The organism is Amycolatopsis sp. NPDC114484 (assembly GCF_055633755.1).
On sequence record NZ_JBVKDQ010000014.1, the window covers coordinates 172390 to 230060 of the forward strand.

At 66.9% G+C, this 57671-nt stretch carries 40 protein-coding genes, 1 tRNA gene and 4 pseudogenes (2 of these 45 only partly in view); 19 read left to right on the forward strand and 26 right to left on the reverse strand.

Annotated elements, in window-relative coordinates; genetic code table 11:
• On the forward strand, positions 1–1246 hold the 3' portion of the coding sequence (locus ACZ7SW_RS30320; protein WP_470233771.1) for an ROK family transcriptional regulator. Its footprint begins 35 nt before the window's first position; only the last 1246 of its 1281 coding nucleotides appear in the window; the start codon falls outside the window, past its left edge; the stop codon is at positions 1244–1246.
• A gap of 11 nt (positions 1247–1257) precedes the next feature.
• Here ACZ7SW_RS30320 and ACZ7SW_RS30325 read toward each other — a convergent pair whose 3' ends face one another.
• Positions 1258–1995: a DUF3472 domain-containing protein gene (locus ACZ7SW_RS30325; protein WP_470233772.1), complete on the reverse strand. Its 738-nt coding sequence runs from the start codon at positions 1993–1995 to the stop codon at positions 1258–1260.
• A gap of 46 nt (positions 1996–2041) precedes the next feature.
• Entirely contained in the window at positions 2042–3811 is a 1770-nt protein-coding gene (locus ACZ7SW_RS30330) for an RICIN domain-containing protein (RefSeq protein WP_470233773.1), read from the reverse strand.
• Between the two features lie 450 nt (positions 3812–4261).
• Between ACZ7SW_RS30330 and ACZ7SW_RS30335 the strand changes: the two genes are divergently transcribed.
• Positions 4262–6235, forward strand: coding sequence for a TIM-barrel domain-containing protein (locus ACZ7SW_RS30335; protein ID WP_470233774.1), 1974 nt, complete (start codon positions 4262–4264; stop codon positions 6233–6235).
• A 743-nt stretch (positions 6236–6978) separates the two neighbouring features.
• Here the strand turns inward: ACZ7SW_RS30335 and ACZ7SW_RS30340 are convergent.
• From ACZ7SW_RS30340 to ACZ7SW_RS30365, 6 genes and pseudogenes are all read right to left on the reverse strand, one after another.
• Positions 6979–7800, reverse strand: coding sequence for an MBL fold metallo-hydrolase (locus ACZ7SW_RS30340; protein WP_470233775.1), 822 nt, complete (start codon positions 7798–7800; stop codon positions 6979–6981).
• 34 nt (positions 7801–7834) lie between these two features.
• Positions 7835–8218 (reverse strand): SDR family NAD(P)-dependent oxidoreductase, encoded by a 384-nt coding sequence (locus tag ACZ7SW_RS30345; protein ID WP_470233776.1) that lies wholly within the window; start codon positions 8216–8218, stop codon positions 7835–7837.
• 35 nt (positions 8219–8253) lie between these two features.
• Positions 8254–8906: pseudogene (locus ACZ7SW_RS30350) on the reverse strand (SDR family NAD(P)-dependent oxidoreductase).
• Between the two features lie 7 nt (positions 8907–8913).
• Positions 8914–9261, reverse strand: a complete 348-nt coding sequence (locus ACZ7SW_RS30355) for a cyclophilin-like fold protein (RefSeq protein ID WP_470233777.1) — start codon at positions 9259–9261, stop codon at positions 8914–8916.
• A 147-nt stretch (positions 9262–9408) separates the two neighbouring features.
• Positions 9409–9582, reverse strand: a complete 174-nt coding sequence (locus ACZ7SW_RS30360; RefSeq protein WP_470233778.1) for a hypothetical protein — start codon at positions 9580–9582, stop codon at positions 9409–9411.
• 493 nt (positions 9583–10075) lie between these two features.
• Positions 10076–10996 (reverse strand): helix-turn-helix transcriptional regulator, encoded by a 921-nt coding sequence (locus ACZ7SW_RS30365; RefSeq protein WP_470233779.1) that lies wholly within the window; start codon positions 10994–10996, stop codon positions 10076–10078.
• A gap of 171 nt (positions 10997–11167) precedes the next feature.
• Here ACZ7SW_RS30365 and ACZ7SW_RS30370 point away from each other — a divergent pair, with 171 nt between their 5' ends.
• On the forward strand, positions 11168–12409 hold the full coding sequence (locus tag ACZ7SW_RS30370) for an MFS transporter (RefSeq protein ID WP_470233780.1): 1242 nt from the start codon (positions 11168–11170) through the stop codon (positions 12407–12409).
• Between the two features lie 418 nt (positions 12410–12827).
• On the opposite strand, the gene ACZ7SW_RS30375 is transcribed toward ACZ7SW_RS30370, so the two are convergent.
• The gene (locus ACZ7SW_RS30375; protein WP_470233781.1) at positions 12828–14639 is read right to left on the reverse strand and encodes a TIM barrel protein; all 1812 of its coding nucleotides are present in this window, start codon (positions 14637–14639) and stop codon (positions 12828–12830) included.
• The gene (locus ACZ7SW_RS30380; RefSeq protein WP_470233782.1) at positions 14629–15543 is read right to left on the reverse strand and encodes a shikimate dehydrogenase; all 915 of its coding nucleotides are present in this window, start codon (positions 15541–15543) and stop codon (positions 14629–14631) included. Before ACZ7SW_RS30380 ends, ACZ7SW_RS30375 begins: the two co-directional genes overlap by 11 nt.
• A 93-nt stretch (positions 15544–15636) precedes the next feature.
• Here ACZ7SW_RS30380 and ACZ7SW_RS30385 point away from each other — a divergent pair, with 93 nt between their 5' ends.
• The 4 genes and pseudogenes from ACZ7SW_RS30385 to ACZ7SW_RS30400 all read left to right on the forward strand — a co-directional run bounded on the left by ACZ7SW_RS30385 (position 15637) and on the right by ACZ7SW_RS30400 (position 19244).
• On the forward strand, positions 15637–16332 hold the full coding sequence (locus ACZ7SW_RS30385; protein ID WP_470233783.1) for a TetR/AcrR family transcriptional regulator: 696 nt from the start codon (positions 15637–15639) through the stop codon (positions 16330–16332).
• A gap of 128 nt (positions 16333–16460) precedes the next feature.
• Positions 16461–17825 carry an MFS transporter gene (locus tag ACZ7SW_RS30390; protein WP_470233784.1) on the forward strand — a complete coding sequence of 455 codons (1365 nt, stop codon included), beginning with the start codon at positions 16461–16463 and terminating at the stop codon, positions 17823–17825.
• A 46-nt stretch (positions 17826–17871) separates the two neighbouring features.
• Positions 17872–18370: pseudogene (locus ACZ7SW_RS30395) on the forward strand (type II 3-dehydroquinate dehydratase).
• Positions 18371–18830: 460 nt separating this feature from the next.
• The gene (locus ACZ7SW_RS30400; RefSeq protein WP_470233785.1) at positions 18831–19244 is read left to right on the forward strand and encodes a hypothetical protein; all 414 of its coding nucleotides are present in this window, start codon (positions 18831–18833) and stop codon (positions 19242–19244) included.
• Between the two features lie 500 nt (positions 19245–19744).
• Here the strand turns inward: ACZ7SW_RS30400 and ACZ7SW_RS30405 are convergent, their stop codons facing one another.
• Positions 19745–20038 (reverse strand): hypothetical protein, encoded by a 294-nt coding sequence (locus ACZ7SW_RS30405; protein WP_470233786.1) that lies wholly within the window; start codon positions 20036–20038, stop codon positions 19745–19747.
• A 263-nt stretch (positions 20039–20301) separates the two neighbouring features.
• Positions 20302–20372, reverse strand: a tRNA-Met gene (locus ACZ7SW_RS30410).
• 688 nt (positions 20373–21060) lie between these two features.
• Between ACZ7SW_RS30410 and ACZ7SW_RS30415 the strand changes: the two genes are divergently transcribed.
• The 10 genes and pseudogenes from ACZ7SW_RS30415 to ACZ7SW_RS30460 all read left to right on the forward strand — a co-directional run bounded on the left by ACZ7SW_RS30415 (position 21061) and on the right by ACZ7SW_RS30460 (position 34031).
• Complete coding sequence (locus tag ACZ7SW_RS30415; protein WP_470233787.1) at positions 21061–22296, forward strand: sigma-70 family RNA polymerase sigma factor; 1236 nt, start codon at positions 21061–21063, stop codon at positions 22294–22296.
• On the forward strand, positions 22293–22565 hold the full coding sequence (locus ACZ7SW_RS30420) for a hypothetical protein (RefSeq protein ID WP_470233788.1): 273 nt from the start codon (positions 22293–22295) through the stop codon (positions 22563–22565). The genes ACZ7SW_RS30415 and ACZ7SW_RS30420 overlap by 4 nt, the downstream gene beginning before the upstream one ends.
• 420 nt (positions 22566–22985) lie before the next feature.
• Entirely contained in the window at positions 22986–27881 is a 4896-nt protein-coding gene (locus ACZ7SW_RS30425; protein WP_470233789.1) for a hypothetical protein, read from the forward strand.
• Positions 27882–27942: 61 nt separating this feature from the next.
• The gene (locus ACZ7SW_RS30430; protein ID WP_470233790.1) at positions 27943–29058 is read left to right on the forward strand and encodes a hypothetical protein; all 1116 of its coding nucleotides are present in this window, start codon (positions 27943–27945) and stop codon (positions 29056–29058) included.
• An 86-nt stretch (positions 29059–29144) separates the two neighbouring features.
• Positions 29145–29372 (forward strand): annotated as a pseudogene (locus tag ACZ7SW_RS30435) (trehalose-6-phosphate synthase); the annotation flags it as partial.
• Positions 29373–29773: 401 nt separating this feature from the next.
• Positions 29774–30334 carry a hypothetical protein gene (locus ACZ7SW_RS30440; RefSeq protein WP_470233791.1) on the forward strand — a complete coding sequence of 187 codons (561 nt, stop codon included), beginning with the start codon at positions 29774–29776 and terminating at the stop codon, positions 30332–30334.
• 603 nt (positions 30335–30937) lie between these two features.
• On the forward strand, positions 30938–31249 hold the full coding sequence (locus tag ACZ7SW_RS30445; RefSeq protein ID WP_470233792.1) for a hypothetical protein: 312 nt from the start codon (positions 30938–30940) through the stop codon (positions 31247–31249).
• Positions 31249–31887: a DUF3558 domain-containing protein gene (locus ACZ7SW_RS30450; protein WP_470233793.1), complete on the forward strand. Its 639-nt coding sequence runs from the start codon at positions 31249–31251 to the stop codon at positions 31885–31887. The genes ACZ7SW_RS30445 and ACZ7SW_RS30450 overlap by 1 nt, the downstream gene beginning before the upstream one ends.
• Entirely contained in the window at positions 31887–33269 is a 1383-nt protein-coding gene (locus tag ACZ7SW_RS30455) for a hypothetical protein (protein ID WP_470233794.1), read from the forward strand. The genes ACZ7SW_RS30450 and ACZ7SW_RS30455 overlap by 1 nt, the downstream gene beginning before the upstream one ends.
• Before the next feature lie 9 nt (positions 33270–33278).
• Positions 33279–34031, forward strand: a complete 753-nt coding sequence (locus tag ACZ7SW_RS30460) for an ESX secretion-associated protein EspG (RefSeq protein WP_470233795.1) — start codon at positions 33279–33281, stop codon at positions 34029–34031.
• Between the two features lie 98 nt (positions 34032–34129).
• Here the strand turns inward: ACZ7SW_RS30460 and ACZ7SW_RS30465 are convergent, their stop codons facing one another.
• From ACZ7SW_RS30465 to ACZ7SW_RS30525, 13 genes and pseudogenes are all read right to left on the reverse strand, one after another.
• A complete protein-coding gene (locus tag ACZ7SW_RS30465; protein WP_470233796.1) occupies positions 34130–34273 on the reverse strand; it encodes a hypothetical protein in 144 nt (47 codons plus the stop codon).
• A gap of 975 nt (positions 34274–35248) precedes the next feature.
• On the reverse strand, positions 35249–36580 hold the full coding sequence (locus ACZ7SW_RS30470) for a pentapeptide repeat-containing protein (RefSeq protein WP_470233797.1): 1332 nt from the start codon (positions 36578–36580) through the stop codon (positions 35249–35251).
• Positions 36581–37263: 683 nt separating this feature from the next.
• Positions 37264–38430, reverse strand: coding sequence for a hypothetical protein (locus ACZ7SW_RS30475; protein WP_470233798.1), 1167 nt, complete (start codon positions 38428–38430; stop codon positions 37264–37266).
• 81 nt (positions 38431–38511) lie between these two features.
• The gene (locus ACZ7SW_RS30480) at positions 38512–39405 is read right to left on the reverse strand and encodes a hypothetical protein (RefSeq protein WP_470233799.1); all 894 of its coding nucleotides are present in this window, start codon (positions 39403–39405) and stop codon (positions 38512–38514) included.
• 70 nt (positions 39406–39475) lie between these two features.
• Positions 39476–41449 carry a hypothetical protein gene (locus ACZ7SW_RS30485; RefSeq protein ID WP_470233800.1) on the reverse strand — a complete coding sequence of 658 codons (1974 nt, stop codon included), beginning with the start codon at positions 41447–41449 and terminating at the stop codon, positions 39476–39478.
• The gene (locus tag ACZ7SW_RS30490) at positions 41446–42111 is read right to left on the reverse strand and encodes a hypothetical protein (protein ID WP_470233801.1); all 666 of its coding nucleotides are present in this window, start codon (positions 42109–42111) and stop codon (positions 41446–41448) included. Before ACZ7SW_RS30490 ends, ACZ7SW_RS30485 begins: the two co-directional genes overlap by 4 nt.
• Positions 42112–43306: 1195 nt before the next feature.
• A pseudogene (locus ACZ7SW_RS30495) lies at positions 43307–43968 on the reverse strand (DUF2637 domain-containing protein).
• Between the two features lie 208 nt (positions 43969–44176).
• Positions 44177–44848: a hypothetical protein gene (locus tag ACZ7SW_RS30500; RefSeq protein ID WP_470233802.1), complete on the reverse strand. Its 672-nt coding sequence runs from the start codon at positions 44846–44848 to the stop codon at positions 44177–44179.
• 520 nt (positions 44849–45368) lie between these two features.
• Complete coding sequence (gene cas7c / locus ACZ7SW_RS30505; protein WP_470233803.1) at positions 45369–46256, reverse strand: type I-C CRISPR-associated protein Cas7/Csd2; 888 nt, start codon at positions 46254–46256, stop codon at positions 45369–45371.
• Positions 46257–46308: 52 nt separating this feature from the next.
• On the reverse strand, positions 46309–48084 hold the full coding sequence (gene cas8c / locus ACZ7SW_RS30510) for a type I-C CRISPR-associated protein Cas8c/Csd1 (RefSeq protein ID WP_470233804.1): 1776 nt from the start codon (positions 48082–48084) through the stop codon (positions 46309–46311).
• Positions 48085–48705: a type I-C CRISPR-associated protein Cas5c gene (gene cas5c, locus ACZ7SW_RS30515; RefSeq protein WP_470233805.1), complete on the reverse strand. Its 621-nt coding sequence runs from the start codon at positions 48703–48705 to the stop codon at positions 48085–48087.
• Positions 48706–49198: 493 nt separating this feature from the next.
• Complete coding sequence (cas3, locus tag ACZ7SW_RS30520) at positions 49199–51496, reverse strand: CRISPR-associated helicase Cas3' (protein WP_470233806.1); 2298 nt, start codon at positions 51494–51496, stop codon at positions 49199–49201.
• Between the two features lie 237 nt (positions 51497–51733).
• Complete coding sequence (locus tag ACZ7SW_RS30525; RefSeq protein WP_470233807.1) at positions 51734–55603, reverse strand: YobI family P-loop NTPase; 3870 nt, start codon at positions 55601–55603, stop codon at positions 51734–51736.
• Between the two features lie 414 nt (positions 55604–56017).
• Here ACZ7SW_RS30525 and ACZ7SW_RS30530 point away from each other — a divergent pair, with 414 nt between their 5' ends.
• Complete coding sequence (locus ACZ7SW_RS30530) at positions 56018–56323, forward strand: hypothetical protein (protein ID WP_470233808.1); 306 nt, start codon at positions 56018–56020, stop codon at positions 56321–56323.
• A 369-nt stretch (positions 56324–56692) separates the two neighbouring features.
• Complete coding sequence (locus ACZ7SW_RS30535) at positions 56693–57244, forward strand: HD domain-containing protein (protein ID WP_470233809.1); 552 nt, start codon at positions 56693–56695, stop codon at positions 57242–57244.
• On the opposite strand, the gene ACZ7SW_RS30540 is transcribed toward ACZ7SW_RS30535, so the two are convergent.
• Positions 57232–57671: the 3' portion of an NUDIX hydrolase gene (locus ACZ7SW_RS30540; RefSeq protein WP_470233810.1), read on the reverse strand. 37 nt of this gene lie beyond the right edge of the window; 440 of the gene's 477 nt are visible here — the last part of the coding sequence; the start codon falls outside the window, past its right edge; the stop codon is at positions 57232–57234. The genes ACZ7SW_RS30535 and ACZ7SW_RS30540 overlap by 13 nt on opposite strands.

The following is a 57671-nucleotide window of genomic DNA, read 5'->3' on the forward strand; positions in this document are numbered from 1 at the left end:
CTTCCGTCCGCTGCCCGGCGGCCGGGCTTCGCTGCGGGCAGCCAACCTCTCCCGGGTCCTGACGCACCTGCGCGCGCGGGGACCGCGCTCGCGCACGCAGCTTTCCGAGGATCTCGACCTGCCGAAGGCGACCGTTTCCGCGCTGGTGAACGAGCTCGCGGCGCGCGAACTGGTCCAGGCGGGGGAAGCCAGCCGCGACGGCGCGATCGGACGGCCGCAGCAAGCGGTCGAACTGCACGGCGCGCATCTGGCCGGGGTCGGGATCGAGGTCAGCGCGGGCTACGTCCGGGCGATGGCGGTGAATCTGCGCGGAGAAGTGCTCGACCATCAGCACCGGACGATCGAGACCCCCGCGGAGTCCGGTGCCGTCCTGGACACGATCGCCGGGCTCGCCGGCCGCGCGATGAGCACGGTCCGTTCGAACGGCGTCGACGTCGTCGGGATCACCGTCGCCTCCCCCGGCGAAATCGACCCGGCCGCCGGAGTCGTGGCGTTCGCCGCGAACCTGGGCTGGAAACAGCTGCCGCTGCGGAAAGAACTGACCGCCCGGCTCGGTCGCGGCGCACCGCCGGTGGGCGTGGGCAACGACGCCAAGCTCGGCGCGGTCGCCGAATACGCCGTCGTCGCGGGCGAGGGGATCCGCGATCTCCTATACCTCACCGGGGACACCGGAATCGGCGCCGGAATCATCGCCGGAGGGCGTCCCCTGCCGGGCAGCACCGGCAACGCGGGCGAAGTCGGCCACATGCCGCTCACGCCGGGCGGCGAACTGTGCGCCTGCGGCCGCCGCGGCTGCTGGGAAACCATGGTCGGCCTGGCGGCGCTGATGCGCCACGCCGCCGATCCTGAAGACCCGGTCCGCGACCCCCGCCGCGACCTCGAAGACCGGCTCGCCGAGATCCGCGCCCGCGCGCTGGCGGGCGACGACCGCACGCGGACCGCCCTCGACGGGATCGGCTCCGATCTCGGGCTCGGCGTCGGCCTGCTGATCGACGTGCTGAACCCGCAAACAGTGGTGCTCGGCGGGTACTTCTCGGTCCTCGGCGACCTGCTGCTCCCCACCGCCCGTCAGGTGATCGACAGGCAGGTCATGGCACCCGCCGCCAGCGCGTGCGAACTGCGGGTCTCGACCCTCGGCTTCACCAGCGCGGCGCTGGGAGCCGCGCAGACCGTCCTCGACGAAGTGTTCCGCGACCCCGGCGCGGTCGCGGTGCGCGACCGCGCCGGGGTTCCGGCCCGCCGGTGAACAGGCCCGGGTCAGGGCCGCGGCCCGTCCTCGTGCCGGGCGCCGTCCGCGCTGATCGTCACCTTCGCGAGGTCCGTGCAGGTGTCGCTAGTGGACGGTGTGCCGTACTTCCCGATCCCGGCGCTGGTCCGGGGAACGCCGAACAGCAGCCGCGAGTACTTCGCGTCTGAGCACTTGGTCGCCGGGTTGTTCCAGTCGTAGTACTCGGTCCAGCTGTCGAACGAACCCGCCTTGATGTCGTTGCCGCCGGGGAACCCGATCGTGCCGAGCACCGTGGTGGTTCCGGCCGTCAGGTCCGTCGCCAGGAACCGCCAGCTGCCGTCGTCCTGGCGCACCCCGCTCAGCTCGTACTGGTGCCCGGCTACCGGGCGGGAATCGTTGCGGCAGGTCTTGCCCGTTCCTCCTTCGCTGAAGTCGCCGCAGTACGAACCGTGGTCGCCCGGCGTCGCGCTGGCCCCGTTCCAGACCGAGACCAGGAACATGCCGTTGCCGTCCGCGTGGGTCTGGAATCCGAGGTAGCCGCTGGCGGAACCGGTGAAGCTGAACTGCGTCGACCAATAGGCGTTGTAGTTTCCCGGATCGTGCTCCAGATTCATCGGCATGGTGAACCAGCTGACATCGCCCGGGGCCGACCACGGCGAGTACGTCCCCGGTGTTTGGCCGGTGGCCGCGTCCGCGACGGGGCCGGACAGCGCGGTGGCTGCCAGAGCAGTGGTGAGAACGGCGAAAAGCTTTGTCCGGTAGGGCATTACAGCACCTCTTCGCATCGGTTTCGGTTGCCTCGGACTGCTTCGGCTAGCCGTGCGTCGGGACCAGACTGAGGATCTGCTCGGCCGCGGTGCGCGTCCCTCCGACCGGGCTGCCGGTCGTGTTCGTCCAGGACCGTTGCGGCGTGGTCTCCGACTGACGGCCCCCTTGAGCGGAAAGCCCGAGCACGAGCCCGCTGTACCGGTTGACCAAACGGTATCCCCCATTTCCGAGCGGGACGACGAACCACTGCTGCCCGGCCGAACCGTTGCCCGCAGCCGCTTCCGCGACGCTGGGCCGGGTTCCCCAGGCCCGGTTCGCCGGAGTGGCTGGCACCCCGAGCGACAGACCGGTAGCGGCGTTGACGATGCGGTACGCACCGTCGCCGGTCGGGACGAAACGCCATCCGGCCAGCCCGCCGGGGGCGAAGAACGCCGAAGTGGTGGCCGAACTGCCCCGGACCTGCGTCAGCACTCGCCCGGCGCCGCTGGCGATACGGTAGGTCTTGGCCGGGTCGACCGGCTTCGCCGGAGTTCCGTCCACTGTGTACTCGGCGTATTCGCCGTCGGAACTCGCGCATTGGATGGAGCAGTAGGAACGGAAGGTCTTGCCGACGATCGTCGAATTCGTCTTGCTGGCGTTGTCCACCATCCACCGGTACCAGGAATCGGATTTGTACGCGCCGGTGTCGCCGAGCAGCCGCCATTTCTGGGTGGCCAGGTCGTCGGTGACGTAAAGCTGCTGCGGCGCGGGACGGCTCTGGTCGACCACCTCGGGCTCGCCGATGTAGCGGCCGAGATGGGCGTCGTAGGCGATGTTCATGACTGTCAGCGGCGATTTCGGCGGGAGCAGCCCCGCCGCGACCTGCTGGTCGGGATTCCCGGCGCGGGAGGGATCATAGTCGTTATCCGGCGGCGTGTAGCCGTTCGGATGGGCGGAGTCGACCGGCGCCATGTTGCTTTCCTTACCGCCGACCCCGGGCTGCGACCAGGCGCCGTCGTACCATTTCTGCCAAGTGCCGGTGCCCATTTTCCCGGACATCGGCGCCCGCGCCACGTGCGCCAGGGAAACCATCTGCCCGCCCGCCCCGGCCTTGGGGACGATGCGGGAGCCGTAATAGACGTAGAAATAGCCGGACTTCGGATCCGCGAACAGCCGCGGATCACCGTCGCCGTAATCGAAAGTCTGCTGGGGGAACGCCTCGGTGTCGCCGCGTTTCGTCGAATACGGCGACGTGATCGCGTGCCCCTTGATCTGCCAGGTGCGGCCGCGGTCGGCGGAGACCGCCCAGTCGATCGCGTCGTAGTGCGAGAACGAGTAGGCGCCGAACGGCTCTGGCGTGAACTCGTTGTGCACCAAGCCGTACCAGTCGCCAGTGTCCGGATCGACCCAGGCGCCCACCAGATCGCAGAAGTTCTTCTGCGTATAGCCCGATCCGGCGGGCGGGCCGGTGGCTTCCTTCCCGGTCGGGCTGGTGTTGCACCGCCACGTGGTGTCGTTGTTGCGGTCCCGGGGTTCGGCCGGATTCACCGCGTTGCTCAACTCCGCCGATTTGGCCGCCGTATCGAAGTCCGTGCCGGTGTAGAACTCCCATTCCCGCGGGCCGTCCTTTCCGTACAGGGCGGCGGATTGCTGGAAGTAGAAAGTCCCGTCGCGATCGAGGAACGAGGACGCGGGCGTGTCGGTCGGAAAGGCGTAGGAACCCGTCGCCCCGACCGACACGGTCGCCGGCGCCGCGGCTCCCGCGTCCGGAACCCCGACGAGACCCGCCGAGACCGCCGCCGCGACAGCGAGCGCGCGAAGCGGGGATGTGGTCATGACCGTTTCCCTCCAGCCGAGCCGGCCAGCCCGCCCTTGCATGAGGGCAGCCAAAGGTGATCATCAAGCCGCTGACCTGCGGATAATTTGTTCAAACAGTGTGATAACTCGCCGATGCGGTGTCAAGGAACACTTTGCGTGAGCGCCGGGGCCGGTCCGGAGCCTCGGTTGCGGCCGTGGGGCGAACCCTGGAGCGACCGGATCGCCGACGGCTTGCGCGGGCCGCCCACTGAAGCAACCCCTGCCGCTGCATGCACGCTCTACGCGCAAGACCTCGCCCGCCTCTGTCACCCGGCTCGCACACCTCAGCCGCCGCGTCCCGACGTCGAGACACCGCAACCCGGACACCCGCCGCAGCCCGCACACCTTGACAAACCCCCGGCTACTGTGTGCTTATTATTGCACCTTCTGACCGCACATCGAGCAGTTTCCCTCAACTCCGGAGGCGCTGTGCATCGACGACTGGCATCCGCGGCGGCCGCGCTGATCCTCACCGGCTCCGTCGCGGCTCCCGCCGCCGCGAACCCGCTCTCGTCGGTCTCGGTGCCGCGCGGTCCCGATTCCCCCGGCTATCAGCTGCGCATCGACACCGCCCGGCTGGGCGTCACCGTGTCGCGCGGCGGCGAACAGGTGCTGCGCACCGCGACCGACGCGTTCACCTTCGACGGCGGCGTGGCGACCCGGGTGCGGTCGATCTCCCGGGACGGCGAGACCGTCGTCGCCAAGGCGGACAGCACCGCGGGCCGCCAGGTGACTCTGCGAGTAACGCCGCGAGCGGACCGATTCGAGCTGAACTGGTCAGTCGACGGCCTCGCCGCCGGGCAGCGAGCGACCCATTTCGATCTGGCGGCGTCCGGACATTGGTACGGCGGCGGGGAAACCAGCGAGGGGAAGGCCCAGCCGTACCCGCTTTCCGCCGGCACCGTCGACGAGCCGGGGTTCTCCCCCGCCAGCTACATGATGCAGGAGCCGTACTTCTTCACCTCGAAGTCGGTCGGCCTCTTCGTCCGCACCGCGCAGCCGATGAAGGTCGCGCTCGCACAGGGGCGCGCCGACCTGACCGTGACGAATTCCGCGGAGTATTCGAGCACGATCTTCGTGGAATCGAACCGCCGCGCGGTGTACGACGACTACCTCGGCGAAGTCGGCAAGCCCGCCAAGAGCGACGCGACCGGCACCGAGTTCGCGAGTCCACTGTGGAATTCGTGGGCGCAGTACTACCGGAACATCGACCAGGACAAGGTTCTCGCCTGGGCACGCGAACTGAAAGCGGCGGGCGTCGCCGGGCACACCGTGCAGCTCGACGACAAATGGGAATCCAACTACGGCAACCTGACATTCGACGCGAAGACCTTCCCGGACCCGAAGAAACTGGCCGCCGACGTCCACGCCATGGGCCAGAAGTTCGGACTGTGGACGACGTTCTGGATCAACCTCGACTCGGCGAACTACGCCTACGCCCGCGACCACGGTTATCTGGTGCGCGCCAAGGGAAGCACGACCGAACCGTGCACCGTGACGTGGTGGAACGGCACCGCGGGCATCATCGACCTCGGCAACCCGCAGGCACGCGACTGGTACGCCGGCAACCTGCGAAAGCTGATGGCGGACTACGGCGTCGACGGCTTCAAATTCGACACCCGCTTCTTCGACGACCGCTGCGCCACCACCGGAAACCTGACCCCGCAGGACTACCAGAAGCTAGGCGCGGACATGACCGACGCGTTCGACCAGCAGGGCGCGGGCATCCGCACGCACTGGGGCAATCAGCGCTACGGTTTCGTAACCCGCGCAGTCGACGCGGACACAACGTGGGACGGCCTCCGCACATCACTGCGCCGCGCCTCGGCGATCTCGGCCGACGGCTACCCCTTCGTGGAAACGGACATGATCGGCGGGTCCAACAGCATGCCGCCGCCCTCGCGCGAGGTGCTCGTGCGCTGGGCTCAAGCCGCTTCGCTGATGCCGCTGATGTACGCCTCCACCTCTCCAGTGCGCACGATCGACACCACGACCGGCAAACCAGTCTCCTACCCACCCGACACAGCGAAGCTCTACGCCGACGCGGTCCGGACCCACGCGAAGCTGGCTGACTACCTCAAAACCCAAGTGCGCCAAGCAATCGCCGACGGCACCCCCATCATGCGGCCGGTGTACTTCGACTTCCCCGCCGACCACCGCTTCGACACCATCGACGACGAGTGGCTGCTAGGCCCCGCCCTGCTCGCGGCCCCGATGATCACCGCAGGAACCACACGAGACGTCGTCCTGCCCGCCGGACTGTGGTTCGACCCCCGCACCAAACGAATCGAACCAGGCGGCCGAACGCTGCACGGCTACGCGACCCCACTGGACACGACGCCCATGTTCGTCCGGATCGGAGCTCCGGGCTGGACCGGACTCGTCGCGGCGCTGACGCGCTGACGTCCGCAACCGCCAGCATCGCGGATTGCTGAGCCAACGCCGGAGCACAGTGGGGTGACGACGATTTGAGCGATGAGCAATTACCGGCATCGCGAGCTTCCCGGATCCGAAGCGGCGGCAGCCCCGCTCCCGGGCTTCCCCGCGCTACGCTCGACGGCGCTCAGTGACAACCTTCGGCCCGGTCGCGCACACGCTGACGCAGCCACGCCGGGCAGAGAGCGGCGTTCCGCGGTGCGGTCGCCGCTGTCGGCTCTCGCACCCCGAGGACCGGCGAGCCGGGACAATGTCCAGCTTCTTCCTGGTGGTCTATCTCAGGATCTCGGTCCCGGTGGTGCTGGCCGGTGCCGCATCCGCCCGATGGACCTGCGCGCTTCGGCACTGGCCTTCGCCGGGTCGTCGCCGTCCTTCCCGTCGTAGCGCTGCTCGCGACCGGGTCCCGCGCCTGCAGCTCGGCTTGAATGGAATCGGCACGGATTCCCGCTCACCGCCCGCTGCGCACCAGAGTGCTTCACCCGGCCGCGGGCGTGCCGAGATCGACTGGGACCCGATCGGTCTCGCGGTGCCGGACCTGAAGGTACGAGACGGCACCGACCGCGATCACCGCGACAGGCAGCGCCAGGGCCCGGCCGCATCGCCTCAACCACCCCCTGCCCGAACACCGACGGCGGCCTGCTTTCTTCCGACCCCACCACGACCGCACCCGGTAGGTGTGCCGATTCCCCTGGGCGAGCCAGGGAATCCGGTCAGGTCAAATGGTCGAATTCGCCGCTGACCCAACGGATGTGCGCCTCGGCGGAGCGATGCACGACGGCCTTGGCGTCCGCGTCGACGGTGTCGCCGCCGAGCGTGTACAACCGGTCATAGGACCAGGCGTCCAGCCGGTCCGCGATCCGCCGGACCACCGCGGCGGACAGCGGGATGTGCTTCGGGAAATTGCGCTGGAACGACACCCAGTTCGGTGCCAGGCCGCCGCTGATCGTGTCGCCGGACAGGATCGTGCCGTCCGGGGTGCGCAGTACCGCGCTGCCCGGCATATGGCCGCCGACCTGGATCAGCTCGACCCCAGGCAGCGGCTCGGCGTGCTCCGTCCAGAACTCGAGCACGGGATCGGCGCGGCCCAGCCATTCCCGGCCCGCGGCGTTCACCAGCACCGGAACCCGCCCGAACGCGTGGCTCCAGCTGACCTGGGCGGCGAACATGTGCGGGTGGCTGGTCGCCACCAGGACGACCTCGCCGTGCGCCCGAACCGCGGCGAGCGTGTCCGGTTCGATGGAGGTCGGCGGATCCCAGAGCACGTTCCCCCGCGCGGTCTGCACGAGGAACGACCACTGCCCGATGCCCACTACCGGTTCCCGCCGCAAGCTGCGCACCCCGCGGCCGTGGTCCCGCTGCCGCACCTCGTGCGGTTCGGCAGCAAGCTGTTCGTGAGTGCGCCAGCTCCCGGAGTGCGGGCCCAGATCCCCGCGCTCCTCGATGCCGACCTCGCCGCGGTCCATCACGCAATGCGGGGGCTCCGGGGAACCGGGCTGCTCGATGCCGCATCGGTCACAGATCCATAGTGTCATGACCGTTATTCTCAAACCTCGATATGGATAGAGGTCAACCAGTCGCCCAGAAACTGCGGTGGAGATATGGGGCAAGCCATCGATTGCCGATGCCGCCTCGCCGGATGACCGCCGTCAGCAGATACGGCGCGACGACGTTCACCGGCAGCACCGGCGGCCCGGAGCAGACGCCGGCGTTGTGGATCACCGCGTCCATCCGGCCGATCCGGTTCACCTGGCCCGCAACGCTTCGAGTCTGCTCCGCATCGGCCAGGTCGCCGACGACTGCCGCCGCTCCCCTGTCCAACAGTGCGTCCACTGCGGACAGCCGCGTCACGCTTCGCGCGTGCAGGACGACTTCATGTCCTTCGCTCAGCAGATTCTCCGCGGCCGCGCGGCCCAAGCCGTCCGCGGAGCCGGTGAGGAAAATGCGCGCCATGCCTGCCTTTCGGTACACAGTGGACTGATCGGATGTCAGCGTGCGACATACCCGCCGTCGACCGGGAGCGCCACGCCGACCACGAAGCCCGCCCCGGGGCCGCACAGCCACAGGACGGCCTGGGCGATTTCCTCAGCAGTGCCGAGCCGGCCGACAGGCTGGTTGTTCTCGGCCTCGGTCCGGTCGAGTTCCCCCTTGGCGATCATGTCGCTGACCATCGGGGTGTCGATTGTTCCCGGGCACACGGCGTTGATCCGGATGCCGCGCGGCACGTACTCGGCCGCAGCTCGTGCTTCATGCGGGCCCACGCGCCGCGAAGGTTGATCGCGTTGACCCGATCGAACTGCGCTGCTGGTTCGTCGGCCGCGTCTGCGGGCGGGATCTGGATGCCCGCGTTGTTGTAAGCCAGGTCGAGGCGCCCGAAAGTGTCGACCGTCCGGTCTACGGCGGCCGCGACCTGCTTCTCGTCGCTGACGTCGCAGGTCAACGCGAGCACACGGCGGCCAGCCGAGGTGAGCTCGTCCGCTGCTGCGTTGAGGGCGTCTTCGTTGACGTCGGTAAGGGCGACAGCAGCGCCGGACTGTGCGAACGCCCGGGCCGTTGCGAGGCCCATTCCGGCGCCCGCGCCCGTCACGAGGGCAACCTTGCCGGCGAAGTCGTACACCGGGTTCATGCGAAAGTTCTCCATTCGCCTGTCAGGAGGCGGGTTCGATCGTCACGCGGTCGGCCTTGGCGAGCCGCGCGGCACCGCCGGCCGCCAGACTGCCCAGGAGCACCAGGCCGTTGGCGCGAGGTGCGCCGCGGTAGTAGGTCGCGAGGTTGCCCCACGGTGCGTAGTAAGCCAGATCGCCGATCTTGGGTTCAGCGCTCTCCGGAGCACCTGCGGTGTCCAGCCGGCGAGGCAGGCCGGAGATCCGCTCGGTCTCGTGGAAATCGCTCAGTTCAAGATTGAGCGGCAGCAAGGAGACGAAATCGCGGGCTGCGGCACTGCCGTTCAACGTCGCGTTCACGACGGTGCCGTCGACGGCGAGGCGGATGCTCATAGCGGCGGAACCTCCGGTCGTGGAAGTTGCGGACGACGACACCGCAGGCGGCGGCGAAGGCGAAGACGAGCTGTCCGCACAAGCGGTTGCGGTGATCAGCAAAGCCGCTGCCGGGACGGCGCGGGCGAGAGTCATCGGTGCTTCCGGTCAATCGGGCATGGGTTCGGCGAAGCAGCGAAAGGCATCGCGCTGCCGGTGGATGCCGAACAGGCGCTCGGCCAGGCTTTCCGGGTTGCTGTGCTCAGCATCGGGCCGGATTGCCCCGGGAATGATCAGCTGAGCGACATGGATGTTCTCCGGCGCGAGCGAATCGTGCAGCATCCGGGCATACGCGCTCTCCGCGGCGAAGGCGATGGAGGTGCCCGCGGTCCGGGTGCGGGCGTACCGCGCTTCCCCCGTTGACGAACAACAGAGTGCCGCGACCCAGCTCTCGCATAACGGGCAGCACCGCGTTGACGCTCGTGACCGGACCCATGACTGAGAAGTCCAGCGGCGCGGTGAGGTCGTCTGCGTTCGTACTGAGAACCGGCTTCATGAAGTCCGCTCGGGGCACCGGGCTGTACTGGAGAATCTCGATGGGTCCGAACTCGTCGGAAGCAGTCTCCAGCGCCGAAGCCAGGGAGCCGCGACCGAGTGGCCAGCGGATCCGAAACGCCGCGCGGTCGCCAGTCCCAGCCCGGGGCCGGCACCGACGAGGGCGAACGTGGACATGATGTCTCCTAGGTTGCGAGCGGTATTCGTCTTTCAGGCAAACAGAAACAGACTCGGAATTACTCGGCTTCCGCGCCCAGCGCGACCGGGGAGCAGCACAGGCTCAGATCCGCGGATGCGATTCTCCGGACTCGGCAGGCATCTCGTCCGAACCGGCGAGGTTGGTCGCCGCCCAGGCGGCGAGAAGCGTCATCGCGTCCGCGGAGGGAGTGCCGGGCTCCGGGCTGTAGACCGTCAGCACCAAGCCCGGGTCCGCGGGCAACGGCATCGTCTCGTAGCCGACGGCGATGTCGCCGACCACGGGATGGTGGAAGGTCTTTGTCCCGGTGTAGTGCAGGCGGACGTTGTGTTTGGCCCAGCGCACCCGGAATTCCTCGCTGCGGGTGGACAGCTCCCCCACCAGGTCGGAGATCTCCCGATCGTACGGGTCGCGTCCGGCGTCGGTGCGCAGCAAGTTCACCGCGCTGTCGGCCATGCCGTCCCAGTCCGGGTAGAAATCGCGTGCGCGCGGATCCAGGAAGCAGAACCGCACGAAATTGACCGGATGCCGCGGATCGGGATGCCGTTCGTCCGGATAGAGCGGAGAATAGAACGCGTACGCCAGTGTGTTGCCGCAGACGAAATCGTGGCGCGCGTTGCGCACGAACGCGGGCACGGTCATGGAATCGAGCATCCGCTGCAGCATCGGGCGCGTGGTTTTGGTCCGGCGCGGCCGAGCTCGCTGCGGGCTCATGGTCGCGTGCCGGTGCAGGTCGAAGAGATGAGACCGTTCCGCGTCGTCGAGCTGCAGCGCGCGGGCGATGGCGTCGAGCACGCTCTCCGAGACCGAGTTGACTTTCCCGCGCTCGATCTGCGTGTAGTAGTCGACCGAGAGTCCGGCCAGCGTCGCGACTTCCTGGCGGCGAAGCCCGGGCACGCGCCGCTTGGCGGCGTCGTAAACGGGAAGGCCGACCTGCTCAGGTGTGATCTTCGCGCGCCGCGAGGCCAGGAACTCGCCGATCTCCGCATGGCTTTGCTTGCCCATGCCGCCGACGCTACGACACGCGAAGCCGCGCTGCCAGGCGCTGCGAGAGGGGTGCTGGCAGCACCCCTCTGATCTTCGCCTCCCACGCGCGCTCCGCACGGGGTTCCCTGGGAACCGGACATCGGGAACCGCACCGGGAACCCGAACGGACACTCGGAAGGACGAAAGACGTTGAGTACATCGCGGCCCGCCGGGACGCGCACGCCGACCCTGGTCTACGTGATCGCGGCAGGCATCTTCCTGATGGGCACCACCGAGTTCATGATCGCGGGATTGCTGCCGGAGGCGGCCGCGGACCTGGGCGTGAACGTCGCCCGGGCCGGGCTCCTGGTGTCCGCCTTCGCGGCCGGAATGATCATCGGGCCGCCGGTCATGGCGCTGGCCACGCTGCGGCTGCCGCAGCGCGCCACGCTGGTTCTCTCGCTGGTCGTCTTCGCCGTCGGGCATGTCGTCGCCGCGTTGAGCGACTCGTTCGCGGTAGTGACCGTGTCCCGCGTCATCACCGCGCTGGCAACCGGGACCTTCTGGGCGGTCGGCGCCGTGGTCGCCACCACGATCGCCGGGCCGGGAGCGAGCACTCGCGCGCTGTCGGTCATGTCGGGCGGGCTGAGCCTGGCGGTGATCGCCGGCGTTCCGCTCGGCACCTTCGTCGGCCAGTTCACCGGTTGGCGGGGCCCTTTCTGGCTGCTGGCCGGACTCGCGCTGCTGGCCATCGTGCCGCTGCTGCGCTTCATGCCGCGCAAGCTCGGCACGCACGGCGCGGACGTCTCGGTGCGCAGGGAACTCACCACGCTGCGGCCCTGGCGGCTCTGGCTCGTGCTCGGCGCCATCACGCTTGCCCAGGCTGGATTCCTGGGCGCGTACAGCTACCTCAGCCCGCTGTTGACCGAGCGGGCCGGCATCCCCGCCGCTCTGGTGCCTTTGGTGCTGGTCGGCTTCGGAATCGGCGCGCTGGGCGGCACGATGCTCGGCGGCCGCCTCGGCGAACAGCGACCCTTCACGACTGTGGCCGGGGCATTCGCTCTCACCTCCGTCGCATTGCTCACTCTGGCCTTGACCGCCAGCCACTCCACGATCGTGGTCGCGCTGGTCGTTCTGCTCGGCGCGACCGGCCTTGGCGCCAACCCGGTGCTGATCGCGCAGACGCTGCGCCAGGCCGGCAACGGCTCGACGCTGGCCTCGTCTCTGGCCACCGCCGCGTTCAACCTGGGCACCGCCGTCGGAGCCGCACTCGCCGGTGCCACGCTGTCGACCTCGTGGGGACTGATCGGGCCCGCCGCGCTCGGTGCGGTGATCACCGGGTCCGCGCTGCTGCCGATCGGACTGCTGGCCGCGACCACGGCACGCCGAGGCATCCCGGCCTCCCCGGATCCGGACAGCCGATCCGAACCGAGCGAGCACGTTCACGCGTAACCCGCCCGCACCTACCTGTCGAGGAGAACCGCCATGTCCATGGAAGACCCCGCGCCTTCCGCCGACGAAGACACGCCAACCGCCGTCACCCGGCGCACCTTCGTAGCGGCCACCGCGCTCGGCGGAGCGGTGGCCGTTGCGGGCCCGGTTCTGCTTGGCGCGCAATCAGCCGCGGCCGCCCCAGATGTCAGCAGCAGCCGAGTCTCCTTGACTGTCAACGGAACCCGCCGAACAGTCACGGCACGAAAAAGGGGTGCGACACCGACGCCTGCGACGTCCTGGTCAACGACCGCCGCGTGAACGGCTGCTCACAACCGGCAACCGCCACGATCATGGCCAACCCAAGACTTTAAGTCAATCAGCTGACTTAACCACGCCGTGGTGCCCCTGCACCCGCGAGCAGGCACCGGCGATCGGGTCAAGCGTGCGCGCGCTCCCGCACCAGCCGTCGGCGCCGGTGCGCCGCCATCCGGACCGGAGCGTCCGTCCAGCCGTACCCGTCGTACTCCCCTACCCGCTGGACCAGTGCGAGGAATACCCGGCCGCCGAGGACTTCCGTGCACACCTGCAGGTACGCCCCGTCCGGGCTTTCCTCGTGCAGCACGCCGAGTTCGCGGTACTCGGCGATCCGCTCCGCGGGCAGCGCCAGCCGAGCGTCCAGATCGGCGTAGTAGTTGTCCGGGATCGCCAGCAGCGGCGCGCCAGCGGCACGCGCGGCGCGGGCGGCGCCGACGACATCGTCCACTGCCAAGGCCACGTACTGCGGTTCGGACACCCCTGGCGCCCACTCGCCGCGCCGCAGCAGCGACACGGTCAGCGCGAGCCGGACGCGGCGTTCAGCGTCCGCGACGGCCCGGCTGCGGACCAAGCCGAACGGCGCGGCGAATTCGCCGTCCGCGGCAGGTTCCAGGCCGAGCACGCCGCGGTAGAACAACACCGCCTCGTCGAAGTGGTCGAACGGCTGCGCCAGTCCGATGTGGTCGATCGCGGTCACGCCGATGCTCAGGGCGGTTTCGCCGGTCGGGACGAAGTCGCCGGTCCAGTCCTCTTCGGATCCGGTGCGGCAGAAGAACAACGCGGTCCCGTCCGGTGCGGTCACCGCGGCCAGGTCCGCTTCCGCCGGGCCTCGTTCCCGCGGCAGCCGCGTGGCGTCCAGCCACGTCGCGCGGCGCGCGGCTTCGGGCGGATCGGCGGATTCGACGGCCAACGCGCCGATCGCGACCGGGGAACCGGACCGGTTCACGAGAATCCGGGCGCCGCCCTGTTCCCACCGCTCGACCGGCTTCGTCCGATGCCGCCCGGTGCGCGCGAAGCCGAGCGCGGCCAGGACTGGGCTCAAGCTGTCGTCGGCGGACAGTTCGACGAACGCGTGCCCGCGCACTGCCGGGGCTGGCGGGCCAGCGGCCGTCGGCACGGTCGCCTCGGCCAGCGCGAGCAGCGAACGATGCGCGTCCACGGCCGCCCGGGCCGGATCTGCCTGCCGGAACACGTCGTTGAACACCTCCAGCGACAGCGGGCCCGAGTACCCGGCGGCCAGCACCGGAGCCAGGAAGCCCGGCAGGTCGAACGCGCCCTGGCCTGGGAACAACCGGTGATGCCTGCTCCATTGCAGGACGTCCATCGACAGGTGCGGCGCGTCGGCGAGCTGGAGGAAGAACAGCTTTTCGCCGGGAATACCAGCAATTCCCGCGGGATCCGAGCCGCGCGACAGGATGTGGAAACTGTCCAGGCACAACCCCAGCGCGGGGTGGTCAGCACGCCGAACGGCCTCCCACGAGCGGTCGTAAGTGTTCACGTGCCTGCCCCAGGCCAGCGCCTCGTACGCGATCCGCAGCCCGCGCGCGCCAGCGCGTTCGGCCAGCGCGTGCAGCTGTTCAGCCAGCAGATCGAGGTCTTCGACCGCGTCGTCGGCGACCGACGAGCACACCAGCACGGTGTCCGCGCCCAGCTCCTCCATCACGTCGAACTTGCGCTCCGCCCGCCGCAGGCTCGCCGCGAACCGGTCCGGCACGGACGAATCCAAGTCGCGGAACGGTTGGTACAGGTCGACCGACAGGCCAAGATCGGCGCAGCGCAGCCGCACTTCTCCCGGCGGCAGCGGAGACGCCACCAGGTCGGGTTCGAAGATCTCGACGCCGTCGAACCCGGCGGACGCCGCGGCGGCGAGTTTGTCTTCCAGCGCACCGGAAAGGCACACGGTGGCGATACCGGTCCGGAACTCACGCGACACGGCCGGCACCTCCCTCGCCGCCGACCAGTTCGGCCAGATGCCGCAGCATCCGGGCCGGGTCGGGTTCCCGTCCGCTGAACAACCGCAGTGCTTCCGCCGCCTGGTGCACCGCCATCCGCCCGCCGTCGAGTGTGCGGCAGCCGCGTGCGCGCGCCGCCCGCAGCAGAGCCGTTTCCAGCGGCCGGTAAACGATCTCGGCCACCCACAGGGGCGGGCACAGCACCGAGACCGGCACTGGCAGTCCCGGATGCTCGGCCATGCCGACCGGGGTCGCGTGCACCAGCCCGTCAGCGGAGATCAGCATTCGCTCCAGCGCGCTGGCCGGCGCGCCGATCGCCTTGCCGGAGCCGAATCGCGCCGCGAGGTCGTCCGCGAGGCGCTCGGCCCGGCCGGCGTCGACGTCGAGCACCGCGAGCGAACCGGCGCCGAGGCTCAGCAGCGCGTGCGCCGCGGCCGCCCCCGCTCCGCCCGCGCCGAGCAGCACGACGTGGTCCAGCGGCGCGCCGGGCAGCCCGGAGAGGAAACCGTCGCGGAACCCGGACCAGTCGGTGTTGTGCCCGATCGCCCGGCCGCCGGAGAAGACCACGGTGTTCACCGCGCCGATCGCGGCCGCGTCGGGGGAAAGCTCGTCGAGATGCCGCAGGACGGCCTGCTTGGCGGGGTGGGTGACGTTGACCCCCGCCCGGCCCTCCGCCGCGGCTCGGGCGAGCAGGTCGCCGACGCCCTCCGGCGCGATCCCCAGCGCATCGAGGTCGAACCGGGCGTAGGCGCAGTCGAGCCCGAGTTCGCGGGCCTCGCGTTCGTGCAGCGCGGGCGAAAGGGAGGGGCCGATCCCCGCCCCGATGAGGCCGGTCAGCAGCCGGCCGGGGCCCGGCGCCGGGCGCGTGGTGCGGTCCTGCGGCATGGAACTCTCTCGCCTCCAATGTATGTACTAGTTAGTTACTTGTACCGTGTCGGAGCGCGGAAGGGAAGCCGTCCGCCGGATATCCTCGGCGACGTGAGCACAGCAGCCCAGGACGGCCCGGTCCCCGCTCGGCCGGACGGGCCCGCCGAGCCCGCGGAACGGCAGCGCGACGCCGAACGCACCCGCGCGGAGATCCTCGACATCGCCACCGGGGAGTTCGCCGACCGCGGGTACGACGGCGCGCGCGTCGACGAGATCGCCGCCCGCACCCGCACCACCAAGCGGATGATCTACTACTACTTCGGCAGCAAGGAAGGCCTCTACGTGGCCGCCCTCGAGCACGCCTACCAGGGCATCCGCGCACTGGAACAGCAACTGGACGTCGACCATCTCGACCCGGCCCGCGCCATGCGCGCGCTCGCCGAACTGACCTTCGACCACCACGAATCGCATCCCGCGTTCATCCGGCTCGTCGGCATCGAGAACATCCACCACGCCGAACACTTGCGGACCTCGCCCATCCTGCCCGGGCTCGCCGCGCCCGCCGTCGACGTGCTCGGCGGCATCCTCGGCCGAGGGCGCGCGGCCGGGCTGTTCCGCGACGACGTCGACGCGCTCGACGTGCACATGGTGATCAGCGCGTTCTGCGTGTTCCGGACCGCCAACCAGCACACCTTCCAGGCCATCTTCGACCGCGACCTGCTGGACCCGGCCCGCCGCGAGCACTACCGGCGGATGCTGGGCGACCTGGTCCTGGAGTACCTCACCGCGCACGTCGGCCGGGCCTGAGCCGCGCCGGATCCGCCACCGGGTCTTGACACTGCGGGGTTCGCTAACTCACCATCCGGTACATAAACAGCCGGTACATTCCGGCTGGACGAACCCCCGGCCGCCGCGCGGCCGCCAAGGAGGCAGACGTGGACGACGCCGTCCTGCGCCCGGATCCGGCCACGCCGGACACCCCCAGCCGCACCCCGCGCAAAGCCGCCGTGTCCTCCTGGATCGGCAGCGCCCTCGAGTACTACGACTTCTTCATCTACGGCACCGCCGCGGCATTGATCTTCCCGAAAGTCTTCTTCCCGCACGGCAACGCCGCCGCCGCGACCGTCGCCTCGCTCGCCACCTTCGGCGTCGCCTACGTCGCCCGCCCGGTCGGCTCGTTCCTCTTCGGGCACCTCGGCGACACGATCGGCCGGAAACGCGTGCTGCTGCTGACCCTGTCCGGGATGGGCGCGGCGACCTTCCTCATCGGCGTCCTGCCCGGATACTCCTCGATCGGATTCGCCGCGCCGGTCCTGCTGCTGGTGCTGCGGCTGGTCCAGGGCCTCGTGGTCGCCGGAGAACAGTCGAGCGCCGGTTCCACGACCCTCGAGCACGCCCCGCCCGGCAAACGCGCCTATTTCACCAGTTTCACCCTCGCCGGAACACAGTTCGGGCTGATCCTGGCCACCGCGGTGTTCCTGCCGATCTCGGCGCTGCCGAGCGCGGAACTGCTTTCCTGGGGCTGGCGGATCCCGTTCCTGCTCAGCGCCGCGGTGACCGTGGCGGGCTGGTGGATCCGGCGGTCCCTGCAAGAAAGCCCGGAGTTCGAAGCCGCGCAGCAGCGCCGCACCGCGGCCAAGGCCCCGCTCGCCGTGCTGCTGCGCCACCACACGCCCGACGTGCTCAAAATCGTGTTCAGCGCGCTGGTGTCGGTGTCCAGCACCATCGTCACCATCTACTCGCTGACCTACGGGGCCACCACCATCGGCATGTCCCGCACCGCGCTGCTGTGGATGATCATGACCGGGAACATCGTCGCGCTCGTGGCGATCCCGCTGTTCGGCAAAGCGGGAGACCGGTTCGGCCGCAAACCTGTGTTCCTCTTCGGCTCCCTCGGAGTGGCCGTGCTGATCTGGCCGTTCATCTGGGCGGTCAGCCAGGACAACCTCGTCTTCGTCTTCGTCGTCGGAATCCTGTTGTCCGGCATCGTGTACAGCGCCTACGGCGGCGTGGGATACGCACTGTGGACCGAGCAGTTCGGCACCCGGGTCCGGATGTCCGGCGTCGCGGTCGGCACGCAATTCGGCTTCGCGCTCGGCGGATTCGCGCCCTCGGTCGCCGCCGCCCTCGCCGGCCCCAGCCTCGCGAACTGGATGCCCGTCGCCGCGCTGACCACCGCCGCCTGCGTCGTCTCCGCGCTCGCCGTGCTGACCATGCGCGAGACCTACCGCACGCCGCTGTCCGAGCTGGGCCGCCCCGCCGTCCGCCCCGCCAGCGACGAGCACACCGTCACCGCCTGACCCACACGGGCGGGCGGCCGAACCGCCGCCCGCTCAGGAGTTCCCGTTGCGACACAACCGCCTGCTGATCCTCAACGGCCCCAACCTGAACCTCCTCGGCTCCCGCGAACCCGACCTCTACGGCACGCACACGCTGGCCGACGCCGAACAACTCGCCGCCGACCGCGCCAAAGACCTCGGCTACGAAACCGCCTGCCGGCAAAGCAACTGGGAAGGCGCGCTGATCGACCGGCTCCACGAAGCCCGCGGCGACACCGACGGCGTCGTCATCAACCCAGGCCACCTCCATCGCCCTGGGCGACGCGCTCCTGGCCTCTGAACTGCTCATCGCCGAAGTGCACCTCACCAACATCCACCGGCGCGAGCCGTTCCGGCACCACTCCTACGTTTCCGACATCGCCGAAGCCGTCATCATCGGCACCGGGATCCACGGCTACGCCCACGGAGTCGAGGCCCTGCACCGAGCCCTCGAACGCAGGGACGCCCACCCCGCGAGGAAGACACCGCACGAAAGGCGGAGTGAACATGCACGCGGCGCCGGATAGCAGTGCCCAGCACGACACCCTCGCACCCAAGTCTCGCTCCTGCGGTGGATAATCCCCAGCCCCGGCACCCAATCACGCACGCGTTCGTTGCCGAGGTTTCCGCCCCCACAGTCGCAATGATGATCCCGGCTGTGTGACAGGAGACGAGTCCATGCCGAACTCGCGAATCTCCAGGACTGCACCACCGAGCCTGGATGAAGAGTCTTTCCGGGGCAGGGCATGCCTTGCCGTCGTGTGTAGCACTTAGCGGCGGAAGAACGATCAACGAAGGACAGCAAGCGAAGGGCTTGGCCGACGACGTCGTTGACGCCTTCATCAGGCGTTAGGTGAAGGAGTACGACTTCTACGACCAGAGTTCCCTCAGAACCTCCAAGCACAAAAGAAAACGGCGGTTCTCCGGGTATTCCGCACGGCAGACCAACGCTGCGCCACGGCCAAGGTCGAGATCCAAGTCGCGTCCGTGCTGATGCACGCGTGGTCCGAGGTGGAGCACGACCTCGAGTACAAACCGCTCGAGGGAGAGCTCTCCGACGACGAGTACGCCATTCTCGACCAGCTCAACGGCATTGGTCATCGCAGGCGAGATCGCGCTGGAAACCCTGCAACGGACGGGAAACTCCGAGCGGCCGACAGCGGCGGACAGTTCCCGCTACGAGCTCGCCGCCTACCTGCTCGCCAGGATCGAGCCGGACGAGGAGGAACCGTCGCCTTCATGAAAGATCTCCGTCTCGACGGCCCCGCGCAGCTCGCACCGTATCTTGAAGTCCTCCATGGCGATCTGGAAGCGCGTCCGCTCGCCGAACAAGTCATCGACGCTGTGCTCGCGGAACTACGAACTCTGTCGTTCCGTGCAGGAGAGGGCCGATCGCCTTGACTCTCAGCGCGCGCCGGAACGCGACGACGTGCACCGCGAAGCGGACGCTTCCTCCACTATTGGAGCGAACTCGAGAACCTCATCCGCGACAACTTCGACCTTTCCTCCGCGAAACCTCCGGAACCACCGGGTCCACCGCGAATCTGCGGCCAGCCTTGCCCGCGCGACAGACCGGCTAAGGGAAATCATCGAGCAGTTCCGGCACGCCTCTCGACGGCCCGACGAACCGGATGCGGCCTAGCCGGTCACATCTCCCCGGTATTGCCCAAAACCATGACCATGCACGTCAAGCAGCATGTACGCACTCGCGTAACGGCTCCGCCAGGCGGTCGGTCGAGGTGTCACGTACGTTCAAGCCGAGCAGCCCTACCACCACCCGAAGTCTCCCCCGTCTGGCTGGTCGCGCAGTCGAGCCGCCATCTCGGGGAATTACAACGGAATAGCTGGCACTTCGGCCGAGATGGAGAAGGAGGCGCGCGCGTGCTGGGATTCCACCCCACTCAGCCAAACTCCAGCATCGCGTGCAGGTAGGTCGTGCGCGGATAATGCCAGCGCAGTAGCGCCGCGACGACTGCCGGTATGCGTCGGCAGCGTTTCGAGGTCCGACGCCGAGAACTCAACCGTTCCCGGAGTTCGGCAAACCCCTTCCCTTTTACAGTGTCGAGCAGCGACTTCAGTTCAGAACCACGCAGAACCGCCGGAGGCTCCTCCGGGACGCGGGGCACCTCTTTGTAAAACGGAGACATTTCGACGATCTCTTCCACGTCGTCGAGGTAGCTGACCAGCATGGCCACGCTGTCGAGCTACGCGTCGATCGTCGAGTCGGCGCGGTTCTTCGCCCTCCGATGCGTTCTCCAGTCCGGGACGAGCCCCCGGATGCATCGGGCTCCAGCACCTCCACGGGCGCCTCAACGGCGGTCATGGATTCAGTCGTACTTGAAAGATCCCTTGGCCTACCAGCGCCGTGCTCGCCTCCAACACCCCTGCGAGCCCTTGCCTCAAGATCGTTTTCGAGGAGGTTTTCACAGGTCAGACCCTATACAAGGGCAGGGCAGAGTGGGCCGGGTCGGGCTCGAACCGACGGCCAAGGGATTATGAGTCCTCCTGGGCCGAGCGGTGTGCTGACCTGCGAAAACGCAGGTCAGTGACGAGCGTTGGGGCCAAAATCCCTTGGGTTTGGCGATATCCCCCAAATCGGGGATCACAGCCATCGTCCACCGTACCCCGCTAAGAGGCCGCGTCGACGACGCATGGAGCGAGTTGCTGCCTAGCGCGAGCCATTCCCGCACGGGTCGTCGACCGGCATGCTGCCGCCCGGATTGAGCGCAGCGCTCGTCCACGCGAGCGCCTCCATGAGCCGCGATGCCACAACCGGTTCCCGCGCCGTTGCCAACAGGCCCGCAATCGCCGCTCGACAACCACGGAAAACTCACGACAGAAAACTTGACCGCACCGCACCTGCGCGCCGAAGGCACCATGAGGTTGAGGTCCCGACAGCGGTGAGTGCGCGGCTCCGCCGAGGTAGACGTCACCGCCCTCGATCGTGCCGTTCCGCAGGTCCGCACCCGGGCCCTCGATCGCGAACCAGTCACCGGCCTGCCGGAAATGGGTCTGAGGTGGGTCTGGACGGTGCCCGCGACGCGGTGACCGACGAGGCCCACGTGCCTGAGGTCTTCGGTTCGTGCGACACATAGATCAGGAACAAGACTGCGAAACGGATTTGACGTTCAGAGGCCTCCACCAGCGCCTCCGCTGCGGAACGAAACTTTCTTCAGCAACACGGAACGAAACGCGCGCGATGTGTCGTGGGGTAGACATGACGAATACCATCGACACTGCGGACATGGACATGACCGAGCCGCAACAAGCCGGGCACCACTACGCCGACTTGCTGGATGACGACGCCGAGCAGGCGACTCCCGAGAACTTCCCTCGGTGCTGGAACATGTCAGCAGGACCGCTGTACAACGCGGTCCTACGCGCACATGCGCCGCTGCCACCCGAGTATGTGAGCCTTCCGCTGCTGGGTGTCCAGGCTGATCTGGAGCTGGTCGGCGCGCTGGGGCAGTGGAACCTGCTGTGGGAAGCCGCCCAGTTCCGCAGGCTCATGTTCGCCGAAGAAGACCTGCCGGCGGCGATCCGAGCAGTCGCCGACCGCGGAAACCACAACGTGATCTTCGTTCCGCGCACCCGCTCCCGCTACTACGAGTACTTGCCGCTGTTCCACCTCATCCCCAAGGCGATACTCAAGCGGCACGGCCTGCCGCTGATGCGCCGAGGAATCTGGCCGACCATCGCGGACTTCCCCCGTGTGGACAGGTTCTTGCCAGCCGACTTCGAAGCGCGGCTCGCGCGGGCCTGGGGCGCGACCGTGTGGCGTCGCCTCAACTCCGGTTCATCGATCAGCGCATTCACCACCAACGACCCCATCCGGCTCCTCGCCCACAACCTAGACTTCTGGATCCCCCCGGTCACCGCAGTAGTCCAGGAGATCTTGCGCGGGCTCCCCACTGTCGAGAACGGCGTCCAAGAGGAAGCGCCCCGGCTCGTAGACGGCACTGTTCTCGAGGACGCCGTCATGGCGAACCCGCGAATGGGGTCCGACCTCTGGCAGGGCGAAGCCGAGGCTGCCGAAACCGTGGACTGGACCGTCGACACGGCCGATGCCGACGGACGGCTCCGCGGCATCATCGAAGCCGTGCGCGCCAACCGCGTCGAGGACGACTTCACCGAGCGATGGTCGAACGCGCGCATCGACTTCGAGCGCAAACTCCACCACACTCGGTCAAAGGTCAAGATCAGGTTTGTCGAACTGACCGACACCATCCCCGTGCAGGGGCCCGAGGCAGAAGTCATCGGTCACCGCGTGACCGCCGACTTCCTCACTCTGCTCGACCCGACCAGCCGCCAGATCGTCGTGTTGCTCACCAGCGGACACACGAACCTCGGAGACGTCGCCGACATCCTCGGCTACCGGAACCACAGCCCGGTCTCCAAGCGGCTGAAGCGCATTCGCGAGCAGGCGGTCAAATTCTTCCAGGAGTACGAGTGAGCCTGCGTACCTCGCGCCATCACGGCCACATGACCGCCAGGTCAGCTGAGGGCGACGCCGCACCAACACCTACTGCCGCCTCGACAAACGGACTCCAACTGCTGGAAAGGATCGTCACCTCCACTCCGAACACAGTCCGGGCCGTCGCAGCGATCGTCGTGGTCATCGCCGTCCTCGGCAGCACGCTCTGGCTGCTCAACGCCGACCTGACCGCCGGTCCGGTAGAAGTCACTGGTCGTGAACACGCCGCCGACGCTTCTCAGCGCTGAAGGAACGCCTTCGGCTCTCGTTGACGAGAGCCGAAGGCGTTGGAGCCTCAAAGTCACCGAAGGCCGGCTCGGAATGGGGCACCTCGCGTTGTGCGCCTCATCGCCGGAAGCGCTTCTCGCTGTCCTCGGCGAACTTCGAAGGCCGGTGGCGTGAAGACAAACGCGTCGTCACGCCCTGTGGTTTCAAGAAGCTCGGGATTTCTTGAAAAAGTCGCGTGGGTGCGTCTAGGACTGCACGCAAGACTCCCCCGGGTGCAGACAAGGTCTACCGGTCGCCGTGGCTGGCCCCGCGACCGCGCCGCGGACCGCCGGCGGCCCGATCGAGATGTAGCGTCGGCGTGTGCTCGTCCGATATGTGACGATGTGAGCGAAGCGGCAAAGCAACCAGGCCCGTCGACAGGCCGTCGGACCCCATCCGGGGTGTCTCCCCAAGCGAGCGGCGGGGCCGGGACGATCGACGAGTACCGGCTGGCGACCATCGCGTTGGTGGCGCTGCTCCGCGGCGATGTGCTTGCCGGGCTGCCGCAACCCGTGCTCGCGGTCGGGCTGCAACGGAGGGAAGCCGGGAACACTCTCGACGACCTGGTGTTGCAGGCCGGGCTCGACCACGATTCCGTGCGGGTCGAGTACCAGATCAAGCGCAAGATGTCGCCGCGGGCGTCGGACAAAGCTTTCGTCGATGCCGTACGGCAATGTCTGGAGGCTCTCGAAGCCAACGAAGAGGAGATCGCCGCCCAGCGATTGCGACTGGGTCTCGCGACTACGGCTTCCGGGCCTGTCGACCAGTTGCGAAGGCTGACTGAACTCGCGCGGGATCACGCGACTCTCGTCTCCTTCGAGGCGCTTCTGAAGGCGGGTGCAGTCAGCAAAGAGGTGCGCGACCGCTTCGACAAAGTGGTCGAAGCGGTCGCCGCGGCTCAGCTGAGTCGCGGGAAGTTGCTGACGACGTCCGATTTCCGGCTGCTCACGTTCACCATGCTCAAGGCCATGCACGTCTGGCAGTTCGAGGTCGGCGAAGACGGCCGCGACACGCTCACCGCGGTCAACCGCCTGGCCGACATTCTCCCGGAGGGCCAATCCGCCAACGCCGCCTTCGACCGGATCGCCGACCTCGCCGACAGATGGGGCCCGAACGCCGCCCTGATCGACCCAGCCATGCTCCGGGCCGCATTAGCTCGCCACGGCATCGCCCTGACCGTCGAACCCAAGCAGCGAACTGCCTGGACCAAGCTGAGCGAGGCGACTGAAGCTGAGCTGGAATCGACGTCGTGGGCGATTGCGCAACGGCTGGTGCTGCCGCGCGAGGCGGCGCTGCAGCAGGTCAAGGACGCTATTTCCGCCAACCGGGTGGTGCTGGTAGCCGGCCCGGCTGGGGTCGGCAAGTCGGTTCTCGCCCGCCGGGCGGTGAAAGATGTCGGAATGGCGGCAACGACCGTCGTCGTCGACTTGGCGGGTCATGGCCGCGAATCGCTGGCCGCGCTCAATGCCGAACTCGGAGTTGATCTGGCCGAGGCCTTGCGTGCCGTCGCGACAACCGCCCCGAGAATCCTGATGATCGACGGTGCCGAACACGCGCTCGTCGATTCCGGCCGCCTGCTCAAGGCCGTGCTGCGGGCTGTGCCGCTCGACTCCGAGCGCGCACCCGAGTGGACGGTGGTTCTGACCGCACGGTCCGACGCCGTCGACGCAGTCCGCCAGCACCTCCCCGCCGCACCTGCGGTGATCGAAGTAAAAGATCTCGGAGACCGCGAAGTCGAGGAAATCGTCGAGGCGTTCCCTGAACTGCTCCCGCTCACGCGCAACGCGCGCAGCGAACGTCTTCTCCGCCGGCCCTATCTCGCCGACTTGCTCGTGCGTACTGGAGCAGACCTCACCGACCGGCCGCTCGGCGAGGAAGACGTGATGGACCTCGTCTGGAAGCACGTCGTACGGCAAGAGAGCGAACGCGGCTCCAACCGCGGCACTCCGCATGCCCGCGCCGACGCCTGCCTTCAACTGGCGGAGGACACCGCGCGCGCAGCCGCCGATTCGAGTCTCCGACGCACAGACGGTACGGCCGTCGACGGACTTCTGACGGATGACGTCCTCGTACTGCATCGAACGCGATACCGGTTCGCGCACGACATCCTGCTCGACTACGCACTGGCCATGTGGCTTCTCGACGGCGGCCTGTCAGAGTCGCTGTCGCAAACAAACGGACCGCGGCGGCTGATCCGCAGCGTGCGTCTGGCACTGCAAACACGGCTGAGCGACGAGCCCGACGCGATCAGGTGCTGGAACGAGATCGTGGCGTTCGCCGACACGTTCGCCGGCCATGGTGGCGAACGGTGGAGCGACTTGCCCTACGAAGCAGTACTCGCGATGGGCGATCCGCAGCCGGTGTTGAGCGCACTGGAGCCGGAGTTCCTGGCGAACGACGGTGCCAAGCTTTTCCAGTTGCTGACGGTGGTCTGCCGCTTCGCGACCACGTCCGAACCGGAGCCTGACCAGGTCAATCTCCAATTGGACATGCTGCTGGCGGCCCCGGTGGTCAACCTCCTCGCCGAAATCGGAACCCGCGTTCCTGAGCGAGTGGCAATGGTTGCGGCTGACGTAGTCCGTCGATGGCTGATGGCGACGATACGGACGGGTGCGTCGCTCGAGGACCACCTCGCGAATCCACCGGGCTTGTCACGGGCGGTGGCGGCGTGGTCAGGGTCAGATGCCTACGGTGACCGCATCGCAGCCGTGCTGCCGAGTCTCGCTCTCCTCGGCGGTCATCACACTCCCGAGGCTCAGGCGGTGTTCGACCGCATCCAGGAGCGCAACCGTGAACTGTGGGTCATCGTCGAAGATCCAGAAGTGCCTGCGGCCGCCGCAGCTGCCAACCCCGATCTGCTGCTGCTCCTCGCCGGCCGCTACTACCTCGACCAAAGTCTGACGCTCGACCCCGCCGACACCCCGCCCGCTCTCGTGCGAAAAACCCGGCGGAGCAGCGCTGGATCACTGAGCAGCTTCGCCAAACTCCGCAAAGGCGTTCGAGGCCACGAGCAGGTCTTCCGACGGGCGGACAACGTTGGCCTGGCGGCCCCGCACTACGGTCCGTTCGCCGCGCTCCTCCGCCGCTCGCCCGGCCACGGCCGACGGCTCGTCGGTGCCGTCATCGACGCGGCTTCCACAGCCCGGACCGCGGTCAAGCCCACATTCGACGAGGCCAACCCGACGTTCCGGCTGGAGCTTTCGCTTTCGGGGAATAGCGAGTCGATCGTGCACCATGGGACGGCCACGACCTGGATCTGGTTCCGGCGCACAGGAAATGGCGACTATCCTGCGATGTCGGCGGCGATGGCGCTCGCGGAATGGGCAATCGGCGAAACAGCGACGCAGCCCGCCGGCACCGTGGCCCTTGAGGTACTGCGAACAAGTACCTGTCTCGGCGTGGTTCCAATCGCCCTCGCGCTGCTTGTAGAGCGATTCGAAGAGGTCACCGACGAACTAGACGCGTTTCTCGAACAGCCATTGGTGTGGGAGATGGAACACGCCCGGCATGTCCACGAATCGATGGCGTACCCCTTGAAGGGATTCGAACGTCTGTCGTGGGCAACGAGCCAGGTCGCGCTCGCCCTCGTCACGCGAAGCGACAAAACCGGCCAGACACGTCTGGACACGGTCGGGAGCCGAATGGTTGAGAAGACACGGGAACAACTCGCAGCCGTCCTGGGCGAACAGACAGCCGAGGACCATCCGACACTGCTCATCGCGCGGCGTCGTGCGCTGAGCCTTCAAAGGGATGCCCTTCACGTCTCCCGTTCAGACACGGGCAACGGAATCGTCATCGGACTCGACGTACCGAACGATATCGAGGAAGGCCTCCAACCTGAGGGCAACCGTGCGCTGCTCAACCTCACCGTTGCGTCTTTGACCACACGAGCCACGCAGATCCGAGACGGAAAAAGCGACGAACAACCGGAAGCGCTGTGGACCGAACTGACCGAGACGCTCGCCGCTCTCGACGCCTTCGACGAAAACTACACAGCGGTTAATTCTCCAGACGACGCCCGTGCGGCGGTTGCGGCAGCGATCATCACAGCAGGTGGGACCGAACTGTTGACGACCGCCGTGACGGCGCTCCTCGACCTGGTCGAGTCCCCGCCCAAACCAGGTCCGGACGCACTCCCGACTGACCGATCAAGCGCGTGGCCACTCGGAGCCGACCGGTCGGCCGCCACGGCACTCACCCACGTCCTTGCCACTGACTCGCTGCGCGCGATCGTCGACCTCCCACGCATCAAGGCTGCGATCCGCCACCTCGCCGCGGCGGACTCAGAAGAAGTCCGGCAACGGCTCGTCCGCGGACTCCAGCAAACGCTGGACGAAACGTGTGGCGACCATCCTGATGCCCATGACATAGCAATGGAGACGCTGATCCAGCTGGCCCGGCATTCCGGCATGGGGCCATGGCACAACGACAGACGTGATCGCGTTGTGTTGGCAGAACCGTTGCGCGACGCGCTCGACGACGATGTGCTCAGCCTTGACGAAGCAGCGGATGTCCTGCCCGGCCTTGCTACAGCCTCTCGACTTCCCTGCCGGCACGGCAAGGAAGCCACCGCCCTGATGTCCGTCTTCATTGACCACGATCTGTCAGTGTGGCCGGACCGCTACGCGCGTGAGCATTACGACGGAATCGAACAATGGCGCGACGGGATCGACCGGTATGTCGCTGGACTTGTCGCGGACGGTGACCACAACCTGCTCGACCGCTACCTCAGCCGCTTCGCGCCCGTCGCCGAAGAACTCGCGGGCCTGCTTACCAAGATGGCGGAACTCGCCACAACCGTCAAGCGAGCAGAGATTGTCTTCAGCACTCACTGGCCCGTTGTCTTCGATCACCTCCTGCCAGCCAACCGGAACCTCCGTGAGCAGCCTGACCATCCCCGCACGCACTACGTCCAAAATCTGGATCGCGCGCTCCTGCCGATTCCGGACGCTGAGCGGCCGTGGCCTTACGAACCGCTCTTGGAGATCTTGGCCCGCTGGGTGCAGGCCTTCGAGGACCGCCCACGCTTGGCAGACCATGTGATCGCCGCACTCGGCCGGTACGGCATGCTCCGCCAGCCTGTTGGTCCCGGCATCGTCTTGCGGGTCCTGGGCGACGACGCCGCCCGTATCAGCCGGCAGTCGAAACTGGCATCTACGTGGCTCCACCTCATCCTGCTCGTGGACAAGGCAGCGAGCGAAGGTCACCAACAACGATTGCTCAGCCTTCTCGACCGACTGGCTCAGACAGGAGACAGCACCGCCATCGAAGTCCAACGGCAGCTCGAACTCCAATAACCGCCGGATGCCCGACAAGCCAACTTTCACCCCCGGCCACTCTAAACCTGCGATCGAGACGATGACCGAAACCGACGCGAACAGATCCGAACTGACGCTCCGAGTCGTGCAGCATGAACGGGAGGACTGCCTTGCCGAGCGACCCGTCAGCTTCGACTACGGGTACAACATGTCCTGCCCGGACTGCCCGCAGACCACGCATCTCACCGGCACCGAGTACTTCCGCGAGGACAACGGCGCACATATCGCCTGCACCGCCTGCCACGCGGATATTCACTTCGGTCCTGCCGTACTGGCACTGCGCGACGCCAACGATCCGGTGCTCGCCGGCGAACACCTCGTCCGCGTCGCCTGGTACCACACAAGCACTCATACAGGATGGCCCCAGAGCAGCAGAACGCTGTCGTCCGCGACCGTGGAGTCATTGCAACACACACTGTCGGTGAACATCGAGAAGGCGCGCGCCCAGTACGAAGGCCAAGCCCTTCACCTCGGAACGTACGAGGCGGCAATCGAATCGATGCTGCGCCGCATGAACGACCAGAACGACGGCGGGGCGAACTTCTCCTTGTACCGGGTCGAACTCCGCCGCGACATACTCGTGGAACCGGGATGCCGAGACGAGAACGCAGCAGAAGCCGCCCGCATCAGCCAAGCCGACCTAGGCGAAGCCGACGCGATCCGATACCTCAACGTCCATGAATCGCCCGGGTCCGTCTCGCTCGCGATCAAACCCGCAGCCATCTGTCGGGTCCAACGCGTCGATGTACCGGCAAGGCCCGCCGACGCCGACGTGATTGGCTCAGCGGCGACGGAAATCGCAGGAATCCGCGACGAGATGAGGTTGCTCGAGGCCAGTCGTCCGACTGAACTCAGCCCCCTCGAACGACTGCGACGAACCGCGACTGCTCGACACGGCAGCACATTCAAACGGGACCTGACGCCAGAACAGTCGAAGCTGGCGGCCAAGATCCGCCAACGACTCGAAGACGTGTTCCTGCCATCCGTCTCCGATCCAGTCAGACACAAGTTCACGACCGCGCTCGCAGCCTGGCGCACAGCACAGCCGGGGCCAGTGAGCGACGCCGACCACGTCGCCCGGTTCGCCTCCATGGCAGCGATGCTGACGAAACCCGAGCAAGTCTTTGGTGCGCTGAACGACCAACCAAACTGCTGACGGCCGACACGACATCATACGCGCCTTCCACCTCACGACCGCCGATCAGCAGCGCCGTTGCTGCGGTCGCGGGCGGCCAAGGCGTCGTCGAGCACTACCAGCGGATGCGCGGCGAGATCGAGCAGATGGTCGGCCGGATCAATGGCGAGTTCGCTCGCGTCGGCCACCCGGTCGTGCACTATTTGCACCAATCCGTGAACCGCACCGAGCTGGCCGCCTTCTTCTCCGCGGCCGACGTCATGGTCGTGACGCCACTGTGCGACGGGATGAATCTCGTCTGCAAGGAGTACGTCGCGTGCCGTTCGGATCTCGGCACGGTCCGCGGATCATCCGGCCCCTGGCCCGCACTTGTCCGCATCGGATGCGAAGCTGCGCGCAGCACCGAGTGGGAAGTGCAATACGCCCGCTACAGGTCACTCCCACCACCGAGGTTCCGGAACCGCTGGCCGCGCGGGACGACGAAGACGACTCAGCCGCCATAACGCCGCGCTCACTGCTCGCTCCGCCATAGAGACGTCGCCCGTTCGGCGGCAGCACCAACTGATGCCTGTCCGTAGCCTCGTCTCACCTGCAGTGATGACACCGCTTTGGGGTGGGCGTGGCGCGACGTATCGGCGGTCCGGGAGGTGGCTCAGATCCTGGCACTGGCACTGGCACAGGTCGGCTTGTCGCCGCGGGTGCCGTCGCGCTCGCGCTCGCCGGCGGAACCAGTGGAGTGCTGAGTGGAGGCGGGGCGGCAACGGAGACCGGTGCCACCGCCGACAGCTCACTGAACGCGAAGGATCTCAGCAAACGCACGAACGAAAGCAGGAAATCCGCACGATCCGGCAAAGCTGACGAAGCGTTGAACCGCATGGGCGTGCGGGTGCTGAAGAAGACCTTGAAGCGTGACCTGAAGTGCGTCGCAGCATCCACCGACCAGGTACGCGATTTCTTCCTCCGCACTCCATGCAAGTCACTGGACCGGATACTTCTCGCCGTCGGCGACACCGCAGGGAATTCCGCAGTCATCTCCGTGGCGTGGACCAGTTTCGCGAACCGTGCGGACGCAGACGCCTTCGAAAACCTCGAAGCGGTTCAGGGCAGCGGCGACATCACTCCACTCGCCGGCGCGCTGCTCGGTCTCGCCGGGGTTCACTTCACCGGCCACCACTATCAATCTCACCGCGACGGCACCAAGGTCGTCATCGCTGAAACGGAGACCATAGGAGGCCACGTCGACGACGAAGTTCTCGACGCCCTTGCCGAGGTCGCAGTGTGGCTGCCCAAACCGTAGTCGGCAGGTCTAGCTCTGTGCCCGTAGCTCTCAGTCCGGCGCAGGAGCGCCGGGTCGTCGCGCGCGGCACAAACACCGGCGAGAAGAACCCAGCGTCCCCTTCCGACGCATGTTTGCTCTGCCTCGCGGCCGCACCAATCGCGATGTGCAGCGCACCTCAGGTCGTCGTCCCGACCACCACGACGGGCAGTAACCTGCGCATCGGCAGGCTGGAACGCGTCGGACGGCGCGCTTGTCGTCTGCAGCTCATGAACGGCTCCCCAGTGCGGCAGCCTCAGTCACGACGACGTTCGCGAAGGGCACTGAATCCTTTGCCGCCACAGAGAGCCGCTGGTCAGCGGCGAAGTAGGCGGTTTTCGCACCTTGGCGTTACTGATCGATTACAGTAACGGTTGGGGAGGTCTCGCGCAGATTGCCCCACCGTGGTGGTGACATGTCGCTTGAGGGGTGCGCATCGTGGGTCAACCTGCGTCGAAAGCAGGCAGCTGGCTTGACGGCCTGATGTTCAACATCGGGGACCCGCCGGGTGGCGGAGGCGGGGCTGCTGCAAGCGGCGGTCCGGGTTCGAGCGGGCAGGGGTTCAGCCTCAGCCATGATGAAGCGATGAGCATGCTGAACCTGGCGCGCGGCATCCGCGACGATCTGGCGAAGATGATCCCCAAGGCAGAACGTCTCACGCATCTGAACCCGCCTGCCGAGGACCCTGCAAGCAAGGGCTACAACGCGCTTCTTTCCGGGTCAGGCGCGGGCGCCAGCGCGTTCGGCCACGGTCTCGGTCACATTCAGCGTGAACGCGACTACGTCTCGACGCTGATCGAGCGGCTGGAGAAGGCCCTGCACATCACCCAGAGCGGCGACGACGACGCGGCGGGCGCGGTGCAGAACGCCGCGAACTCGGGCGGAGGACTCGCCTGATGGGCTCGCGCATGCTCGTTCAGTCAGCTGGACTGGTCGTGCTCGCCGCGGTCGCGGCTGGCTGCAGTTCCCCCGGCAATTCCGGGTCCGACCTCCCGACGTCCGCAGGCCCGTCGGCGAGCACCTCCGCCTCGGCAGCCCTGCCGCACAGCGGCGCGCCGAAGGTCGCGAACCCGCTGCCGTCGACGATCCTGGACGGCTCGCCCTGCGACGGCGGCCTCACCGGGGACCAGTTGAACGAGATCATCGGCCGGGCCCCGCAGGGTTCGCCCGACACCAAATCCAGCCTGGGCCCTAGCTGCACGTGGATCAACAGCGTCAAGGGCTCCTACGTCGACGTCGCCTACGACACCAAGAGCGACGACGGGCTCAGCTCGTGGTACGCGAACACCAAGCCCAAGTCGGTGGTGTGGAAGGAATCCGACGTTCTCGGGTTCCCGTCGATCGCGCACGTGACGCAGAGCAGCGACTCTCCCGACGAGTTCTGCCAGGTCACCATCGGGATCAACGACCAGCGGACCGTGGACGTCTCCATCGGCCTCAGCGCGGCGAAAAAAGGAACCGTCGATCCTTGCTACGTGGCGAACGTCGCCGCTCAGCGGGTGATGACGAATCTGAAGCACAAAGCGGGTTCGTGATGTCGATATTCGATGTCCTGGGCGACGCGGCGAAAGCCGTCGGGCACGCCGTCGAAGGCGCCGTCGAGTGGGTCGGAGACCGGGCCGGCGACGTCGGCGGATGGTTCGGCGATCTGTTCGAGGGCAACCTCGGCGAGCAGGCCGTGCCCCAGTCGGAACTGGTCAAGCAGATCATGGCGAGCAAGGGCGCGCCGGACTGGCACGGCGGCGCCGACCAGGCCGCGGAACTGGCCGAGCAGCACGCTCAGGTCAGCGGCCGTGTGCAACAGCTGATGTCGGGCATGGAATCGTCCTGGACCGGCGGCGGCGCGGACGCCGCGCAGGCGCGGATCAAGCCGCTGGCGGACGTGTCGCAGGCCGCGTCGCAGACCTTCACCGCGAACTCGCAGAACGCCAGCGGCCTGGCGCACGGATTCGACCAGCTGAAAACATCCTTGCGGCCGATGCCCGACACTCCGCCGCACCGGACGTTCCTGGACGAAGCACAGTTCTGGCGGACCACCGACACCGAAGCGAAAATCAACCAATACAACGAGATCGCGCAACAGAACCTCGACAAGTACAACACGTACGCGGACACCGCCAAGTCCGCAGGCCAAGACTTGAAAATCGACTACGGGCAACTGCAGGACTTCGGCGACGGCAACGTCGACATCAGCTCGCAGCCCAAGGAGCCGGTGGACCACAGGACAAGCCCGGACACTCCTCACCTGGGCAGCGGCGGCCACCAGCCGCCTGTGACAACTCCGGGCACCAGCGGGCCGCCGCAATCGTTCGCTCCCCCTCCACCGCCGCTGGCTCCTGCGCAGCACCACCCGCCAGCCACCGATGTGGCGGGGCTGCCGCGCTATCAGCCTGGGGGCGTTCCCGGTGACGGGACGACCACAGCCGGATGGACACCGCCGTCATACGAGCGCTCGAACGGGCCGGGCTGGGTGCCTCCCGCGCTGCCGAACACCAGCGCAGGCACCAACAGCGGCAACCCGTCGCCGGGCTTCGTGGCGGGTTTCGGGCCGACTGGCGGATTCGGACCCATAGGCGGCCTGCCTGGCAACGGCCGGAGCACTCTTGACGGGAGCACGGGCGGCAGGGCCGGCGGTTCCGCCGGACCGGGCGCGGGTTCCGGTGCAGCCGAAGAACCGGTCGCCCGCGGAGGCGCGAACTCCGCTGCGGCCAGAGGCGCGGCCGGTGCCAAAGGAACGCCAGGAATGGGCGGCATGGCCGGCGGCGGCAAAGGCGGGAAAGGCGAGGAAGACAAGGAACACCAGCGCAAGTACGGGCTGGACGACGATTCCGCGTTCGACCTCACCGACGACGAGGACGGCCGGCTGCGCGACCCACGCACCGGCCTGCCGCCAACCCCGCCCACCATCGGAGGCTGACCCGCGCCGATGACGATCATCGACAGACCGGTCCGGATGCCGCGACCGGCGTTCTTCGCCGCCTGGAACTACACCGGCCTGACCACCCTCCCCGTCGTGGTGAACCCCGAACACGCCTACATGACCACGGAATTCGCCGCCGAACGAGAGCGGCGAGCGATGAACCGGTTCGCCGCCCTCCGACTGGCCGCCCCGGACGGACGACTGACCCCGCAGTTCCGGGCCACCCTGGAACTGCTCGCCGCACCCGCCCGCGAGTGCTACTCCTGGACCGCCTTCACCCACCGCCCGCACGACGACGGCGCGTTCTTCCTCGCCGCCGCCGGACGCGACGCCGTCCGGCTGATCACCGACCACCAGTCGATCCAGCTCGACCCGATCCCGCCCCGCAACCTCGCCACCGCACTGATCGAGGCCCTGCCAGAACACCCACCGGCCCGGCTAGCAACCCTGCGGATCCCCACGACCTACCTCGAGGACACCGACGTCGACCCGCTCTCGGAAATGTCCGGCCACGCCGACGACCTGCGCCACCTCCTGCGAGCCGAACGCACCGCCGTGCACAAACTCCACGCCGCAGTCGGACACGGCACCGACCGCGTCCACAGCACAGCCCTGACCGTCTACGACCTCACCCGCACCGGCCGCGTGCTCGCCTTCACCAGCGACGCCCCAGACGGCGAGCTGGAAGCCACCGTATGCAGCGGCAACCGCACCAACCTCGTCGACGCGCTCAACCTCACCCTTGACGGACTCACCTGACACCGTCGATCCACGGCAGTCTCCGTAGACGCAGGCCGGTGCGACTACCCAGGACAGACGGCGATCCTGCCGCAGAAACCGCGATCGCCTCTCCGCGCTCAGCACTGGCTCCACGGATACAGAGCACTGAACTGGTCGAACGCGTCGTTCACATCCTCATCCCGAGCCAGATCGTCCACGGCGATCGACGCTCCCGAGAGCACGTCCTCAGCAGCGAGCACACCGACAACAGCCTGCAGCACTACCGCGGCATACCGACCCGGCGGCACATCAGGCGCCAATAGCACCCGAAACTCACGAGGTCCCACACGCGAAAACTGCCCGTCATCAACTGGTGACACCAACTCACGGCATGACCGGACTGAGTCACTGTCCATTCTCCGCCCGAGCGTGTTGCTGACGGGCAGGCTCGCATTCGAGTCCACAGCATTGGCCAAGATCGAGAACAAGGTTCGCTGAGGATCGCACCCGACTCCCGATTTGCCCGGTGTTGTCGGAACCCTGCTGATCGGCCCCGACGGGTGGCCCCGCCAACGTGCCCGTCTTCCCCGCGCGAGCGGGGTGATCCGTCCCGCGGCCGCAACGCGTCGCACGATCACGTGTCGTCCCCCGCAGCCACAGTGCTGATCACCATCGCCTCCGCTGAACACGCCGAGCGCGACCGAGCAACCCGTGATCTCCGTCCTAAACCACCCGACGGGACAGCCGGCACGACTCGGCTTAATAGAACACGTCCATGGGCTGCACGCGCCGCGCCTGCTGTGAACGGAGCCGCCAGTCTCTGGCGAGTTCGACATCGCCACCCGTCGCGACCAGCCGTCATCACCGCCGCTGGTCCTAGCAGGATCACCACAGGTCTCTGGGTCAACGTCGCTTCAGAGCCCTCGCCACCGACAAGAGCCGACAGCAGAATCGGGCTGGCGACGGGGCGACCACTCGATGCTCGGCCTGGTCGAGATGTAGCCACATCCCGTTACAGGTGTACGCGGGCACGCCACCGCGGGGAAGCTGTCCACCCAGCCCTGTACCCTGCAGCACCGGCTGCGCGACCCGCTGTGGCACCCATCTGTCCCCGCCACGGCATCACCCTCGCTTGGCCCGACACCATCCACCGCATCCTCCACTCGACCGAACAGGACCCCGAGCAACGACTCGGCGGCCCCACCATCAGGTTTGACGGTGAAAGTTCATGCGTGATGCATCGGGTTTTCGTCTCCTTACGCCGGTGTCGCCGAGGTACGGGCAGCGCCCGGAAGCAAAACGCTCTCCGCTGCTTCCTTCCTCTTGATCGACGTCAACTCTGGCGGCCTGTCCCATGACGCCGGTTTGGAGAAGTCGAGGACACCCCCCTCGTGACGGGAGCGGTGGACGCCCACGTATCCGCCCGCGAACTCAGCTTCATCAAAGCGAATCGTGCCGCACGCGAACACGCAGTCACCGAACGCCAGGTTCCCATCCAGAAACTTGGCTCCCCGAAAACTCACCTCGGCCCCGGTGAACTCCGAGCAACCGAAGCCGACGTTCGCCCCGGACACCTCCGTGCCGTGAAAGCTCAACCGCCCCTCGCGCACGTTCATGTCATCGAGATTGACGAATCCCGCCGACAACCTCGAATAGTCAAACGAGAGCTGACCTCCACACAGATCCGTCTCATTGAAATGCAGGACTGACCCCTCCAACTTCACACAGCCCAAGCGGATCTCGCCGCCGGATACGACCGCGCGACTGAAGTCGACAACCCCGCCGGACAAGACAGCACCATCGAAATCCACCAACCCGCTCGCGAACACCGCGCCCTCAAAAGAAATCGTCCCCGCGGAAACCGTGATCGAATGGAAGTCCGCGCCATCGATCACCGCGCCGGTGAAATCGAAATCGCAGCCCTGCCACGACACGAGCGCATCGTCGCGCAGCCGCTCGGCCACCACCCGAAGCACAGTCCCGCGGACCTGCCGCTCCCCACGCCATGCCCGCAACTCCGACGGATCCCCAGGCGGTTCGGGGTCGAAGTACATCCGCATATACCCGCACAACACGTTGACGCAGGTTTGACGACGCTCCGCCCACTCATCAGCGAGGTCAGCCATCGCGTGAACACCGGCGAGCCGCACCGTGGCCGCCGCGTTCCCCAACTGCTCAGCCGCCTTTACATACCGTTCGGTGAACAGCTTCAGCTCGTCCCGCCGGCTCGCTGCAGCCTCCCGACGCTCCGCTGCCTCCCCCACACACTGCTTCCGATACGCCACAACCAGCACGACCACGCCCCCGACGCCGCCGGTCAACGTCACCGCGATCTTCACCAAGTCCAGGCCCTGCCGCTGCAACACACCGCCAACGCCAGCGGAACTGGCAACACCCAGAAACCACCACACCAACGCCGCCATCGTGATGAAGACAAACAGCCCCAACACCAGCCACCTGCCGATATGCCATCCCAACGAGGCACGCAACGGACGCACCTGCAGGCCCGATTTGCCGCCTTCCTCTCCGTCATCGTCGTGCTCACGCGAGCAGCCCCGCGTCGAAGAACCCAGACCCCCGACAACCATGTCCGCACCCCTGCTCATCGGCATGCGCCAGCACAGCGCCGTAACAGAGTAAGCCAACGAAACCTCTCAAAGACTCCGGGAAAGCGACTGCGCGGGCGGAGTAGCCGCGACGCGGCGAGAACTCGGCTCGCTCCAAACTGTGCACGAATGACCCGACGACGAACCGCTCGCGCTCAGCCGCCCCTTCAGGGTAGTCACCTGCGACAAGCCGTGTGAACTCCCAATGACAGTGCCTGGCGCGACTGCGCCCTGGCCCCGTTCGATCGATTTCGCAACCAGGCGGGGCGGCAGAACGCAAGATCGATCGATTCCGCTTCTACTTGATGTGTCGCTGGCAGTTGAATCAGTGAATGCGATTCAATTCACCGCGAGCTTGAGAGGTGTTACGGATCAGTTCGAGACGTGACCCGAATATCACAAACACTGGCTCGTCCGAATGAAAGCCTTCAGAGGCGGTTCGAAGTACTCCGCTGCACGGTTTCCAGTTCGGCGAGAATCGTGTCCAACGAGTCCGGCACAATCCGGATGAACTCTGGCCGCATTATAATTAAGCAGGCCAATCGAAATAACACTGTCGCAGAGCATCCGATGACCATCGCCAAGACAAACGGTAAGCGAGCAGACAAAGTTTGAGTTGTGGCATGATACGAGACTTCCGAAATAGCCCGGAAATTTCCGGACCTTTAGCGAACCCTGGACGGTTTGGTCCTGTTGCCCGGCAATTCGAGCATCACAATATGACGCTCGACCACGCCACCTTTGACTTGAATGGTCGCGTGGGAGACAAGCTCGCTCAAATGCGGCGACGGCGACTTGTCCTTAGGCGCCTTCAAACGAAGCACGACCAGGAACCCGATCCGCACGTCAGATGCTTGGTAGCTAACTGTTTGCTGAATGTAGGCAGCCTTCTTGACCACCGGGACAGCTGTCTCGTCAGCTTTCAGTTCCAGGTAGAGGTGGAAACCGGAAAAAGCAATCTGAATGTCCACGCGTCCGGCACCGACCTCTTGAACTTCCACGTTTGCGGCGCTGCTGAATTGCCCTTGGGATAGCCAGTCGTACAGATCCGCGTGAAGGTCATGCTCGTCGGCATCCGCTTTGAACAGATAGTCCTTGCTGGATTCTTGCGTATTCAAGCGGCGTGAGATGAACTTGATCAGCTGATCGAGGACGCGAGTAACGGCTGGGACAACATCCTCGACGAAGTCTTCGCAGGATGCGAATTTGGCCAGAATGCGCTTCCGAACAGCAGTGACCGCCAGGTCCGGGTCAGTGTCTGCCGCAGCTTGGCGATCGGCGATGTCGGCGGCCAGTCGCTCAAGATCGCTTGCGCTGGCGCTCGTCAGGATTTCGTTGAGGGCCGGGCTCGCCGCGACGAGTTCTGCCAGGAGAGAAGGAAGGGGCGTAGGCCGCCCAGGGGCTTTTCCCGGCGGCTCCACACCGCCGAGGATGCTCGATCGTGCGGCGGCCAGCACGGTTTGCGCGGTGTCCAGCCGTGACCGGAGATCCGCGGCATCGTCGCGGCTTGCCGCGACCCGGCGGTGGAGGGAGTCGGCGTGGTCCTGGAGGTGTCTGAGGAGCCCAGCCCGCGCGGCGAACCCGCCCGCTACGGCAGGACGGACGATATCGAGGATGCGCTCTACACCGTGGTCAGTACGCGTGACGTCGTACGACCGGGCCGCCGAGTAGATCGCCAGGATGTCGTCCAGCACTATCGCCACGTCGTAGAGGCTGTCGCGATCCAGTTGGTCTCGAAGCCAGGCGAGGTCGCTGGCGAACCGTTGCCAGGCCTGGAGGACAGCGAGTTTCCGGTCACCGCTCCAGTGGCTGAGCCCGTAGGTGTCGATCACGAACTCCTGGGCGCGGTTTGCCATAGCCTCGGCTGCGGCGAGCGAAGCGTCCCACGTTGCTGCGTCCTGTGGCGAGCCGGTTTAATCGAGAGACACCAGCAGCCTGTGGACGAGGCGCAGCGCGGACCGCAACAGTTCCGCGTCCTGGCGGTCGTCTGCCGAGGTCACGAACTCAAGGGCCTCTAAGGCTGCGCCGAACCGGTCGATGACTTCGTCCGCCGTGGTGGCCCGCAGCGCGCGAGCGATCTCGACATTCGCTCTTGTCCACATGGCATCTGATGCGATGTCCAGGCGGTACTCGTCGTTGCGAGCAAGGACCGTCGTTTCGGGAGGCCTCGCATAGACCGGCGCAGACTCCCCTGTGAGGATGGCGATGACATCTGCGGTCTCGTCGTCGACCTTCCAGTGGTCGAATGCCAGCCCGACGGTTCGCACGACCGCTTGGGCGTACCGGCGGGGTTGTGGCTCGACGACGTCTTCGAGCACGCCGAGCAACTTGTTCTTCGATGCGTGGCCCTGCACTGCCAGCCGCGCGACCGCCTCCAGCGCCACCGCATGCCGGTTGACCATCGCATCCGCTGGTGCGTCGCCGTCAACGCGAGGCGGAACCGCGAGCGCGAGACACTCGGCGGCGACCCGATGACCGACCATGCCGGTCAGCGCGGGGTTTGCGCAGATCACGTCGAGGTTGTGCGTGAATTGAAGGGGATCAGTCGATGCCAGGATCGCCTCGACGAGAGCCGTCGCGGCTGGCCGGATGGCCTCGATATCGGCTGCGTCCGCGGCGTTGCCGACACCACGGACGAGCAATGAGACGGCAACGGTCAGAAGGGGTTGATCGACGAGGGACGGTGCCAGCGCAGCAAGCGCTGGCCAACCCCCGACGCGGTCGACGAGGTCTTCCGGAGGCGGTCCGCCATCGAGGTTCCGACGGAGTTCGGCGCTGATCGCGTCCACGTCGAGTGTGCCTGCCATCGCACCTCCTCCTGCGTACCTCGTGGAAACCTACCGGTGAAGCTCTGCGACCGCCCGCTCATCGCGAGCGTCACCACACAAAGTCAGTACCGGTGGCCACCAGCAGCTTCCCCGGGGGGAGCAGGCTTTTGAGCACCGAGATATGAGTGGTGGCCACGAAGACTTGCAAGTCGGTTTCGCCGGCCACCGCGTTGATCGCCGCCAGCATCTTCCGCAAGTCGGCCTCCGGGATCTCTTCGGCTGCGGGCGAGTCGACGAACAGCAGACCGGGATGCCGTCCGACTCCGTCACGACGGCCGAGCTGGACGAGCGCGATTACGGCGGCGAGCTTGATGCGCAACTTTTCGCCGTTGGTCAGGGAACTGTAGCCGACGACCGCACCGCCCTTGTGCACGTCCATGTTGCCGTTGCCTTTGAGCTTCACCTCGGTAATGTTCGTCGAACCGAACCTGCGTGCGAGTTGCGCGATCGCTGCAGAGACCGACTTCAACAGCGGCTCTTGGTCTTGCTGCACCCAACTCTTCGTCAACTTCGACGCAGTGTTAAGGATGTGGAATCTGTCGTCGGCCTCGGACGACGACAGATACTGGGGTGTCGACGCCGCCCTCAGAGCTTCCACGGTCCCCTGGGCGCGGGCCAGCTCCAACTGGGCCGCGAGTCGCTTCCGAGCCGAGTCCAGGTCGCGGCGGCCCTGTTGCGCGGCTGACTCCGCTTGCAGCCTTGCTTGGTCAGCTCGCTGGAATTCGGACTCGAGCTGTACCACAACCGCGTCGGCCTCCGCGCACGCTTCCCGCAACGCCACCAGGGAGTCGACGCCTTCATCTTCATCCTCGACCGCGGCTTCGTTCCCGTCGATTGCCAAGTCGAGTTCGCTGGCGCACAGGGAACAAGCGTGCTCTGTCGTTTCGGCCTCATATCGTTCGGCCGCCACGGTTGTGGAGCATCTTGGGCACACCGTCGGGGACATCCCGTTGAAGAATCGACGAGCCACCGCGTCTTCGGCAACGGCTTGCCGACGCAGTTCTTCGGCGCGAAGGTGCGCCCGCGCTTCAGCAGCTGAGGTACGAGCTGTCATCATCTGCAACGAAAGGTCGTGGGCCTCACGCGCCAGATCAGAGGCTGTCGCAGCCAGCGCGAACAACCCGCTCATGTCCGGATCCGATGAGCCGAGTTCCTCGATCGCGGTCCGCGCCGCCGCTTCTGCGCTCTCGGCCTGCTCCAACGTGAATGCCGTCGAGGACGCGGCGGATTCTCGCTTAGCCGCGACGTCTTTACGTTCGAACTGCAACGCGTTCAGAGCGGTCGCAACCTGTGCATCGACCGCCGCCCAGCTCGTCCCGACGAACATCTGCAAGATCCGGGTTTTCAGCGTGTTCTCGTTGCCGATGATCGGGTTGAGCTTGTCTGCTTGAACGGCCAAGGCACCTGCATACGATGGCCACGCGTGTTCAGTCTCCACGCCGTTGGAGAACACTGAGATCACGTCGAGCCGCAACCGGTCGAGCATGACCGATCCCATCACGGACTCGAACTCAGCGTGGCCGACAAACCTTCCCAGGACTGCGCGACCCGAGGGCACCTGCTGTTCGACAGTCCCGGACGGCACCCCGCCCTCCACGTCAAACTCGACGAACACCGGTACCCCGTCGATGCTGAATTCGGCGAAAAGATGCCCTACCCATGACTGCACATCGGGTTGCAGGTGACTGCGTCCTGTCATCGCCCACATGATCAAATGCAGCACGGACGATTTGCCGCGGAGGTTCGCCTCGCTCCCGACGCCGTTGACACCTGCGCCGGGCTCCCACTCCAGCTCGATCGGCGCGACGATGAGCCGCGTGTCCGGTATGTCCTGCCCGGGATCGTCCGAGTATGCCTTCGTTCCGGTCACGCGCAGACGACGGACGCGGAGCTGGACCGGCACTCCTCTCGACGCTGTCGACGAGACGCCCGCGTCCTGAAGGACAGCCTCGATGCGACGCGGATCGACCGGGATGCCTCGCTTTTCCAGGTCGCTCTTGACAGCCTCGCCGAGCTTGCTCATGCATCTCCTTGGAGCGCAGCCGGGACCGACGGAGCCGGGTGCGCCGCTTTCACGGCCCGCAGGCGCTCCCGTACGTTGGCATGGATCGGCCCGATGCTGGCTCCCAGCTTCGTGCTCGCGTACTCCGTCTGCTGGTACTGGCGTCGTTTCAAAGTGCTTCCGTTGTCCTCTCCAGCGACGAGCGAGACCAGTTGCACCTGCTCGGAGTACCAGGACAGCGTCGGGTCCGCGGCCAGTTCGGTCGCCGCGGTTCTGCCTGGCTCAGTAAGGAAGAATTGGCTCCGTGTGGTCTTCTTGACCCCGCCGACTCGACGGACGAAGGCCAGTCCGTACGTGCTGAGCACCGCGAACGCGTCGTCGATCGCCTCGTACGCACCGTGATGCCATTTCGGCATCGGATACCAATGGAGATCGGGCTCCGGGTTGTCAAGAAGATGTTCCACGACGTCCAGGTACTGCTCAGGCAAGTCGCCAGCTTCCACCTTGGTCAGGATCTCGCCACTCAAATAGTCTGGATTGCGCAGCCAGAAATCCAGCGCCTGCAGTCTCAGTTCAGCCCGCAAGGCTGCCACCGCGCCAGCCGGGTCGTTCGGCTTCGTCGGCTCCCCGCAAGCATCGAGGATCACCAGAACGCGAATCGCGTGCTGCATCACGCTGGGCATCGGACGGACTCCCGACTCGCCGTCCTCGGATTGCATCTTCAAGTTCTCGGCACCCCTCTTCACCAGAACAGGTCAACCGTACTGGCCAAAAGGCACCGCTGGGGCAAAAGGGGGAATCCTTGAGCAGTTCGCTTCCGAAAAGCAACGCGAGCCCCTGATTGCGGGTGGTGATGCACCTCCAAAGCAGGCTTCTCGAAACTCATCAACGGTAGCTACCCGCACCGGTCCGTCAACTGATTAGGCGCAGTCATACCGCCGATTAGGCGACATTGCGGGCGCGTCCGGCGGAGTCGCCATAGGCCTGACGGGCGACACTGCGTTTCGGGCCCTGGGGTACGGGGGTTGTTTCCTCGCCCAACCAACGCCTGCACGAAGTTTGCGCAGCGGACACGAACTGGCTGAACACACCCCCGCGAGATCGGCTCCGGTCTCGGCTGACAGATTCCCGCAACGATCGATCGGCCGGTGAATATCGGCACATCGGCTTCCTAACGGGAGATGACATTGGCCCCTCCAAGCGGCCTGATCGCCGCCACCGGCGAAGGGGCACGACGCGCGCATTTGTGCGTGCCAGCCACCCCACCCTGTCAGCCCCACCCCGCTCGGCGAGCGCCTCCCAGCAGCCTGTTCGACGTAGTGAATCCACATCCGCTGCTCCGCCGTCAGCATGTCCTCGTCGGGTGTGCCGTAGACTGCGGACCTCGCCTGAAATGCTTCGGCACCCAGCGGACCGGGCCGACAAACAACGGCAGCAAGCCCGATGCGCTCAGCACCACTACAACGTCGGCCCCGCACGGGCTCGGCACGCGCCCGACGCAACACTGGGAAAGCCCCCGACGTCCTCGGCGACCGCGACGTCCCAGGGTCCTGGGCGACGCGAGCCGCCGGGGACCCGCTCTCGCAGCCGATGTCACGCTCGAACGTCCGCTCAACCTGTTCGCCGTCCCGGCCGTCGGAGACGAAGCCGGACAGGTGCGGCTTGGTTCCGGATCGGCAAACCCATTGGCCTTCGGCCGCAGGCCCTACGGGTGTCGGCTGCCGGCCGCCGTGTCGTTCTCGCACATTGATTTCCCAACTCCTTCGCTTGGTCAGCCTCCAGCTAGACAGCAAACCGCCTATCCGCTGGAACCAACAGCGCCGCTGTCGAATCTTCTTCCTCGCCGGACACGGCGCAAACCTCCGCCAGGCGGCCCGATCACCGCCATCGACGAAGGACGCGACGCCCGTAGTTGTGCGTCCCCGCCACCCGATCCAGCTCCGCGCCTGACGGGTGTCGTCCGGTTGCTGTCTCCCGCTGGCAGTGCAGCCACATCCGCTGCTCAGCAGTCAACTCACCCTCCAACTGCAGCACCTCGGACGCGGACTTCACGACCGCCTGGCCCTCCCCGCCCCCTCGGTCGACCCCGCCCCCTCTGCCATCGACGCCGGAGGAGCAGCAAGACCCAGCTGGTGCCTTCGCAACGCCCGGTTGAGCAACTCCACACCAAGCAAAAGAGCAAGCGGAGGGCAAGCCGCCACCGTCATCCCGAACACGCCCAAAGACGGAGCCGCACCGATATTCGCACACAACGACAAGGAGATACCGAACAGGAACGCCGCCCACGCCAACCACCGACCGCTCCCCCGCTGGCCGCGCCACAACTCGACCGTCGCCAACGTCAACAACCCATCCACGATCAACGGCCAGATCGCCGCCGTCGTCCCATCAGCACCAAACCGCACCGCGAACGTCCGGCCATGCTGATACGACGCATACGCAGCACCAACCGCCACCAAACCCGTCGCACCGCACTGCACCCACAACGACCAAGGCCTAACCGCTGATTCTTCAGGAGGACGACCGACCCGCTCCTGCATCACCGCCGTCATGCCGACTCACCCCTGCGCGACCGGCGGCAGATCGGGTCTCCTCTTCTAGGCTGAGCCGGGCACGCGGCCGGCGCAGAGCCACGAACGGATCTCTTCCGTGTGTGGCGAATCGACAGTAGTCGCGGGCAGCGAGGGAGGTTTCGCCAGCACCGCGACGTCCTGAACGCACGGTGCAGCCGTGGGCGGGCGGCATTGTTCAGGTTCGTGCCGCGGCGTGGCGGTTCCGGGTGCTGTCGGTGTTGCGGACGTGCCGGTTCGTCGTGGCGCGGTAGAAGCCGGGAGTGGCCGCTGTGACCGGTGGCGGTTTTCCAGGACGAGTTTGCGCGCGGTGCCGACGCGGGCGAGCCGCCGCGGGATTCCGAAGGCTCGAAGGCGATCTGGAGGATGGCTCCGTCATGGACGCGGACGCCTTCGGCGTAGGTGTCGAAGAGGAAGGCCCCGGCGGTGCCGTGGGACGCTGGTGGACCCAGTCCGGCATCGCGGCGGTGGGCAGGTTCTGTTCGATCCAGCGGCGGGCCTTGCCCTCGGTGGCGGCGTTGTGTTCGGCGACGTTGTCGTCATCGCCGGTGCCCAGCAGGATCACCGCGCCGAGTCCAGTGCGGACCTCGGTGGTGGTCTCGGGGCTCAATGCGGTTACCCCCTTTTTTGTTGTGCTCCGACAGCAATTTTCAGCATGCGCCCGTTCCGGCGATCCAAGCCGACGCCACCCACTCGCGGTGTCGCTGGCCGCGTCGGCCGCCCAGTTGGTTTCGATCCTCATCGGCCCCAGCGGGCCGATGCCACCAATGCCGATCCCCTTGGTCCACGCCATCACGTCGATGCCGTTTCGATCCTCGCCAGCCTCGCAGGGCCGATGCCATGATTCCACGCGACGAGAGCAACGCGGAGCCGAACTACTGGTTTCGATCCTCGTCGGCGCAGGAAGGCCGATGCCACGGGCGAGCCTTCCCGCGCCTTGACCACGTAGTCACGATTTCGATCCTCATCGGCCCCGGGGGGCCGATGCCACTGTCTTTTTCGCCTCACGCCCAGCCTTCCGGGACGACGTTGCGATCCTCACCGGCCCCGGAGGGCCGATGCCACAGCAGGCGTTGCAGGGCGACGGTAGCGCCGTCGGCGTTGTTGCGATCCTCATCGGCCCCGGAGGGCCGATGCCACCAAGTCGGCCTCGGCTCCGTGGATTCCACCCGTCGAGTTTCGATCCTCACCGGCCTCGGAGAGCCGATGCCACCAGCACAGATGCCGGTTCAGCGCAGCGAACATCTCGTCGTTTCGACCCTCATCGGCCCCGGAGGGCCGATGCCACCGCAGGCCATCGGCCGCGTCGAGCGCCAGGGAAACCAGTTTCGATCCTCATCGGCCCGGAGGGCCGATGCCGCAGTACGGGTTCAGGCCACCAGCTTGGCCATTGTCACACCGTGGGGCAAGTCGCCGTCGGCGGCGTTGACCGTGTAGTCGCTGAAGGATCGCGGCGGACCTGCGGCGTGTCCGGTGAGGCTGACCTGGACGCGTTCGGTGAGTTTGTGTGCCGGGGCGTTGCCGAAGGCGTTGTCGTGGCTGAAGACGTAGAGCCCGCGGGCGGTCAGGGTGCCGCGGGCGGCGGAGCGGTCGTGGTCGAACATCATTTCCAGGGTGCGGTAGAGCAGTTCGAGGTCGCGGCTGTCGACGCCGGTCTGCTGGCCGCGGGCGGCGGAGTAGTAGATCTCGGCTTTGTAGAGCCCGTAGGGGACGGTCCATTTCCCGCCCATTTCGGTGCTCTCGCCCCGGTCGATGTCTTCCTGCCTGGTCTGGGTGACGCGGGTGATGGTGTGCTGCTGGGGCATGATCGGGTGGTAGCTGCGGGCATTGGCGACCTGCAGCGGGCCGTAGATCTGGCCCAGGGATTTGGTTTCGCCGGTCGAGAGGACCGCGCCGAAGAGGCGGATGTCGGCGTAGGTGTCGGTCAGCCAGGAGCGGGCGGCCTGTTTCTGTTCCGGTGTGGGCTTCTTCTTGTCGGTGACGCGGGCGGCCGTCAGCGATTCGGCGAGCCGGGTGTTGAGCGCGTGGCCGGCTTCGACGAAGATCCCGTACCGCGGGTCGCCGTTTGCGGCCAGGGGCAGAGTGTTGCGGATCTTGCGTTTGATCGCGACGTCGGTGACCAGGCCGTGCCCGGTTTCCTCGTCCATGCGGGGCCGGTTGTCGAAGTCCGGGTCGCCGTTGGGGTTGCCGTCGGCGATGTCGAACAGGAACACCATGTCGTGGCGGACGGCCGGGTCGAGGTGCGGATCGACGGTCACGGGAAAGTCCTTTCGTTGCGGGAGAGGGGGAAACGCGGCTGCGGGCGGAGCGTCATCCGCCGGTGCCGTCGGACGTGGCGTTCTTCCTGTGCGCGCGGGCCTGGCGGGCGTCTTCGGCCCACTGCTGGTGGTAGCCGAGGACGAACTGCGCCTGGCGTTGCGGCGGAAGGAATCCGGCGACCGGTTCCGCCGAGTCGATCTTGTCGACCAGGGCAGTGAGGGTCTCGCGCAGCGCGTGTCCGGTCGCGCGGGTCTGGGGTTTGCGGCGGAGCTTGGCCAGCCATGCCGTGGCCAGTTTGCGGCCTTCCATGACCGCCGGGACGGGGTTGCCCATGGCCGAGGGCAGGAATCGGTCGCCGTAGGTGGTGTTGACGTTGTTGTCGTGGGCTTTGAGCTGGATTTTCTCCAGGTGCGCGAAGACCCGGCCGTAGAGGTAGGCGGGATCGGTGTTGTTCTCGTCGAGACCGGCGGACACGCGGGGCTCCTTCTCTCGGGGGTCGCACAGCGCCAGCCGCACGAGTGCCGCGCGCGCGGCGTCGATGCGGCGGTCGGAGGCGATGCGGTGCAGGACGTGGTGCAGAACCGACGGCGGCAGAGGCACGCCGCGCAGCGCGCGGGCGAGCAGGTCGCGCTGCACGTGCGCGCTCCGCCGGCCGCTGGTGCTGCCGATCTCGGCGTAGCGGCCGTGCTCGCCGCCGCGGCGGTCCCACCGGCCGGTGGCCAGCACGAGGCGCCACGGCCCGGACACGACCGGCTCGTCGCGGTCCCGGGAGACCATGCGCAGGTCGCGGTACCAGTGCGCCAGGTTCAGCAGCACGGTCGGCAAGGGCAGGTCGATCCAGTCCCGGACCATGATCCGCGAGGCGTTGCCGCCGACGGTCAGCGAGCAGAACCGTTCGTCGCTGCCGACCCGCTGCGCCAGCTCCGCGGCCTGCGCCAGCTCGCCGGAGTGCAGCTTCCTCAGCAGCGCGTTGACCTGGCCGGGGTCGGGGTCGTCGGCGAATCCCGACAGCACGTCGGGCTCGGCCACGCCCAGGACCCACCACGCCATCCTGCTGTCCTGGCCGGGCAGGTTGATCGCGTGGCGGGAGCCGAGCAGGTGGGTCAGGCCGGCGCCGACCGCGTTGCCGCAGTCGAAACAGATCGGGGTGTGCTCCAGGCCGGTCGTCAGTCCGTACCCGAACACCGGCTCGTTGACGCTCACCAGCGCCGCGTCGTTGCCGGCTCCCGGGACGAGGCGCTTGGCCACCGTTCCCGGCATCGAATTCAGCAGCGGCCGGTGTTTCCCGCACACCAGGCACAGCCCGGCCCGCGGGGTCGTGCCGCCCTTGCGGCGCGCGACCTCGGCCGTCCAGAACCGCACCAGCGACGGCCGGCGGATGACCAGTTCGTCGTCCACCGCGATCAGGACGCCGTCCTTCGCGCCCATCCCGTCCGGACGCGACGGCATCGCCTCGTCACCGTAGAAACGGGCCAGCCGCGCGGCCGACGCGTCGTGCGGAGCGTCCGCCGCCCACGCCCGGACCAGGGCCGCGAACCGGTCACGGCATTCGGCGACGCGCGCGGGTTTCGTGGTGTCGTCGCCCCACCCGAATACGTACTGGGCGTCGTCGGCTCCCAGCTGCGGAGCCACGCCGACCGTCCGCGTCACCGCCGGCGCGACCCGGTACTGGCCGCGGCGCTTCCCGTCGGGCTCGCGAAGCCCGGTCAGCCGGGTCGCGCGGCCGTCGGTGAACAGGTCCAGCCGCCACAGGAACTCCCGTTCCCGGTGGAACGGCGGCGCCGTCACGTTCTCCCCGGCGTAACCGGCCAGCCGCTTCAGCAGCATTCACGCCCCCGCCAGCTCGGCCGCCTTGCCGACGCGCGGGACCAGCATCCGCCCGTCCTTCAGCTTCGCGTCGAACCAGGAGAACCGCACGCCCGCCTTCTCGTGATGGACGCGGTGCAGCATCACCCCGAGGTCTATGGTCACCGGAACCCGCTCGCTGTCGTCGACCGGCCCGAAAAACGCGCTGAACTCCCGCGTCCCCAGGTACGGCTGGTGGAAACATCGGCCCCGCTCCACCCGCCGCCGGAACTGGTCCCGGTACGCCGCCGCCGGCTTCGCTGCGCGGCCGCGCAGCTCGACATGGGCGTGAATGCGGTAGCAGACGTCCTTCAAGCACACCGCATGCCGCTGCGTCCGATGCCCGGCCGTGTCCACCGTCCGCCCCGCCAAGGCCGCGCTCACCGACGGGACATCGGTGGTCTCGTTGCGGCGCTGCGTGAACTGCCTGATCGGAGCAAGCACGTCGATCGCGACCGGAATCCATTGCATCTCCGGCTTCCAGAAAATCGACTCCAGCACGCCGATCGCGGCCGTCGGCGTCATCACCGGATACGACACCCGCTCCACCTTCAACTCCGGACGCGTGAACAACGCACCCTGCCCCCACACCTGCACACCCACCGGAACAGCACCCTCCGGCGAACGCGGCAACCCCTCGTCCACGACACGGCCCTTTCTCTCGTCCTGACTTGCCGCGTAGTACCTACCAGGCTCCACCGACAATTCCGGGCAGCCGCCCGATTCCACTGCTCGCGCAGCGAAAAACGTAATAACCGTGCCGAATTTCTGCTGATATCGCATTCGAGCGACAGACTGGGTTGTCCTCGCTGGCGAACGCCGGGGCATTTCCGCTGCTGGCCGGAGAAGGAGATCCTCCGGCCTCGCGCATTCATCCGAACGTGCGTCGGATTTCCTGCGCGCTGTTGCCGGCTCTCGACTCGAAACACAACATGTGCCCGCGCTTTTTCGACTGGATTCACCTGGTCGAGCTAACCGCGAGTGCGAGCATCGGTTCGGCCGAACCGAACGCGGTGTTCGCGTTGTCCGGGTGTGCGCGGCGGCTAGCCTCGTGTGCCTCTGGTTGCTGCCGCTCGTCAGGGAAGCCGCGGGCCGCTCACCAGACTTCGCGTTCGGAGCCGCTGGTGGTGTCAATGCCGCAGTGCTCGCCGTAGGGGCCAGTCCACTCGTAGAGGTCGCCGAGCACCGGCGTGCACAGCGCCGCGATCGCCGGGTCCCCCAGCAGCCGCTTCGGCAGCGCCACGAGGTAGGGCTGCAGCCGGCGCAGCAGCGTGCGGGCCTGCTCCGGTGCGCTGCGCAGGCGCGCGATCAACGCCGCGGCCGGGGTCGCGCCGTCATGGTCGGTGACCGCGACCGGCACGGTGTCGTCGTCGAGCATCCGGAACGCCAGCGTGTGGTCGCGGCCGTTGACCGCGCCCATCGCCCGCTCCGGCCCCTCGGCCACGGACTGGAAGTCCAGACGCCGGCGGTTGCGCTGGATCTCCGCCGCCCGCGTGCCGTACTCGGCGTTCGCGCGCCGGTACAGCGTCGCGTAATAGCGGTCCAGCGCGTCGACGTCGTCCGGGCGCGCCTGGGCGCCCTCGTGCGGCCCGAAGATCTCGGCGGTCACCGCGGCCCCGAGGGCATACCCCGCGGGGCTGGACATGTCCCGCGCGTCGAACACCACCACCATGCCGTCGGCGCCGAGTCTGCCCTCCCGGTTCGCCCGTCCTGCGGCCTGCTGCAGAGCCTCCGCCGGAGCGAACGCCCGGAACACGACCGGGAAGTCGACGTCCACGCCCGCCTCGACCAGCTGCGTGGACACCAGCCGCACCGGCCCGCCCTTCGCCAGGCGGGCGCGCACCTCGCGCAGCACGTCGCGGCGGTGCTCGGGCATCATCCGCGTCGACAGGTGGAAGATCCCGTCCGCGCCCGAATCCGCCCACGCCCGGAACACCAACCGGGCGTCGGCGGTCGTGTTGACCACCATCAGAACCTGCTCGTGCGAGCACGCCCGCGCCCCGACCTCGGCCAGCGTCGGCCGCGGGTCCAGCCACCACTCGTAGCGCACCCGCCGCATCGACTCGAACAACGCACGCGGCTCGTCGACCACGTCGCGCACGCTTACGCCGCGCCACACGTCGAACTCCGGGAACGCGGGCTGGGTCGCCGACGCCAGCAGCACCGTCGTGCCGAAATGCTCCGAGAGGATCCGCAGCGCGTCCAGGATCGGCGTGAGCACCCGCAACGGCAGCGCCTGCACCTCGTCAAGCACCACCACCGCGTTCGCCAGCCGGTGCAGCTTGCGCATCCGCGACGGCGTGCGCGCGAACAGCGAATCGAACAGCTGCACGGTCGTGGTCACGACGAACGGACTGTCCCAGTTCTCCGCCGCCGGACGCAACGCCCGCCCGGCCGCCCCCGAATCGGGCGAGCGGACCCCCGAATGGTGCTCCAGCACCGCGTCCTCGCCGAGCATCGCGCGGTACTCGGCGGCATTCTGTTCGCTGACCGTGACGAACGGGACCGCGACGATCACCCGCCGCTTCCCGTGCCGGGCCGCGTGGTGCAACGCGAACCCCGCCGACGCCCACGTCTTCCCCGCCCCCGTCGGCGCCGGCATCCGGAACAGCCCCGGCGAGTGCGCCGCACACTGCACCGCCCGCCGATACACCCGCTCGCGGACCCCGTCCACCGGCGAACCGGCCCGGCCCGCCAACCGTTCCCGCCGCGCAGCCTCGAAACGATCCCGCAACGCCGCCAGGTCCGCGTCCGCGCGCACCCTCGGCCCTGCCCACCCCTGCGCGTGAGCCGCCGTGTCCAGATGATCGGCATCGACCAGCGACGAGAACACCAACCGCACCCCGATCTCCGCGACCGTGTTGCCGCTCCGCCAACCGTCCGGCACCAACGACAGCGGAGTCCCGCCCACCAACCGCTCCGCCTCCGGCAACAAGTCCAGAAAAGACTCGACCCCGGCTGCGCCCCGCGCCGCGTCCGCCGAATCGAGCCCGCGCAAGTCCTCCAGGCTGGTCAGGCCGCCGTGATGGCCCAGGACCGCCATCGCCGCCGCACCCGCCACGCCCCGAAGGAGGTTCGCACCCAGCTCCTTGTGCGGCACCCCCACCCGCCCGCCGCGGACCTCGGCACGCGCCAACCCCTCCTGCCACAACCCGCACGCCTTGCCCGCGTCATGGAACAAACCCAACGCAAACCCCAGCTCCCCAGCCCCGAACTCCCCCGCGAACCGACCCGCCAACCGCGCCGTCGAACGAGCATGGTCCGACAGCAACTGCCGCTGGCCCAGCACATTCGCACTATGTGCCCACACGAAAACTCCCCCGTTCCTTCCAACCCCGACGACTGGAAACGTCGGGCTCCAGCCCTCAGCAGCCAGACAAACCGGCGAGCGCATGCCCCGCACACGCCATGACGAGATTACTGAGCATGGCGAAAGCCCAACGCCTTCCGCAGTGTCACTACCCCGGGAGACGGAGTACCGAAGATCGGTCCCGGGCGCTGCTTTCGTCGTGTGAGCAGGGCGTGATCGACAGCTTCTTCCCGCGTCGGCGGATGGTCTGTCAGGCAGACGACCTCTCCGCCCCAGAACAGCCAGGGAAATCTCGTACCACCGCAGAAAACGGCCACTCGCTTAGGCGGTTGTTGCGGGCCGCCTGACAGCGAGCATCTCCTTACTCGGTCTGTGGCGAGTGCGGCACACGCCCGCGGCCGACAGAATCTTGAACACGTCGCGGTGTGCCTGGTCGGACGGAACCTCGAACTCGTCGCGCTCCCAGGTCGTCAGGTAGCTGTACTTCCCGCCCAACTCGTTCAGCACAGACGTGACGGCACCCGCGTCGGGTGCGGCGATCTGCAGCAGCCGGATGGTCAGGTTCGTATCCTTGACGGTCGTGGCGACGCGGCGGATCTGGTCAACCGGCAGCGCGGTGCCGCTGCGAACGGCGAACCTGGCCGCAGCGTCGAGGGCTTGGTAATCGTCAGCTGGAAGGAAGCACGCGAGAGCACCGAGCACTAGGCGGCCTACCTTGGCGCTGGTTTCAGGGTCCTCGAAGAGATCGACGAGCATCCCGTCGACCAGACCAGGGGCCAGGAAGTCTTCCACGCCCTTCGAGGCAAGAATCGCAGCCCTGAGGGCGGTCCAACCGGCGCTGCACAGGTGAGCGAAGGTGGCTGCGTCGTCGGGCACCAGATCGTGTTCGAGAAGAAGCGCGAACAGGTTGCTGTTCTCCGAGTCGATGTCGGCGGCGGGAAGCCAGGTATCAATCCCGAGGCTGACAACGAGCCGGACGCGGTCCGCAGGTTGACGGATGCCTTGCCGGGCGTTGAGGATCGCGACGGCCGCGGCGACCTTGTGCTCAGCCTTCACATCCTCGTCCCCGTCCGAGGGCTCCGGCGTCTCGCTCTCGTCAGCGTAGATTGCGCCGGCGTCGATCAGTAACTGGCCGAGGCTCTCGTCGATGCCGCCGATTTCAGCCCGGTACATGTCGACATTGGCAAGGGATGCGCGGAACAGTTTTGCCGAGGCCAGCGCCTTCCAGGTCATTTTGGGTGCGTCGGCCAGGCGCTCCAAAGAACTGTCAGGCGACGCGGTGGCGGTGAGCCGCTCGACGATCTCGTTGCCGACTGCCGGCCAGGAAGCAGGATCAGTCACCGTTTCGACGATCTCGTCTACCAGCGCGTGGAGAGCGCCGACTAGTGTTTCGGGAGTCTGCGTCGAGTAGTCGGTAGCAGCGTCAGCTTCGACCGCGTCGAGGTAGGCGGCGAGGTTGGCCAGGCAATACTGGTAGACGGTGTAGTTACTGCGGATCTCGTCCAGTGTCACCCGCCCGTCGAGGTTGACCGCCGTGCGCAGGTTCTCCGCGGTCAGGTGGTACATGTTGTTGTCCACGAGAACGGTCTGAAGCTGGTCGTGCACACCGTGAAGGTCGGGAAGAGAGATCTCGGCCCGCCGCAAGATGCGCACTACCGTATCGAGTTCAGTTTTGGGGAGTGGCTGCGTGAACGCGGGCATCTCCGTGTAGTGCGAGACGACGAAGTCGCTGACGGCGGTATTGATTTCGTAGTGGCCGTCAGGGTTGGCGTGTGCGAGCGCGGCGTCCACGAGCACTGCGCGCCTGTCGTCGGGCACGCCCTCGTTCGTGATGAGGTAGACGAACACGCCTTTCCACTGCGCATGGCTCAGCCGTGCCGCCAGCCTGCTCCCCTCTGGATCCGTAGTGAAGAAGGCTGACAGGAAGGCTTCTGCATCCTCCCCGAAGTTCGAGGTCAGGTGCGTCACGACTTCGTCCGCGCGTTCGAGATCTTTGTCGAGAAGGTAGTCGACGAGTTGGATGTTGTAGGCGCTGATGGTGCGGGTGAAGTCCTCGCCGGCCTCAGCCAGCAGATTGGCTAGCGCGCCGGGGCTGATGAACCGGAAGTTGATGTCCTTAGTGTTGCGCTGGACGATTTGGACAATGAACCTCGCCACGTCGACACCGGTGAAGTCGCCGTAGAACTGTGCCGCGTAGAGGGTGAAGTTCCGGTCGATGTAGCCCTGCCGGACCAGGTCGCGTGCCAGCTCCGACGTCAGAGTCTTGTCCACGAGTGCCCCGAACGTCAGGTTCTCGGTCACTTCGCCGGCGGCGTCGACCGTGTTCTCCAGAGGCGTGGTGATCTCGAGCGTGAACCTGCCGTCGGCGACCAGATCCTGGAAGTCGGCGCTACGGAGTTCCTCGATTTCGCGGTCGATCTCCGGCAACTCCTCGTGCCGTGCTTTGTCGGTCTTCTCCTCCCACCGCCCCTTCAGCACGTCGGGGAACAGTTCCTCGAGGTGCTTCTGCGTCAACGTGAGGTACAAGACCCAGTTGTTGTATCCAGGGGTCTGCTCCGCTTGCACGGCGATGGTGGGTGAAGCGATGACCGCTTCCCAGAACGCGGGCGTGGTCACGGCGTGTTCGTCGTACCGGGTCGAGCCGATGACGAAATGTTTGGGGCAGCTCGCCAAGGACTGGTTCTGCGAAGTCTCGATCTTCGCGATGGCGTTGAGTAGTCCGCCGAGGCGCTCGGCGAACAGCCCGAGCGCACGAGCCTGCGCGTCCTTCGCCAACAGATCTCGTTTGCGCTTCTCCCGGGCGGCCACCGACGTTGCGACGAGTTCACGATGGAAGTCGTACAGGCGGTCCAGGAGGCTGGAGCCCCGCGCGATGTTCTCGAAGTCTTTCAGGTGGAAGTTCTTGTAGGCGACCAGCGCGAACAGGTGACTCGGGGACAGGTCGGGAGCACGGTGCTTGGTGTTCAGCAGCCGGTCGGCGAACACGAGGTATTCGTTGCTGATGTTCACCAGGAGCCGCATGTCGGTGGCGTGCCTGGCGACGGTCTCGATCAGCGGGCGGTCGATGCCGGTGATGTTCTTCTCCCGCAGAAGCTGGTGCAAGTGCTCGCGGGCGGTGCGGTGCGAGATGAACGGCACGACCGGAATGACGAACTCGAAGAACTTGGTCCGGTTGGCGCGGACGGTCTCCGCGCGGGCAGCGTCGTCGCCCTCCGCGGCTGTGTCTTCTCCGAGCTTCTCGAACAGGCTGTCGCGCACGGCGTAGACGAACCGGAGCGGCTTCTCGTGCCTCTCAATTTTCTTGAGCCGTTTCGGGGTGCTGTTCAGCAGGGTGTTCAGTTCCCGCAGTGCCTGGAAGATCTGAGGATCGTTGTAGCGGTCCAGATCCTCGAAGAGAACGATGTCCTTGGCCTCCTGATCGAAGAAGTACACGATCTCGTCGAGGTACTCGTCGAAGTAGGTGTGGCTCTGAGCCGACAACGCCAGAGTCGCCCCTGCGGCGGACACATTGGACACCACGAACCGGTCGTAGGTGACCAACCGCAGCACCGCGAACACCACGACGAGAAGCGCGAAAATCCCCACCCACACCGCCGCCTGCTCGACGGCCGTGTGGTCGGCACCGGTGGCCATCTGCGGGGGCAGGCGCCCGAACAACACCAGCAGCCCGCCGACCACGCCGACGAACAGCACGGACTCACCGAGCGCCCGCCACCGCGACAACGGACCACGCCGGCTGAACCGCGAATGGCGGAGCGTGCGAGATCGGGCGCTGTAGACCAGCTGCTTGAGCACCTCCTTCTGGATGCGGTTGGTCAGCGTCGACTCTTGCGTTGTGGGCGGCAGTGTTGGGTCCTGTGTCGCAGGCGACAGCGTGGAGACGGCAAGCCGCAGCGTCGAGTCCTTGTGGTTCTTCTGGAATTCATCGAGCACGCTGGACTTCCCGGCCCCGTACGGTCCGCTGAGGGCGATGTTGCGGTTCTTCGAGTCCTCGACCGCCGCCTCCAGCTGGTCCAGATATATTTTGTGCTGGTCTTCGTCGTACCGCGGGGCTAACGACGTCAAAGGCGATTGGCCGGAGGCGTTGCTCAGCGGCGCTTTCCTCGATACCTCGACAGGTGCCTCTGTTCCATCCGCAGAAGCACCTGGATTTTCCCTACGGCAGCCAGGACCGTGCTCGGCGTCTCTCACTGAATTCCTTCCACGGTCCAGCAGGCACTTCTGGAGCGTGCGCTCAGTGCCATACCACTGTTCAAGGCAGCCTGGCTCGAGCAGGCGTACCGGGCGCAATCGCTCTTCCCATTCGCTGCGATTGCGTCATTTCGTCGTTTCACAGCTGTCAACTGTTACAACGGACACCGTCAATGCAGGACGGCTGGCGGGTTTACCGGACTATCCGCACGACAGCGACGGCGATCTGACCTGCCGGCATGCCGTCGAGCGCACCGCTGGCGCGTCGCCGCCGTCGAACAGCATCCCGCCGCGGCCTGAAGACCAAGACGAACGCGACCGGCTAGTCGGCTCGCGACGTCAGGTAGTTCCAGGTCGGTGGCTTTCAACGTGTCCAGGCTGAAAGTTTGCGTTTGACAACGTCGATGCCGGTAAGTGGATAAGGGTGACGACCTGGACCGTAACCGCGCCGTTGTTCACGATGGCGTCAAAGCCTTCGTCGAGGTAGGGATCGCCGGTGGCGGGCAGCCCGTGAATCTGAGTGCGGTCGAGGATCGGTGTCGCTTAGGGGATCAGCTCCTGCACGGTGGGCCCGCGGTCGGTGGCAACGATCTGTTCGAACAGCACGATGACCAGCTGGGCCGCAGTACTGTCTTGGACGGGCAGGACCGAACACACGAGTTCCTGCGGGTTGAGCGCGGCGACATCGAGATTCAGGCAGTCCGAGAGTGGCGGAGCTGACGAATTCCGGCCCTCTCGTGGTGCCACAGCTCGACGGCCCACAGGCTTCCTGGCCTCCACTCGGGCCAGCCACCGATATTCACTCAACGGGACGCACCCGGCAGTGATCGCCTCCCAAGCTCACACAGCCGGGGAAGGGGCCGCAATGACCAGTTTGAGACGGGTCCCAGACCGTGGCCTTACCCGGTCAGGATGACGGACTCGTCCAGCAGCGACGGGCAATAGATACGGAGAAGTATCCGCAGTCCGCGTCGTGCAGCCCGACGCTTGCGAGAACCGCCTAGCTTCGGCAATGTCGGAACGGAGCTGGTAGGTCCGACTCGGATGCGCCCAGCGAACGAGCCTAGCCGACCGGTAGCATTGAAGGCGATGGAATCCGTGACGGAAGCGCGGCAGGTCAGCGAGAGGTTCGTCAAGCCGCTCGGGCGGCGGTGGGACCATGTCCAAGCCGTCGCGAGCCGTGCGCAGGAGCTTGGCGACGCGGTCGCCGAGCCCGAACAACCGACGCTCGTCGCCGCGGCCTGGCTTCACGACATCGGCTACTCACCGGAAATCGGGCACACCCGGTTCCACCCGCTGGACGGCGCGAGGTACCTCAAGGCCAATGGCTGGCCCGACGCGGTGGTCAACCTGGTCGCGCACCACTCCGGAGCGAGGTTCGAGGCAGAGCAGCGGGGCATGGCCGACCAGCTCGCCGAATTCCCGTTCCGGGACACGGCGCTCCTGGACGCGTTGGTCACCGCCGACCTGACAGTCGGCCCCAGCGGCGAGCGGGTCTCCTACGACGAGAGAATTTCGGAAATCCTCTCCCGGTATCCCGCTTCGGATCCGGTCCACCGAGCTTGGCTCGTCGCCGCGCCTGTCATGCGCGCCGCCGTCGAACGCACGCAAAGCCGTCTGGACGCGGCTCAGCCCAAGTAAGGCTGTCGCCTGTCGGGGTCCAAGGCGTGCGCGATCCGCATCCTCATCGAAGGGTGCATGTTCAGCCCTTCCAATCGTGACGGGTCGACCCAGCGGACCGCCTTGGTCTCTACTCCGTCTTCGCGGGGCTCGCCGCCGACCACCCGCCCTTCGAAGCAAAGCGAGAACTGCTGGCGGACCTCACCGTCGTCGTAGGCCATGACGTGCCGCGGATTCGTGTACGTTCCGGTGAGCCGGATGACTTCGATGTCCAGCCCGGTCTCCTCCTTCACCTCGCGCACGGCGGTTTGCGTGATGGTCTCCCCTATGTCGTGCCCGCCACCTGGCAGCGCCCACAGATCGTTGTCGATCTTGTGGATCAGCAGGATTTCATCTCGATCGTTGCATATCACCACGGTGACCGACGGGACCACGCTGTTCGCCGCTG

What these genes read in the sequence shown, in the direction of transcription:
- ACZ7SW_RS30325 (WP_470233772.1), bottom strand. Translation starts at nt 1,995, where the DNA reads ATGCCCTACCGGACAAAGCTTTTCGCCGTTCTCACCACTGCTCTGGCA.
- ACZ7SW_RS30330 (WP_470233773.1), bottom strand. Translation starts at nt 3,811, where the DNA reads ATGACCACATCCCCGCTTCGCGCGCTCGCTGTCGCGGCGGCGGTCTCG.
- ACZ7SW_RS30340 (WP_470233775.1), bottom strand. Translation starts at nt 7,800, where the DNA reads ATGACACTATGGATCTGTGACCGATGCGGCATCGAGCAGCCCGGTTCC.
- ACZ7SW_RS30345 (WP_470233776.1), bottom strand. Translation starts at nt 8,218, where the DNA reads ATGGCGCGCATTTTCCTCACCGGCTCCGCGGACGGCTTGGGCCGCGCG.
- ACZ7SW_RS30355 (WP_470233777.1), bottom strand. Translation starts at nt 9,261, where the DNA reads ATGAGCATCCGCCTCGCCGTCGACGGCACCGTCGTGAACGCGACGTTG.
- ACZ7SW_RS30360 (WP_470233778.1), bottom strand. Translation starts at nt 9,582, where the DNA reads ATGCTGCACGATTCGCTCGCGCCGGAGAACATCCATGTCGCTCAGCTG.
- ACZ7SW_RS30365 (WP_470233779.1), bottom strand. Translation starts at nt 10,996, where the DNA reads ATGGGCAAGCAAAGCCATGCGGAGATCGGCGAGTTCCTGGCCTCGCGG.
- ACZ7SW_RS30380 (WP_470233782.1), bottom strand. Translation starts at nt 15,543, where the DNA reads ATGCCGCAGGACCGCACCACGCGCCCGGCGCCGGGCCCCGGCCGGCTG.
- ACZ7SW_RS30415 (WP_470233787.1), top strand. Translation starts at nt 21,061, where the DNA reads ATGACGAATACCATCGACACTGCGGACATGGACATGACCGAGCCGCAA.
- ACZ7SW_RS30430 (WP_470233790.1), top strand. Translation starts at nt 27,943, where the DNA reads ATGACCGAAACCGACGCGAACAGATCCGAACTGACGCTCCGAGTCGTG.
- ACZ7SW_RS30445 (WP_470233792.1), top strand. Translation starts at nt 30,938, where the DNA reads ATGAGCATGCTGAACCTGGCGCGCGGCATCCGCGACGATCTGGCGAAG.
- ACZ7SW_RS30450 (WP_470233793.1), top strand. Translation starts at nt 31,249, where the DNA reads ATGGGCTCGCGCATGCTCGTTCAGTCAGCTGGACTGGTCGTGCTCGCC.
- ACZ7SW_RS30455 (WP_470233794.1), top strand. Translation starts at nt 31,887, where the DNA reads ATGTCGATATTCGATGTCCTGGGCGACGCGGCGAAAGCCGTCGGGCAC.
- ACZ7SW_RS30460 (WP_470233795.1), top strand. Translation starts at nt 33,279, where the DNA reads ATGACGATCATCGACAGACCGGTCCGGATGCCGCGACCGGCGTTCTTC.
- ACZ7SW_RS30470 (WP_470233797.1), bottom strand. Translation starts at nt 36,580, where the DNA reads ATGGTTGTCGGGGGTCTGGGTTCTTCGACGCGGGGCTGCTCGCGTGAG.
- ACZ7SW_RS30480 (WP_470233799.1), bottom strand. Translation starts at nt 39,405, where the DNA reads ATGGCAGGCACACTCGACGTGGACGCGATCAGCGCCGAACTCCGTCGG.
- ACZ7SW_RS30485 (WP_470233800.1), bottom strand. Translation starts at nt 41,449, where the DNA reads ATGAGCAAGCTCGGCGAGGCTGTCAAGAGCGACCTGGAAAAGCGAGGC.
- ACZ7SW_RS30490 (WP_470233801.1), bottom strand. Translation starts at nt 42,111, where the DNA reads ATGCCCAGCGTGATGCAGCACGCGATTCGCGTTCTGGTGATCCTCGAT.
- cas8c (WP_470233804.1), bottom strand. Translation starts at nt 48,084, where the DNA reads ATGCTGCTGAAGCGGCTGGCCGGTTACGCCGGGGAGAACGTGACGGCG.
- cas3 (WP_470233806.1), bottom strand. Translation starts at nt 51,496, where the DNA reads ATGCGCTCGCCGGTTTGTCTGGCTGCTGAGGGCTGGAGCCCGACGTTT.
- ACZ7SW_RS30535 (WP_470233809.1), top strand. Translation starts at nt 56,693, where the DNA reads ATGGAATCCGTGACGGAAGCGCGGCAGGTCAGCGAGAGGTTCGTCAAG.